The organism is Synechococcus sp. CCY 0621 (assembly GCF_019038465.1).
Taxonomy (GTDB): Bacteria; Cyanobacteriota; Cyanobacteriia; order PCC-6307; family Cyanobiaceae; genus Cyanobium.
The window spans coordinates 109,352-164,361 of the sequence record NZ_JAFKRH010000038.1 but is presented as its reverse complement, the minus strand read 5'-3'; the positions used below and the strand labels follow the sequence as shown (position 1 = coordinate 164,361).

Here is a 55,010-nt window from a genome sequence, read left to right as displayed (position 1 = left end):
TGGTGACGCTGATCCTTTCCACCAACTGGGGCGGAGCGCTGCACCACATGTCCAGATCCCCATCGGCGTACTCCTCAAAACCGAGGCTTCGCGCCAGGTTGCGCGCCGACTCGAAGCTGGTGGAATGACCGATGAGGCCGAACATGCAGAAACAGGAATGCGGCGGCGCTGATGGGGCCGGATGTCGCCGACGCTACATCCTCTCCCGCTGAGCTTGAGCCGTTGGCTCAGCCCACCAGGGCCGCGGCAGCCATGCGGGCGATCTCCCGAGGGGTGAAGCCGATGTCCGTGAGGGCGTCCTGGTAGGCGATCAGGAAATCCTCGATCAGGTCTTCCTTCTCCATGTGCAGGACGGCGGCATCGGCGGCGACCCGATCGAGCATCCGACGCACATGGGGAAGGTTGTCGCGGTTGGCCTGCTCCAGCTCGGCGCGGGACTCCTCCAGGTGGGCCTTGAGCCACTCCTGGCCGTAGTTGAGGTGGGTGTACTCATCCTTGACGACCCCTTCGGTGATCTTGCGGGCGAAAGGATCGGCCACAGGGATATAGATGTGATAGGCCGAGATGGCGAAAGCTTCGATCAGCAGGGCCTGGATCAGCAGGCAGGTGACCACCTTGCCGTCCTTGAGGGCCGCCTGGAAATTGTTGCGCAGGGGGGAGAAGAACTCCTGGGCGAAGGGCATGTCGGCGGTGACGCCCAGGTTGTTGGCGCAGGCGGTGAAGCCCTTCATGTGCTTCAGCTCCATGCGGGCCAGACGGGTCAGCTCCTCGGCCTGGTCGGGAAGCAGCGTCCCCAGCGAGATGTAGTTGTCATGGGCCTCCTGCTCGCCTTCGATCACGATCGCGTTGATGCGGCTGTAGGCGTCCTTGTAGGTGGCGGTGGTGAAGTCGGGAAGTTCGTTCCCCTCGAGCGGGCCCAGTGCGGAATCAACGGTCGTGGTGGTTTCGAGGGTGGGCATGGGAACCGCAGGCTCAGGCAATCAGACGACTCTAGTCATGCTCTGCCGGAAGTCGGTGGCCAGTCGCTGCGTACCAGCGCGTCGAGGCGCCGCTCCCAGCTGCCCACCAGGCGCAGAAAGAGTTTGCGGCCGAGGTCGTCGCTGGCATCGCTGGGATCACCGATGACGCCACTGGAGCTCAGTTCCTCCGTGAGCCAGGCACAGGGGCAGGCCCCCTCCAGGCTCCAGCCGGTGGGAGGTGGTGGCGAGGCGGCCAGTCCGTCGGCGGCGGGCACGGGCCCGACGGTGGCCGGCTCCAGAAACAGCATCAGGCTGGTCTCCGCCAGGCCGGCGTGGAGCCCCGTGCTGCGTTCCGGTTCGGGAATCAGTTCTGCCAGGCCATCGGCGCCACGCCAGAGGAAGCAGGGCAGGACCGCCAGGCCGGGTTCCAGCACCCGCAGTTCCCTCGCCGCCGCCTCCAGCAGGCCGATCTGGCCGCCATGGGCGTTGAACAGCACCAACCGCTGAAAGCCCGCCGCAGCGATCCCCTTGCCCACGCTGCGCACCAGCTCAATCACCAGATCGGCCGGGAGGCTGAGGGTTCCCGGGAAGCCCAGGTGCTCCGGTGAAAAGCCGATGCTCTGCAGCGGCAGCCGCCAGATCGGCAGGTCGGGGTCGAGCCGCTCCAGCACCGCTTCAGCCACCCGTTCGGCGAACAGGCCATCGGTGCCCAGGGGCAGCAGGGGGCCGTGCTGCTCGATGGCTCCGAACGGCCACACCACCGTGCTGCCCCGTCGGGCGGCCTGGTCACGCACCGCTGTCCAGCTGAGACTGGCGAGGCGTCGCTCGGTGCTGGGGGGCATCGGCCTCAACGGGTGATTCGTACAGTGTGGAGCCCCGTGCTTCGCTGAGGACCTCCATGGCAGGAACCGGCAACCCCGCGCCGCGTCAGCCCAGGAACCCCGCCCAGCGCCCGATGCCGCCGGCGAGGCCTTCCGGGTCGGCCCCGGCGCCGCTGCGCAAACCCCCCCAGGTGTTGATGATCAAGAAGGAGGAGGAGGTGGTGGCCGAAGCACCCCCTGTTCCTGCCGCGTCGAGCCCGGCCGCCCCGCCTGTGCGCCCGCCCTCGTCCCCCCCGGCGGACGAGGATCGCTTCAGCATGGATGGCCTCGAAGGCCTCACCATGGCCGACCTGCTCGGCCCGGCGTCCGATCGCCGCGCCGGTTCGGCACCTGCGGCCAGCCGTGCTGCCGCCGACGCCGCGCCTGCGGCGGCGTCCCGCCAGGCCCGCACCGTGGATGACTTCGATTTCGATGAAGAGGCTTTCCTCGCCGCCCTCGATGAGAACGCTCCGGTCGGCACCACCGGAGAGGTGGTCAAGGGGGTGGTGATCGGCATGGAAAGCGACGGTGTCTATGTGGACATCGGTGGCAAGGCCCCCGGCTTCATGCCCAAGAGCGAGTGCGGCCTCGGGGTGATCACGAACCTCAAGGAGCGCTTCCCCAAGGGATTGCCGATCGAGGTGCTCGTCACCCGCGAGCAGAACGCCGATGGCATGGTGACCATCAGCGCCCGTGCCCTCGCCCTGCGCCACAGCTGGGAGAAGGTGCGCCAGCTGGAGAAGGAGGGCAAGGTGGTGCAGGTCAAGGTGAGCGGCTTCAACCGCGGTGGCGTCACCTGCGATCTGGAGGGGCTGCGCGGCTTCATCCCCCGCTCCCAGCTGAACGAGGGCGAGAACCATGAGGCCCTCGTCGGCCAGACCCTGGGGGTCGCCTTCCTGGAGGTCAATGCCGAGACCCGCAAGCTGGTGCTCTCCGAGAAGCGTGCCGCCACCGCCGCCCGCTTCGCCACCCTGGAGGTGGGCCAGCTGGTGGAAGGTCATGTGGCCTCGGTCAAGCCCTACGGCTACTTCGTCGATCTGGGCGGCGTCAGTGGCCTGCTGCACCACTCCTGCATCACCGGCGGCGTCCTGCGCGACCTGCGCGAGGCCTTCCAGCAGGGGGAGGCCATCAAGGCCCTGATCACCGCCATCGATCCCGCCCGGGGCCGCATCGCCCTCAACACGGCCCTGCTGGAAGGTCCGGCCGGCGAGCTGCTGATCGCCAAGGAGACGGTGATGGCCGAGGCTGAGGACCGGGCCCACAGGGCCCGTTCGCTGCTGCGCCAGCAGGAACAGGACGCAGGATGAGCGGAGCGTTGCAGGCGCCTGGCCCTGACTGGGAACTCGACTACTACTCCAGGCCGATCCTGGAGGCCGATGGCAAGAAGCGCTGGGAACTGCTGATCTGCACCACGGCAGGGCTGCAGCCGGCGCCGGAACCCTTCCGCTGGTCGATGGCCTGTCCGGCCGCCAGCGTCAATTCCCAGTGGTTGCGCGGCGCGATCGAAACGGCCATCAAGGACGCCGCCGCCCAGGGCTACGGCCCACCGCGGCGGCTGCGCTGCTGGCGCGGCTCGATGCGCGCCATGGTGCAGCGGGCCGCTGAAGGGCTTGGTCTGGAGCTGGTGCCGAGCCGGCGCTGTTACGGCCTGGTGGAGTGGCTGCGGGAGCGGGAGGCGACCGTCTATCCCCAGGAGCCGGGCTACATGGCCGGTCCCCTGGCCCCGCCGCCGCAGCCGATCGCGCCGGTGGCGCTGCCCCTGCCGGAGGCGGCCCGGGGCGACACCTGGAGCTGGGCCACCCTCAGTGCCGCCACCCTGGCCGAAGCCGGCGGCTGGGAGATCGCCTTCCCCGGCCTGGTGGCCCTGCCCGAGGGCCTGGATCCCGCCACTCCCGTCCCGGGGATCCGGCTGTTCAGCCGCCGGCGGGCCCTGGCCATCGCCGGCTGGCTGTCCGGCCTGGAGCCGGCGCGGCTGGAGGTCTGCGCCGGTCAGCTGGTGCTGGAGGCCGGGCTGGAGGACCGCTGGATCCTGGCCCGCCTGCCGGAGGAGGAAGCGCGGCTGGCCAGTACGGCGCTGGCGGAGGCCCGGGAGCGGGCCGGCGGTCTGCAGTTCATCGCCATCCAGGCCAGTGAGGAGGCGCCGAGTCTCGAGGGTTTCTGGCTGCTGCGGGACCTGCCGGATGGCTGAGGCGCTCGAGCCCCCCTTCGAGCGGCCCGATGCGGGCTTCAACGACCTGCCCGGCTGGACCTGGGTGGGCACCTACGGCGGCCATTACCTCCAGTGCGACCTGCTGGCCGGTTTTGAGCACGGCTTCTTCACCCGCCAGTGGCAGGGCCGTGAGCCGGAGGAGCTGGCCGGGGAGATCAGTGCCGGTGTGAGCGTGCACCGCACCCGCCAGGTGCATGGCGGTACCGTGCTCGCCGCCGGGGAGGCCGAGGCGGCCCCCTGGCCGGAGGCCGATGGACTGCGCAGCGATGGCGGCGGCCAGAGCCTCTGGGTGTGCGGCGCCGACTGCACCCCGGTGCTGATCGTCGACCCCGCCGGCGGCCGGGTGGCGGCCTGTCATGCCGGCTGGCGTGGCGTGGCGGCACGGATCGTGCCGGCGGCGATCGAAGCGCTGGTGGCGGACGGGGCCAGCCGGGACCAGCTGCTGGTGGCGCTCGGGCCAGCCGTGGATGGCGTCCGCTACCAGGTGGAGCGCGCCGTCACCCTGCAGGTGGCGGCCGCCCTGGAGGCGCCCGGCGCCCCCGGCCCGGCGCCGGATGGCGCCCTGGCGGATCTCGAACGTTGTGGTGCCCTGCTGCTGGATCCGGACCCCGGCAAGGATCGGCTGGACATCCGCCGGGCCACGGCGTTGCAGCTGCAGCGCCTGGGCCTGGCGCCGGAGCGGATGGCCCTCTGTCCGCTCTGCACGACAGCCGAACCGCAGCTCTTCCATTCCTGGCGCCGTGATCGGGTCAAGGCCGTGCAGTGGAGTGGGGTGGTGTCCCAGGCAGCGCCGGCGCGCAGAGGCTGAGGGCCACGGCTTCGGCCACCTTGATGCCGTCGATCGCGGCCGAGAGGATGCCGCCGGCGTGGCCTCCCCCTTCCCCCGCGGGGAAGAGCCCCGGGGTGTTGAGGCTTTCAAGCCGCGTCGGGTGACGCTGCAACCGCAACGGTGAGGAGGTGCGCGTCTCGACGCCGGTGAGCAAGGCTCCCTCCATCGCATAGCCCGGGATGCGGCGGGCGAAGACCGGCAGGGCCTCCCGGATCGCCTCAAGCACATAGTCCGGCAGGCAGCCATCGAGGCTGCCGAAGCGGAGCCCGGGCCGGTACGACCCCTCCACCGCTCCCAGAGGCGTCTCCTGGCTGGCGCGACCGGCCAGGAAATCCCCCAGCCACTGGGCCGGCGCCCGGTAGTCGCCACCGCCGACGCGGAAGGCCTGCTGCTCCCAGTGGCGCTGGAAGGCCATCCCGGCCAGGGCCTCCGCCCCCGGCTGGCCGTAGGGCGCCAGATCCTCCTGGCTCACGGGCACCACCAGGCCGCTGTTGGCATTGCGTTCCCGGCGGGAGTGCTGGCTCATGCCGTTGGTGACGACGCAGCCTTCCTCCGAGGTGGCGCCCACCACCAGGCCCCCGGGACACATGCAGAAGCTGTAGACGCTACGGCCAGCTGTGGCGTCCCCTTTGCAGTGGTGCACCAGCTTGTACTCGGCCGGTCCAAGGCGCGGATGGCCGGCGGCCTCCCCCCAGCGGGCCCGGTCGACCAGGACCTGGGGATGCTCGATCCGCACCCCGACCGCAAAGGCTTTCGGCTCCATGGCCACGCCCAGGCCATGCAGCATCTGGAAGGTGTCGCGGGCGCTGTGGCCCGGCGCCAGCACCAGATGCCGGGTGGCGATGGCCGTGCCGTCGGCCAGGCGCACACCGGCCAGTTGCCGGTCGGTCCCGCCCTCCAACAGCAGCTCGACCACGTGCTGGCCGAAGCGCACCTCGCCGCCCAGGGCCTCGATCCGGGCCCGCAGCCCCCGCACCACCGTGGCCAGCTTGAAGGTGCCGATGTGGGGGTGGTGCAGGGTGAGGATGTCGGGGTCGGCCCCTGCGGCCACCAGCTCTTCGAGCACCTTGCGGATGTAGGTGGGCTCTTCACTCACCTGGCTGTAGAGCTTGCCGTCGGAGAAGGTGCCTGCCCCTCCCTCGCCGAACTGGGCGTTGGAGCCGGGATCGAAGCGGCGCCGTCCGTGCCAGAAGCCGAAGGTGTCCGCCGTGCGCTCCTTCACCACCTTGCCCCGCTCCAGCAGCAGGGGCCGCCAACCCATCTGGGCCAGCAGCAGGGCGGCGAAGTAACCGCAGGGGCCGGCGCCCACCACCACCGGCCGCATCGCCTCGCTCGTCCCATCGGCCCGGGCCACGGGCCGGTAGCGGCTGTCCGGGGTGGGACGCAGGTGGGGGTCGCCGGCGAAGCGGCGCAGCAGGCGGCGCCTGGCGCCGCCCTCAAGCTCGAGGTCGAGGCAATACACAAGGGAGATCGCCCCTCGGCGTCGGGCATCGACGCTGCGTTTGACCAGCTGGTGGCGGCGCAGTTCACCGGGCGCCAGCCGCAACCGCTGGCTGATGGCCACCTCCAGATCGGCGGCGCTGTGATCGAGCGGCAGTTTCAGCTCGCTGAGGCGCAGCACGGCCGGTGCAGGCAGGGGGTCTGGTGGCGTTCTAGGGCACGGCGCCGCAGGAGGTGCCATGGTGGAAGCTGATCGAGGTTGGGGCCGACGTTCTGATGGGTCTGGCTCACTGTCCCCTCTGCATGGGTCTGGCGGCACTCTGCGTGGTGCGCTGCAGCGCCCACGCCCTGCTGCTCTGGCGCCTCTGGTTCCACCCCGCCGGCCGGCCGGAGACCTCAGCCGTGGGGCGCTGGGGCGAGGCCCCCTGCTGAGGCGGCCGCGTCCAGTTCGGACTCCATGGCGGCGATGGCGATGCGGGTGGGCACCACCGCATCAGGGTTGAGGCTGATCGAGTCGATCCCTTCCTCCACAAGGAACCGGGCGAAATCGGGGTAGTCGCTGGGGGCCTGGCCGCAGATGCCGATCTTGCGGCCGCAGCGCCGTGCGGTGCGGATCGCCAGGCGGATCATCTCCTTGACCGTGGCATGTCGCTCGTCGAACAGGTCCGCCACCAGGGCGGAGTCCCGGTCGAGCCCCAGCGTCAGCTGGGTGAGGTCGTTGGAGCCGATCGAAAAGCCATCGAAGCGCTCGGCGAAGGCTTCCGCACCGATGACGTTGCTGGGCAGTTCGCACATCACGTACACCTCCAGACCGTCCTTGCCCCGCACCAGCCCCTCGCCGGCCATCACCGCCAGCACCCGGTCCCCCTCTTCGGGGGTGCGGCAGAAGGGGATCATCGGGATCACGTTGCGCAGCCCCATCGACTCCCGCACCCGGCGCAGGGCCTGGCATTCCAGCGCGAAGGCGTCGCGGAAGGCCGGCGCGTAATAGCGGGAGGCCCCCCGCCAGCCGATCATCGGATTCTCCTCGGCCGGTTCGAAGGCCGATCCGCCCAGCAGACGCGCGTATTCGTTGCTCTTGAAGTCGGAGAAACGCAGGATCACCGGCCGGGGATGGAAGGCGGCGGCGATCCGGGCCATGCCCTGGCTCAGCAGGTCGACGTAGTACTCGGCTGGGGTGTCGTACCCCGCGACCAGCTCGGCGATGGCGGCCCGATCGGCCGCCGCCGTCACCCGCTCGGGCTGCAGCAACGCCATCGGGTGCACCCGGATGTGGTTGGCGATGATGAACTCCAACCGGGCCAGCCCCACCCCGTCGCAGGGAATCGAGGCCAGGTTGAAGGCCTCCTCGGGGTTGCCCACGTTGATCAGGATCCGGGTGCGGGTGGCGGGCAGGTCGCCAATGGCCTGCTCCTCCACCCGGAAGGGCAGGGCGCCCCGGTACACGTGGCCCACATCCCCCTCGCAGCAGCTGAGGGTGATGCTGTCGCCGTTGCCGATGCGGCTGGTGCCGTCGCCGGTGCCGACGATCGCCGTCAGGCCCATCTCGCGGGCGATGATCGCCGCGTGGCAGGTGCGGCCGCCCTGGTCGGTGACCACACCGCTGGCCTTGCGCAGAATCGGCTCCCAGTCGGGGTCGGTGCGGCGGGTGACCAGCAGGTCGCCGTCCATGAACCGGGCGATCTCGCCGGGGTCGCTGATCACCCGGGCCCGGCCGCTGCTCACCGAGGCGCCGATGGCCCGGCCGCTGGTGATCTCCTCGGCCTGGTGCGGCTCCAGATGCCAGCTGCGCAGCACCGCCCCGCCCCGGCGGGACTCCACCGTTTCCGGCCGGGCCTGGAGGATGAACAGCTGGCCACTGAGGCCGTCCTTGGCCCACTCGATGTCCATCGGGGTGGGCACGCCGCGGCGTTCGCCGTAATGGCGTTCGATCACGCAGGCCCAGCGTGCCAGGGTGAGCGCCTCGCCGTCGCTGAGGGCGAAGCGCCGGCTGTCCTCCGGGGACACCGCCTCGTTGCGCACCGCCCGGCCATCACCACCTGAGGGGTCGGCGTAGACCATGCGCAGGGCCTTGCTGCCCAGTCGCCGGCTGAGGATCGGGGCGAAGCCCTGCTCCAGGGTGGGCTTGAAGATCAGCCATTCATCCGGGTTCACGGCCCCCTGCACCACGTTTTCTCCCAGCCCGTAGGCGGCGGTCAGCAGCACGGCGTCGCGGAAGCCGGTTTCGGTGTCGATGCTGAACATCACCCCGGAGCTGGCCAGGTCGGAGCGCACCATGCGCTGCACCCCGATCGAAAGGGCCACCTCCAGGTGATCAAAGCCGTGCTGCTGCCGGTAGGCGATGGCCCGATCGGTGAACAGCGAGGCGTAGCAGCGCCGGCAGGCCGCCAGCAGCGCCGTTTCTCCCTCGACGTGCAGGTAGGTCTCCTGCTGCCCGGCGAAGCTGGCCTCCGGCAGATCCTCGGCCGTGGCACTGGAGCGCACCGCCACGGCCGCAGGCACGCCGCTGGCGGCCATCGCGGCGGCCAGATCCCGGTAGGCCGCCGTGATGGCTGCCGCCAGGGGCGGTGGCAGGTCCGCCCCACCCAGCAGCGCCCGGGCCCCCTGGCCCACCGCCTGCAGGGCCGCCAGGTCGTTGGTGTCGAGGCCGTCGAGCAGGGCGGCAAGGGCGGGCCTGAGCCCGTTGGCGGTGATGAACAGGCGGTAGGCGGCGGCCGTGGTGGCGAATCCCCCCGGCACCTGGACGCCCGCCGGCCCCAGCTGCTGGATCATCTCCCCGAGGGAGGCGTTCTTGCCACCCACCTCGGCGATGGAGTCCAGGCCGACCTGTGCCAGGGGCACAACGAGCTGATCGGAGTTGCCCATCCCCTTCGCCCTGACTACACCAACTATGGGTCCGGGCGGGCCGCCACCCACTCCCCTGGCCTCAGGGGTCGGAGGGGGGCGGGCCCGGTTCGGGCAGCAGCTGGGCCAGCAGACCCGCTCCCATCAGGATTCCCCCCAGGGTGAGGGCCAGGCCGCGGTTGGCGGCGGCCGGGCCCTCCATCCAGGTGCCGGCGGCCAGGAAGGCCCCGCCGAGGAGCAGGGTGGGCACCAGCACGATGCCCTTGGCGGTGCGGTTGAGGCTCATGGGCAGGCCTCCGCTTTGGCCAGGCCGGCCTCGATCAGGCCGGTGGCGATGTCGGCGCCGCTGGAGAGCAGGCTCACCTGGGCCAGCAGCGTGCCGTCCCGCTGGCCCATCGGGCGCAGATTCACCTTGGTGCGGCGGGGCAGGGCCTGCCGCAGCCAGGCGGTCGCCTGCTGCTCCTGCTCCGCCACCAGCTCCATGCAGGCCAGCTCGACGGCATAGCTGCGGTTTCCATCCCCCACCTGCAGCAACGTGCCGCTGCGCACCTGAAACACCTCCGCCGCCGCCGCCGCGCCGGGCCAGGCGATCAGCAGGGCCAGCAGGATCCCGAGCAGGCTCAGAGTTTGGCGCCGCAACTGGGACAGAAGAGGTGGGCGCTGGCCGTGGTGCTGCCGCAGGCGTTGCATTGGCGGATCGTGTCGATGGCGAGTTCGGGATGGCTGGGCAGACCCACCATCTGGGCGTTGCTGGCTCCCGGGGGCACCATCGGGTAGCAGTTCTCGTTGCGCCGCACCCGCACGTCAACGAACACCGGGCCGGGGTGGGCCAGGGCCTCGGCAAGGCCGGAGTGCAGCTGGGCCCGGTCGGTGATGCCGATGCCCTTGACACCGAAGGCTTCCGCCAGGGCGGGGAAGTCCGGCATGCCGCCAGTCATCTCGGAACTGGAGTAGCGCTCCTCGTAGAAGCTTTCCTGCCACTGGCGCACCATGCCCTGCCAGCCGTTGTTGAGCACCACCACCTTCACCGGCAGCTGGTACTGGCTGAGGGTGCCCAGTTCCTGGATGTTCATCAGGATGCTGGCGTCCCCGGCCACGCAGATCACCCGCTCGTCGGGGAAGGCGGTCTGGACGCCCATGGCGGCGGGCATGCCGAAGCCCATGGTGCCCAGGCCGGCGCTGCTGATCCAGCGCCGGGGTCCGTTGCGCAGGAACTGGGCCGCCCACATCTGGTGCTGGCCCACATCGGTGGTGAAGAACGCCTCGGGGGCCAGCTCTCGCAGGGCAATGACCACCTCCTGGGGGGCGATCTCGCCGGTGGGCTGGGGGATCACCAAGGGGTAGTGGTGTTTCCAGGTGTCGATGCGCTCCAGCCAGGCATCGGTGCGGCGGTTGGAGCTTTCGCCGACGGAGGCCTGCAGCAGGGCCCCAAGGGCCAGACGGACATCGGAGACGACCGGTACCTCGGGCACCCTGTTCTTGCCGACTTCGGCCGCATCGATGTCGATGTGGATCACCTGGGCCCGGGGGGCGAAGCTGTCCAGCCGGCCGGTGACCCGGTCATCGAAGCGGGCACCGACGGCGATCAGCAGATCGCATTCGGTGACGGCGAAATTGGCGTAGGCGGTGCCGTGCATGCCCAGCATGCCCACCGCCAGGGGATGGTTCTCGTCGAAGGCCCCCTTGCCCATCAAGGTGGTGGTGACGGGCAGGCGGAACCGTTCCGCCAGCTGATGCACTTCGCCATGGGCGTCGGAGGCGATGGCGCCGCCCCCCACGTAGAGGAGGGGCCGCCGGGCCTGGCGGATCAGGGCCAGGGCCGCCTCAATGGCTTCAGGCCTGGGGGCCGGCGGAAGCTTGAAGCCGGAGGGGATCGCCGATCCCGGGGCCACCGGGGTGTAATCGAACTCCTCGGCACCCACGTCCTTGGGCACGTCGATCAGCACCGGGCCGGGGCGGCCACTGGCGGCGATCAGGAAGGCTTCGGCCACGATGCGGCCGATGTCGGCGGGGTCGCGCACCACCCAGGAGTGTTTGACGATCGGCAGGGTGATGCCGAAGATGTCGGTTTCCTGGAAGGCATCGGTGCCGATGGCGGCCCGGGGCACCTGCCCGGTGATCACCACCATCGGCACCGAATCCATCTGGGCGGTGGCGATGCCGGTGACCAGGTTGGTGGCGCCGGGGCCGGAGGTGCCGAAGCAGACGCCCACCTTGCCGGTGGCACGGGCGTAGGCATCGGCGGCGTGGGTGCCGCCCTGCTCGTGGCGCACGAGGATGTGCTTCAGCCAGCCCCGGGACTCGGCCTTGTGGAGTTCGTCGTAGATGGGCAGGATCGCGCCGCCCGGGTAGCCGAAGATGTGCCGCACCCCGTGGCGGTGCAGGGCATCCATCAGGGCGTAGCCCCCGCTGACACGCATCGGAGCCGACGCTTCAGAAGCCACTTCAGGGGCGGCTGGATGCCCTGCGGCGGCTGTGGCGGGGGGAAGGGGCGTGAGCGTCACGGCGGCGGCTGGGGACTGGCGAAGGGGAACGGGGTCGTCAGGATGGAAGGCCGAAGCACCCGGGCGGCAAGACGCCGGGCAACGGGTTGGACACCATCAGCGGAAGACACCCAGGTTAGGTCGCTGCAGGGTGATTGGGTTGCGCTGGCGGCGGCTCTGGGCCATGGCCCGCAACACCCGGGCCGGGTCCATCCAGGTACCCCGGTAGCGCATGCCCCAGTGCAGGTGGGGACCGGTGGTGCTGCCCGTCAGGCCGACGTGGGCGATCACCTGGCCGGTGGCCACCCGCTGCCCCACCCGCAGCAGGACGTTGCCGCTGCGGTAGACGCCGCTGCCCGCCTGGCCGCTGAGGTGGCAATAGATGTGCTCATAGCTGCCGGAACGGATCACCAGTCCGTTGCCGCAGCCGCCGTCGACGATCACCTCGCTCACCGTTCCGGTCCACCAGCTGCGGATCGGCGACCCCAGGGGGGCGGCGATGTCGATGCCGTAGTGGGGCCGGACGTCGCCGCTGAGCGGATGGGAGCGCATGCCGAAACCGCTGGTGTAGCCAGCGAAACTGGCCACAGGAAAGGCACCCCGGCCCCAGAGGCTGGCGTTGCGGGCTTCGGCGGGCAGGCCCTGGCTGCTCAGGCCCAGGGTGGCCGCGATCACCAGCGAGCGGCCCCGCAGGCGGGGACGCCGGAGGCGATCAGAGCAGTCCGAGGGCATGCAGGGGGCCTTGACCAGTGAGCAATTCCAGCAGAAAAGCGGAAAATCCGACCATCGCCAGGCGACCGTTCCACACCTCGGAACTGTTGTTCCAGCCCCAGGCCCACTTGTCCTGGGGGTAGAGCTTCACCTTCTTGGGCAGCTGCGCCGCCATGTCGAGGTTCACCTCCGGGCCCGCCATGGCCTCGTGCACCAGGTCGGCGAGGCTCTGGATGAAGGTGGGATCGGTGTCGAGGGCAGGCACCCGACGGAAGTGGCTGATGCCGGCTTCCGTGGCGATCTCCCGGTACTCGATGTCGATCTCCTCGAGGGTCTCGATGTGCTCGCTGACGAAGCTGATCGGCACCACCACCAGCTCCTTGACGCCCTGCTCGCCCAGTTCCCGCAGGGCATCCTCGGTGTAGGGCTTGAGCCATTCCACCGGCCCCACCCGGCTCTGGTAGGCGAGGGTGGAGGGGTTGGCATGGCCCAGCAACTCCTCCAGACGCGTCATGACCAGGGCGGCGCAGGCCTCGATCTCCTGCTGATAGGGATCGCCTGCCTCCTCCACGTAGCTCTTGGGCACCCCGTGGGCACTGAAGAAGATGTGGGCCGCGTCCGGCGTGTCGGAGGCGCTGACCTCGCGGGCGATCAGTCCGGCCATGGCATTGATGTAGCCCGGATGGTCGTACCAGCTGCGGATGCAGCGGATCGGCAGCCGCCGGAAGGCCGGGTCGGCCTGGCGCAGCCGCTGCAGTTCGCGGAAGCTGGAGCCGCTGGTGCTGATCGAGAAATGGGGGTAAAGGGGGAGCACCACCACCTCCTCCACACCGTCGGCCTTGATGTCGCCCACGGCCGATTCGGTGAAGGGATGCCAGTAGCGCATCGCCACATAGCTGGTGGCGTCGACGCCTTGCTGGCGCAGGCGGCTCTGCAGTTCCCTGGCCTGCTGTTCGGTGATGCGCCTCAGGGGGGAACCGCCGCCGATGGAGCGGTAGGCCTCCTTTGATTTCCCGCTGCGCAGGGTGCTGATCAACCAGGCCAGGGGCTTCTGCAGCGCCGGCGTGGGCAGACGGATGATCTCCGGATCGGAGAACAGGTTGTAGAGGAATGGCCCGACATCCTCGATCCGTTCCGGACCGCCGAGGTTCAGCAGCAGCACGCCGACCCTGGCCATGCTTTCTATCAGAAACGATGAGCGTAACGCCGCCCACCGCCGGCGGACGCCACCTTGGCAAGGAACCGCACCCTGGCGGCCTGGGGATGGCATCGGTAGGTTCCGGCTCAGGTCCCTGCCTGCCGCGCCATCGTCCTGGCCGCCCTGCCACCGCCAGCCGCTTCCGATCCGGGTGCCAGCGCTGACGTCGACCCGGCAGCGCTGGTGCGACAGGAAAACCGGCGTCTGGCGACCTTGGGCACCGGCCTGCGCCTGGAGATCCGCCAGCAGCGGCTGGGTTTGCGTGGGCCGCTGCCCTGCCCGAAGGGCACGGCAGCGCGGCCGGTGCAGCGCATCAGCCTGGGGTTGCCGGCCACCGGAGCCGGCGTGGCTGCCGCCCTCGAGCAGCTGCAACGGGTGCGGCAGGCGGTGGAGCAGGGAACCTTCAGCTGGGAGCCCTGGCGCCGGCGCCCGCCCGCTGCGGCGGCCCCGGCCCCGGCAGTGGTTCAGGCGGTGGCTGAAGCGGTGGCGCCCCCTGAGGCTGGGGAACTGCTGCCTGCCCTGGCCGGTTTCGAGGCCGCCTTCTTCGCCGATCCCCGCCGTCGCCGCCGGCCCGCCGGCAGCCGCAGCACCTGGAGCGGTGCCTACCGGCCCTACCTGCGGCGTCTGGCGGCGGTGGCCGCCACGTCGGGGATCCCACCGGCGGCCGTCGACCTGGCCCTGCTGGAGCGCGTTCTGGAGAGCTACCCACTGGCCAGCCGCAGCCGCCAGCAGTGCGGCATCGCCCTGGGGGCCCTGGCCCGCCACCTGCAGCTGCCGCTGCCGGCCGACTGGGGCGAGCGCAGCGGCGGCTACGGCCTGCATGTGGCCCGCTTCCGGGGCCTGCCCAGCGATGCCCGCATCCTGGAATTGGCGGCGGCCATCCCCAACCCCCGCTGGCGCCTGGCCTACGGCCTGATGGCCACCTACGGCCTGCGCAACCACGAGGTGTTCTTCTGCGACCTCTCCGCCCTGGCTTCCGGGGGCGACCGGGTGCTGCGGGTGCTGCCCACCAGCAAGACCGGCGAGCACCAGGTGTGGCCGTTCCAGCCCGACTGGGTGGAGCGCTTCGGCCTGGAGGGCCTGGGGGAGGGCGGGGCGGAGCTGCCCCGGGTCTGCACCGACCTGCGCCGCACCACCCTGCAGCAGGTGGGCCGGCGGGTGGCGGAGCAGTTCCGCCGCTACGGGCTGCCGATCACCCCCTACGACCTGCGCCATGCCTGGGCCGTGCGCACGATCCACATCGGCCTGCCCGACACGGTGGCCGCCCGGATGATGGGTCACTCCGTGGCGATCCACACCCGCACCTACCACCACTGGATCACGCGGCGCGATCAGCAGCAGGCCGTCGACACCGCCCTGGCGCGCCTGCGGGCCTCCTGAGGCGCGGGGCCGCCCGGGGCGCTCGGGGTTCCGCCAGAGTGCGCCAACCACACAGCGCTTCCGATGACGGCGATCGCCTCCACGACCCCAGCCGCCCCCGACGAGGCTCTGGCGCTGGATCGCCAGGCCGAGGAGCTGGGCCCGGGCGGCGACCTGGCCCCCGAGGTGGACCAGGAGGCCTACCGGCGCCGCATGCAGCGCCGTCGGGAGGTGCAGCAGCAGCGGGTGGGGGAGCGGAACCTGGAGAAGGGCCTGGTGCTCGTCTTCACCGGCGAGGGCAAGGGCAAGACCACGGCCGCCCTGGGCCTGGTGCTGCGCACCCTGGGCCATGGCGAGAACGTGGCGGTGGTGCAGTTCATCAAGGGGGGCTGGCAGCCAGGGGAGGCCCGGGCCCTGGAGCGCTTCGGTGAGGCGCTCCACTGGCATGCCCTGGGCGAGGGGTTCACCTGGGAGACCCAGGACCGGGAACGGGACCGCCAGCTGGTGCAGAGCGCCTGGGAGCGCTCCTGTGCCTACCTCGCTGACGCCGACCGCAAGCTGGTGGTGCTCGATGAGATCAACGTGGCCCTCAAGCTGGGCTATCTCGCCCCCGACCAGGTGCTGGAAGGTCTCGCCCTGCGCCCGCCCCTCACCCACGTAGCCCTCACCGGCCGCGGCGCCCCGGCGGCCCTGCTGGAGCGGGCCGATCTGGTCACGGAGATGAAGGCGGTGCGCCATCCGTTCCGGGAGCAGGGGGTGAAGGCCCAGGCGGGCATCGAGTACTGACCCGGGCGAGGGCGATCAGTCCAGGTCGGCCCTCAGCCGGGCCAGGCTGCAGACCAGCACCGACAGCCCGCTGACCAGCAGCGCCCGGTGCACCTCGGGCTCGCCCCAGAATCCGGGGCTGCCGCTGGCCCGATCCATGGCCGACAGCGTCAGCCGGGCCATCACATCGCTGCTGCGGGGTCCGGGCTGGTCGAGGGCCATGGCGGTGCTCCTTTGGGGAAGTGAAGCGGCTGACGCAGCGGCGGGCAACCTGGTGGCGCCGCTGGGAGGGTTGCTACTGTTCGGCCGATCGCATGAGCCGATGGCCTACAGGCGCGTTCTCCTCAAACTCAGCGGTGAAGCGCTGATGGGGGGCCAGGGTTATGGGATCGATCCCGCCATCGTTCAGGCGATTGCCAAGGATGTGGTCGAGGTGGTGGCCGGGGGCACCCAGCTGGCCATCGTGGTGGGTGGCGGCAACATCTTCCGGGGGCTGAAGGGTTCAGCCGCGGGGATGGACCGGGCCACGGCGGACTACGTCGGCATGCTGGCCACGGTGATGAATGCCATCACGCTCCAGGACGGCCTCGAGCGTGTCGGTGTGCCGACCCGCGTCCAGAGCGCCATCTCCATGCAGGAGGTGGCCGAGCCCTACATCCGCCGCCGGGCCATCCGGCACCTGGAAAAGGGGCGGGTGGTGATCTTCGGTGCCGGCTGCGGCAACCCCTTCTTCACCACCGACACCACCGCCGCCCTGCGGGCCGCTGAAATCAACGCCGATGTGATCTTCAAGGCCACCAAGGTGGATGGGGTCTACGACAAGGACCCCGCCAAGCATGCCGACGCAGTTCGTTACGAGACCCTCACCTTCCTCGACGTGCTCAGCGGCGAGCTCGAGGTGATGGACAGCACCGCCATCGCCCTCTGCAAGGACAACGCCATCCCGATCGTGGTCTTCGACCTGTTCGGCTCGGGCAACATCGGACGGGCCGTCGCCGGTGAGCCCATCGGGACCAGCATCGTGCCGGCGCCCCCCCGCTGACCCTCTCCCCCTCCGCCCTTCCCCTGCCATGGATCTCGAAGCCAGCATGCGCAAGTCGGTGGAAGCCACCCAGCGCACCTTCAACACCATCCGCACCGGTCGGGCCAACCCCTCCCTGCTCGACAAGCTGACCGTTGAGTACTACGGGGCCGACACGCCGCTCAAGTCGCTGGCGACGATCTCCACCCCCGACGCCCAGACGATCCAGATCCAGCCCTTTGATCGGGGCTCGATGGCGCTGATCGAGAAGGCGATCGCCATGAGTGATCTGGGCCTGACCCCCAACAACGACGGCCGCCTGATCCGCATCAACATCCCGCCCCTCACCGAGGACCGCCGCAAGGAGCTCTGCAAGCTGGCGGCCAAGTACGCCGAGGAGGGCAAGGTGGGTCTGCGCAACCTCCGCCGTGAGGGCGTTGACCGGATCAAGAAGCAGGAGAAGGACGGTGAGCTCTCCGAGGACCAGAGCCATGACGAGCAGGAGAAGGTCCAGAAGCTGACCGATCGCTACATCGCCGAACTGGAGAAGAAGCTGGCGGAGAAGGAAGCCGAGATCCTCAAGGTGTGAGCCAGACCGCCCATGCCGATGTGATCGTCGTCGGCGCCGGGGCGGCGGGCGGCGCGGCGGCCTTCCATCTGGCGGCCCGTGGCCGCCGCGTCATCCTGCTGGAGGCCCAGGCCCCGGGACGGTCCAAACCCTGCGGTGGCGGCATGGCCGCCTCGGTGCAGCGCTGGTTCCCCTTCGATCTGACCCCCAGCGTCGACCAGGTGATCCGCCGGGTGCGGTTCACCTGGTGTCTGGAGGATCCGGTGACGGCGGAGCTGCCCGGCGAGGCCCCCTTCTGGATCGTGCGCCGCAGCGTGCTGGATGCCTTCCTGGCCGAGCAGGCCGTCCAGGCGGGCGGCGACCTGCGCCATGGCTGCAGGGCCGAGCGGATCGAGCGCTGTGCCGATGGCCTCTGGGAGGTGTCGGGGCCAGGCGAAGGGCCGCTGCGGGCCAGGGCCGTGGTGATCGCTGATGGCTCCGGCTCCCGTTTCGCGGCGCCCCTCGGCCTGGGCCCGCCCCGTCCCCGCTTCGCGGCCACCGTTTCGGTGGAGGTGGCGGCGGATCCGGATCCCGCCGACATGGCCCGCTTCGAGTTCGGCCTGGTGCACCACGGCTTCTGCTGGGTGTTTCCCCGCAAGGGGGGCTTCAGCATCGGGGTGGGCACCTTCGTCGGCCAGCAGGAGGCCGACAGCGAGGCGGTGCTCTCCGCCCTGCTGCCCAGTCTGGGGCTGCCTGCGGACGCCGGCGATCGCCGCCACGGCCAGCTGCGGCTCTGGAACGGCCACCATGCCCTGCACGGGCCCGGACTGGTGGCGGTCGGTGATGCCGCCTCCCTCTGTGATCCCTTCCTGGCCGAAGGCCTGCGCCCATCCCTGCTGAGTGGTTGCGAAGCGGCCGCCGCCCTCGACCGTTGGCTGGATGGCGAGGGACCTGCCCTGGAGCAGTACAGCCTGCGCATGCGCGAGGCCTGGGGTGATTCGATGGCCTGGGGCAAACGCATCGCCCAGGTGTTCTACCGGGTGCCCCGGGTGGGCTACCAGTTGGGCGTCAAGCGCCCCACCGCCCCCCAGCGCATCGCCCAGATCCTCTCCGGTGAGATGGGCTACGGGGAGATCGCCCAGCGTGTGATCCGGCGGCTGCTCTTCCAGCGGGGCTGAGGCAACTCCCCAGCCCATCACCGGCCTACCCAGCCTCAGTGGCGGGTCACGCCTTTGAGGTCGCGCAGGCGCTGGTCGATTGAGCCCAGCAACTCAATGGCGAACATCGGCGCCTCCTGGACGGCGAACAGGAATTTCTCGCGGTTCATGACCAGCAGCTTGCAGGCGGTGAGCGCCGTGGCTTGGCCGTAGCGGCGGTGTTCGGCCGTGACCAGGGCGCCGGCTCCGAAGACGTCGCCGGCCTGGATGTCCTCATGGCCCGCATCGGCGTTCCAGCTCAGGCGCACGGTTCCCTCCAGCAGGCCGAACATGCAGTCACCGGCTTCACCGGCGCGAAAGATGACGGATCCTGCCGCGACATCCCTCACCTCACCCTTGGCGGCGAGGGCACGCATCGTGTCGAGGGCATGGACGGTGTGGGCCATTCGTCAGGTAGAAGGGGCCCCATCTTTGCCCATCAAGGTGAACGTCCGATCAAGGAATGGGGCGCAGTGGGTGGTTCAGCGGCTGATCGCCAGGGGAGCTCCCAGGCCGCCACGCACATCCTCCGGGGCCAGGCGACCGTCGTTGTCGGTGTCGAGGGCATCGAAGACGGCATCGCTGCCGAGCCATTCCTCGCGGGTGATGCAGCCGTCGCCGTCGAGGTCGTTGAGCAGGAAGATCTCGTGCACCGCGTGGGTGAAGGCGGCTCCGCCCTCGATCACCGCCAGCCGGTGGGCCAGCTGGCCTTCCAGGGTCTCGATGGCCTTGGAAAAGCCGCGGATGCCCTCATCGAGCTTCTCGCTGGCCATCGGATCGGCCGCCATCATCGTGCGGAAGGTGGGCTCGTCGACGTGGATCCTGGCCTCGCTGGCGCCGGGTTGGGAGGCGTCAAGACGCCGTTCCAGGTGCTCTTCGCTCTGGCGCAACTGGTCCATCAGGGCGGGCGAAATCGTCAGCAGGTCGCAGCCCGCCAGCTCGATGATCTCGTCGAGGTTGCGGAAGCTGGCGCCCATCACCTCGGTGCCATAGCCGTAGGTCTTGAAGTAGTTGAAGATCCGTGTGACGGACTGCACGCCAGGATCCTCCGGGCCGGGATAGCTGTCACGACCGGTGGACTTCTTGTACCAGTCGAGGATGCGCCCCACGAAGGGGGAAATCAGGGTGGCACCCGCTTCGGCGCAGGCCACGGCCTGGGAGAACCCGAACAGCAGGGTGAGGTTGCAGTGGATGCCTTCGCGCTCAAGCACTTCCGCCGCCTTGATGCCCTCCCAGGTGGAGGCGATCTTGATCAGCACGCGGTCGGTGCCGATGCCGGCCTGGGCGTAGAGGCCGATCAGCTTGCGGGCCTTGGTGATCGTGGCCTCGGTGTCGTAGCTGAGGCGCGCATCCACTTCCGTGGAAACCCGGCCCGGCACGATCTTGAGGATCTCCTTGCCGAAGGTGACGCTGATCTCGTCGATGGCCTCGCGCACCACGTCCTCGGCGGGGGCCGCGGCGCCGATCACCTCGCGGGATTCGCGCAGGGAGCGGTCGATCAGCTCCTGGTAGGCGGGAATCTGGGCCGCCGCCAGGATCAGGGACGGATTGGTGGTGGCATCCCGCGGCGTGAACTGGCGTATCGCCTCAATGTCGCCGGTGTCAGCCACGACCACTGTCATGGCGGCCAGTTGTTCGAGCAGGTTGGCCATCGTGGGACGGGTCGGACGCGCTGTCTTCTGGTGCTGACGCTAGCCACGGCCCCCCGGGGCCAGGCACCAGGGTTGTGGGAATGAGGACAGGGCCCTGTCTCAGGACGGCGTGGCTCTGCGGGGGCCGCCGACGATCGGCCGGCTGGGGGGCACCTTCTCGATCACGAGCAGGGCTTCGGCGATCTGGCGGGCCACCGGCAGGGCCACGGTGGAGCCGTAGGCGTTGCCGCCCTGGGGTTCGTCGATCACCACCAGCACCACATACCCGGGATCGTCCCCCGGCAGGATCGCCACGAAGCTGCAGATCCTGGCCCCGGGGATGTAGACACCGTTGCGGGCCTTCTGGGCCGTACCCGTCTTGCCGGCGATGCGATAACCGGGGATCTTCATCCCCTTGCCGTGTTCCACCACCGTCTCCATCCAGTTGACGACGGTGCGGGTCACGGCAGGATCCAGCAGTTGCACCCCCGACGGCGGCGTTGCACTGGCCAGGGCATCACCGGATCGCAGGCCCCGGGTGATGTGGGGGCTCACCAGCCGGCCGCCGTTGGCGAGCATGCCGTGCAGCTGGAGCAGCTTGAGGGGAGTGAGGGAGAAACCCTGGCCGAAGGCGGCGACCGCCGGTTCGATCGGCGCCGATGTGAACTCCTGGCGGCTCTTCAGCTGGCCCGCCACGGCCCCGGGCAGGTCGGTGTCGGGCATCTCGTCGATGCCGAAGGCCCGCAGCCAGTGCCAGAAGCGATCCCGCTTCACCTGGGACATGGCCTTCACCATCGCCACGTTGCTGGACACCTGCAGCACCGTGGGGAAATCGATCAGTCCGTTGGCCCGGCGGTCATGGTTGAAGATCGGCCAGCCGCCGATGCTCAGCTGGCCCACGTCGTTGACCTTGTCGCCGGGGCGGATCGCCTTTTCCTGCAGGGCCAGGGCCAGGTTGATGGGCTTGAAGGTGGAGCCGGGCTCGTAGAGATCCTGCACCGACCATTCGCGGAACAGGGCGGGGTTGTACTTCCAGAACGTGTTGGGGTCGTAGCTGGGGGTGGAGGCCAGGGCCAGGATCTCGCCATTGCGGGCATTCATCACCAGGGCGGCGCCCTGCTTGGCCCTCCATTGCTTCACCTGCTTGCCCAGCGCCTGCTGGGCCACCTGCTGCAGGCGGGCATCGAGGGTGAGCTGCAGCCGCAGGTCGTCGCCATAGAGCGCCCCGGCCTGGAGGCCATCCGGCAGGGGGGTGCCGTCGGCGCCGCGGCGCATGCTCATCGTCACCTCCTGGCGACGCAGATCCCGGTCACGGCTCTGCTCCAGACCCGCCTGGGCGACCCGCTCCAGGTTGAGGAAGCCCACCACGTTGGCGAACAGCTGACCCTGGGGGTAAACCCGTTGCGGGTAGGCCTCCAGATCGATGCCGCTGATGCCCAGCTCCCGCACCCGATGGGCCGTTTCCGGATCCAGGCCTGTGGCGAGCTTGACGCCGCTGCGGCGGCTGCCAATGGTCTGCAGCAGCTCTCCAGGCGGCTGCGCCAGCACCTTGGAGAGTTTCCGAACGACGTCGGCGGGAGGGCGGATCTGCTGGGGTTCGTCCCCGGGCAGGTTGAAGTAACGGGGATGGGCCCAGAGGGTGAAGCGCTCCTCGTCAAGGGCCACCAGCCGGCCCATGCGATCGACGATGGTGCGCCGCTTGCCGATGGGGGTGATCGCCTGGGTCTGGATGGACCTGGCCCTGGCCTGGAGCGCCGGCGCCTGCACCACCTGGAGCCAGGCCAGGCGACCCGCCAGTCCGACCAGGGCGGCGCAGAGCAGCAGATAGACGGCCAGCATCCGTCCGGTGGGAATCGGCTGGATCTCCACGACCCGCCGCGTTGCCGTTCCCTTGCCCCGGCGTCCGTCGCCCTTGCCGGTGGGGGCCGGGCCGCCGGCATCGCCGGACTTCGAACGGAACGGGGAAGGCATCAATAGCCGGCCGGTATGGCGCGTAACTGGAAGCCGGCGAGCAGGGGCAGGGCGGCGCGGGGACGGCTGCTGTTGGGCTCGGGCAGGTGAATCAGTTTGTCGCTGCTGGTGGGCTCCAGCAGCCCAGGCCGCTTGACCAGGCTGAGGTGGTGCTGCTCAAGCAGCGCAGAGGATTCCTGCATGCGGTGCTCAAGGGTCTTGGAGGCCTGCAACTGGGCGAAGCTGTGGGCCCACTGGTTCTGCCAGTGGAGGGTGAGGGCACTCAGGCCGAGCATCGAGAGTCCCAGCCCCACAAGCGCACCGCTGCTGATCCGATGCAAGCCGGCCAGCCAGGGGGACTGACGTTCGATCTTCCGCGCCGACAGCGACCCCTCGATCAGGTGGAGGGGCCTCAGTCTTGGCAGAGGGTTCTGGCTGCGTGGGGCGGGAGAGGCGGCCAAGGGACCTGGGAGGCACTGCGCAAGTGAACCACCCCTGGGGGGCGGCAGCAAGCGGTGTCAGTCGGCGAGAAAGAGGAGATTCATGAAGGTCAGTCCGTTCCAGAGGGCATGCATCAGAACGGCGGAGCCCAGTCGGCCGCTGCGCCAGCGCAGCCAGCCGAGGCCAAGGCCGAGAACGAACAGCGGCACCAGCTCCGCCAGGCTCAGGTGGGCGATCGCGAACACGGCCGCACTGAGGATCACCGCTCCGGCGCCACCGAGCCGCAGGCCTGCCACCGGCAGCAGCACGCCGCGGAAGAGAACCTCCTCGAACAGGGGCGCCACCACCAGGGCGGTGAAGGCGAAACAGGCGAGCGCCAGGGGATCGGCGCTGGTCAGCACCAGCTCCAGCAGTGGATTGCTGCCGCCAGGGTCGCTCCAGAAGCGGTCGATGACCCAGCTGGAGGCCGTCACCACCGGCAGCACCATCAGCAAGCTGACAAGGGCACCGCTGAAGGCGGACGGGGCCGGTCGCCAGTTCCACTGCAGCCAGCCCCCCACTGGCCTGGGGGTCCGGCGCGGCAGCATCACGGCCAGCAGCAGCAGGGGCGCCGCCATCAGGGCGGCGTAGAGCACCAGCACCTCAAGGCCCTGGCTGAGGGCCCTCGGAGCTTCCAGGCGCTGCAGGGCGAGCTGGAGCGGTGGCTGGACCACGATCGGGACGACGACCTCCCCCAGCACCACGAATCCGCCAGCGATCAGCAGGGTCACATCGACGGGGCTCAGGGGTGGACCCAGCAGCGGCGGCGCGGCGGGGAGCCGTTGGCGCCAGGCCAGCCAGCCCTGCCGCAGCACCAGGGCGACCCCCGCCAGCAGAAACAGGGCCGGCAGGATGGTCACCGCCAGGAGCCTCAGCAGCAGCCACAGGGAGCGCTCCTCCGCCGGGCAGGACCCCGGGTCCCCCGGCAACTGTTCGCAGACCAGCTGTTGCACGATCAGTGGCGCCGACCAGGGGGCGAGCAACTGCTGCCGCCGCTGGGTATCCACGGGCCGCCCGTTCAGCAGCGCATCGATCAGGGGACGCCGCACGGCGTCCACCTGGGTCGCCAGTTGCTGCAGTTCGATGGCATCGATCAATCCCGCTGGGTCAGCCTCCGAGCGCTCCAGCAGGGCCAGTTCAAGGCGGCGCAAAGCCAGCGGCGGTTCATCGGAGGCCTCCAACTGCCGCCTCAGTTCTTCGATCAGGTCCTGACGTGGGGCATCCCCGGACAGGATCGGCCGCAGGCCCTGCGGGACGGCCTCGGTCGCCAGGGCCCCCAGTTCGAGCTGGCGCAGGCTGAGGGAATCCACCACCGACGGCCGCTCCAGGCTGTCGATCAGCCCTCCCACCCACAGCAGGGCACAGAGGGCCAGGCTGAGCAGGGCCAGCAGGGCCTTCCAGCCCGGCGGAGCGGCGGGGGGTCCGGATCGGGAAGGGGTTCCGTTCAACCGGACCACCTCGGCGGCAAGGGCAGCTGATTCTGTCTTGCCCCAGGCCCCTGCCCGTGGCCAGGCCCCGCTCCCATACGATGGCCAGGCCTGCGCCACAAGCACCTTGCCCCTTCGCATCGTGCTGGTCCGCCACGGGCTGAGCAGCTTCAACCTGGAGCACCGCATCCAGGGCCGTGACGACCTCTCGAATCTCACCGAGGACGGGCAGCTCCAGGCCCGTCGTACGGGAGAGGCTCTGGCGGAACTGGCGTTCGACGCTGTCTACAGCTCGCCGCTGCAGCGGGCCAGCGCCACCGCGGCGGCCTTGCTGGCCAGCCATGGCACCCCGCTGAGCCCCCTCTACGACGACGATCTGCTGGAGATCGACCTGGCCCCGTGGAGCGGCTTGCTGCGCAGCGAGGTCCGCGCCCTCGACCCGGAGCAGGAGCGCCGCTGGCGCGAAGCCCCCGAGACCATGGAGCTGCAGCGCGCCGACGGCAGCCGTTTCCTGCCGGTGCCCGAACTGCTGCAGCAGGCGGGTCGCTTCGCCGATCGGCTGCTGGCGCGCCATGGCGACGACGACACCGTGCTGGTGGTGGCCCACAACGCCATCCTGCGCTGCCTGGTGCTGCATCTGCTGGGGCTGCCGGCGAGTGGCTTTCTGCGTCTCAGGCTCGACAACGCCTCCATTTCCGTGCTCAACCTGGTCCGCGGACCGCAGGGGCGCCCGGCGGTGCAGCTGGAATCCCTCAACGGCACCGCCCACCTGGGTGTGCCCCTGCCGCCGGCCGCAGCGGGCTGCCGGCTGCTGCTGGTGCGCCATGGCGAGACCGACTGGAACCGGGAAGGGCGTTTCCAGGGCCAGATCGACATTCCGCTCAACTCCCATGGCCTGGCCCAGGCCGAGGCGGCGCGCGCCTTCCTGGCCCCGATTCCGCTGCAGCGGGCCTACAGCAGCGACATGGCCCGCCCCCTGCGCACCGCCGAGGTGATCCTGGGCTCCCACCCCGGCGTGCCCCTGACCACCAACCGGGGGCTGCGGGAGATCGGCCATGGCCTCTGGGAGGGCCGGCTGGAGAGCGAGATCGCCGCCGGCTGGCCCGATCTCCTGGCCGCCTGGAAACGCAGTCCCGAAACGGTGCAGATGCCGGCGGGCGAAACCATCGCTGAGGTGTGGGACCGGTCCCTGGCGGCCTGGAACCGCATCGCTGCCGGCCTGGGACCCCAGGAGACGGCCCTGGTGGTCGCCCATGATGCGGTCAACAAGACGATTCTGTGTGCCTTGCTCGGCCTCTCCCCAGCCGACATCTGGACCGTGAAACAGGGCAACGGTGGTGTCACCGTGATCGACTACCCCCGGGGGGCGGCGGCAACGCCGGTGGTGACCGCCCTCAACCTCACCGCCCATCTGGGCGGCGTCATCGACCGCACGGCCGCCGGCGCCCTCTAGCCGTCCCACCCCGCGAGGCCCCTGCCATGGTCCGTCAGCTGCTGATCCGCGGGGTCCATCTGCTGGAGGCCCCCGGTCGGCCGTCTCGGCGGGCCGACGTGCTGCTGGAGGAGGGCGTGCTGGTGGCGATCGATCCGGATGCGGCCGCCCTGTCAGGGCCGGCCTGCGCCAGCGCCGACGGCTCCGGGTGCTGGTTCGGCCCCGCGCTGGTGGATCCCCACAGCGTGCTGGAAGAGCCCCTGCAGGGGAGGGCGGAAACCCTGGCCAGCCTCGGTGAGGCGGCCGCCGCCGGTGGCTACGGCACCGTGGCCCTGCTCCCCTGGGCCCCCACCTGGCGGGACCGATCCGAGCGGCTCGGCTGGCGCTGGCCCGATCCCCTGCAGTTGCTGCTCTGGGGCAGCTTCAGCGTCGATGGCCTCGACCGGGAGCTGGCCCCCCACGCCGACCAGCTGGCCGCCGGCGCCTGCGGTCTGGCGGCCGGCGCGACCCTGCCACCCCTCGACCTGCTGGAGCGGGGTCTGAGGCTCGCTGAGATGGGGGACCGGCCGGTGCTGTTGCCACCCCGGGACGGGTCCCTGGCCCAGCGGGGCGTCGTGCGGGAGCGGGTGGAGGCCCTGCGGGCGGGCTGGCCCCTCGACCCCCCCGGCAGTGAGACGCTCCCCCTGGAGACCCTGCTCATCCTTGCCGGCGACCTGCCCGGCGTCCAGCTGCGGCTGATGAACATCTCCACCGCCGAAGCGGTGGCGCGTCTGCGGCGCCAGGCCCGCCCGCCGATGGCGTCGGTGTGCTGGTGGCATCTGGTCGCCGACAGCGGTGGCCTCGATCCGGCCGACGACGGCTGGCTGCTGGAGCCTGCCCTGGGGGGACCGGCCGACCGGGGAGCCCTCATCCAAGCCCTTGCCGATGGGGTCATCGGCGCCGTTGCGGTCCATCACGTGGCCCTCGATGCCGAAGAGGAGCTGCTGCCCCTGGATCAACGCCGCCCCGGGGTGGCGGGCCATGGTCTGGTGCTGGCCCTGCTCTGGGAGGAGCTGGTGGGGCGCCAGGGTTGGCGGGCGGAGCAGCTCTGGCAGGCCCTCTGCTGGGGTTCCGCCCGGTTCCTGGGACGGCCTGAGCCGGGACTGGCCCCGGGCACGCGCCGCTGGCTGCTGTTCGATCCAGACCACCACTGGCGCTGGGCCGACTCACCGCCTGGCTCCCTGGCCGCCAACCGGCCCTGCCGGGATCGTCAGCTGAAGGGGCGAGTGATCGCCACCGGTCTCAGCGATCCATCTGGTTGGGTTCTGGCAGCGGACCGGCCGAACTGAACGGGAAGAAACGCCAGAAGGCGCGGCCGATCAGCTCGGATTCGGGCAGCAGCGGTCCGCCGGGCCAGAAGCGCGCATCCCAGCTGTTGGCCCGGTTGTCGCCCATCACGACCAGATGGCCGGGGGGCACCACCACATCGAGGGTGCGGCAGGGGCCGACGCCCTGGCGATCGACGGGGCAGTAGTTGCGGACGTAGGGCTCGTCGAGGGGGCGGCCATTGATCGAGACGCGGCCGCTGGGATCGGCCACCACCCGCTCCCCGGGCAGAGCGATCACCCGTTTGATGTAGGCATCACAGGCCGGCTGCTGCAGACCCGGCAGGGAGCCGATCAGGGGCAGGTTGACCAGCAGGCAGCTCAGCCCACCCGGCTTGATCGGTCCGGTGAGGATCGGATCGAAGTGGTAGGGGGACCTGAACACCACCACCTCGCCGCGTTTGGGCGGGCGTTGGCGGAAGGTGATCTTCTCCACCAGCAGCCGGTCCTGCAGTTGCAGGCCCGGGAGCATCGAACCGGAGGGGATGTAGCGGGCCTCGAGCAGGAACTGGCGAATCCCCAGGGCCACCGCCAGGGTGATCAGGACGCTGCGCCAGAAGGCCCAGGGGCTCTCTTCCCGCGCCTCTGCGTGGGGCTGCGCTTCGTCGCGGGCGCCGTCGTCGGCCTGTGGATCCGAGGGGCTCAAGGGGTTCGTGCGGCAGGTTCCGTGGTCGGGAGGCAGATTAGGCACGCATCCGCCCGCCGGGTCCCCGATGGCACGCCCACGCTGGCACCAGACCCTGGCCCTGCCCTCCAGTGGCCTTGGCCGCCGCTGGGATCGCTTCGTGGCGCTCTGGGCCGCCCTGAACCTGCTGTGGGTGGCCTTCGACGTCACTTACATCCCCCTGCGCACCTTCTGGCTGCAGCGCAACCTCTACCCGCTGCCGTCGGTGCCGCTGGTGGTGCCGCTCACCTTCATCCCCGACATCACCCCCTGGGTGGATCCGATCAAGGGGATCGAACCCCACCGCGAGACCCAGGCCTACCAGGACCGGTTCGATCGCCTGGATGCGGCCCTGCGCCAAGGCCCACCGGGTCAGCTCAGCCCCGCCCAGCAAAAGCTCCTGGCGGAGCAGGTGCGGCTCACCGCCGAAATGATCGACTCCAATCCGATGCTGGCCTCAGGCACCTCCGGCACCCTGGAGAAGATCAAGAATCGCCTGCGCCAACGCGCCGACAAGGACTCGGCCAAGCAGGCGGCCGCGGTGCTGCTGAGTCCCGCCTGGCTGGTCTCCCATCCCTGGGAACAGGAGCGGCTGTTCTGGCGCCAGCAGGTGCTGCCCCTGGTGGCCACCACCTACTGGCGCTCGATTGATGAGAACGGCCGCCCCACCGACCATTTCTGGCGCTACGACCTGATCCTGTTCCAGAGCGTCTTTGCCCTGGACATCCTGCTGCGGGCCTACCGCCTGCGCCGCCGCCTGCCGGGCCTGAGCTGGAACCGGGCCCTGCTGCGGCGCTGGATCGACCTGCCCCTGCTGCTGCCCTTCTGGCGCCTGCTGCGGGTGGTGCCGGTGCTGGAGCGGCTGCACACCAGCGGGCTGATCACGATCGAGCCGATCCGGGCCGTCATCAGCCGCGGCGTGGTGGCCCTGCTGGCGGTCGAGCTGTTCGAGGTGCTGGCGCTGCAGCTGATCGATGGCTTGCAGCAGCTGATTCGCTCGCGCCGCTGGCCGATGCGGATCCGGGCCCTGCGCAGCCATCAGACCGTGGTGAGCAACGATGAGCGGGAACTGGTGGAACTGGTGCGGATCTGGGGCCCCCTGCTGCTGGTGCGGGTGGCGCCGCGCCTGGCTCCCGAGCTGCAGGGCGTGCTGGGCCATGCCCTGCAGCAGAGCCTCCAGAACGCCATCGTGCCGCCGGGTCTGCGCCAGCTCCAGCCCCTGCTGCAGATGGAGAAAGGTCTCTCCCGCCAGCTGGCGGGGGGGATGGTGGACAGCCTGCTCGACCTCACCCGCAGCACCGGTGAGCGCCTCAGCCGGCGCGATGACCAGCAGCTGGAGCTGCTGCAGCGCTTCATCGACCGCTTCTGGGAGGAACTGGCCGAGGCCCTGGAGAGCGGACCGGCCCTGGAACGCTCCCAGCAGCTGCTCTGCACGTTCCTCGAGGAGTTCAAGGGCACCTACCTGAGCCAGATCAGCCGGGCCGGCATCGAGGGCCTGATCGAAGAACTCGACCAGCTGATGGTGAAGGGCTCCCAGGGGCCGGGCGAAGGCAACGACCCGACCTAGCCGAGCAGCTCCTGCCATTCCTCGGGGCGGAACCCGGTGACGATCCGCCCCGAGGCCGTGACCAGAAAAGGGCGCTTGATCAGGCGGCCATCGGCGGCCAGGGCCGCCAGGGCGGTGGCCGTGTCCATCGCCTTCACCGTGGCGGCGCCCAGGGCCCGGTAGCTCTGGCCACTGGTGTTGAACAGACGGCCGAAGCCACCCAGCTGGCCGTGGGCCTCGCTGAGCAGCTCCAGGGACGGCGGGGCTGTGGTGATGTCGATGGCCTCGAACGGGATCTGCCGATCCCGCATCCACGCCAGCGCCTTGCGGCAGGTGCTGCAGCTGGCGTAGTGGAAGAGGAGGTGGACGGCCGGATCAGCCATCGCGGCTCACTTGCGGCCGACGAGAGCCTTGAGGGCGCCGACCAGGCTGTTGGAACCCTTGCCCACGCCGGCGTCCGGCTTGGTGCGAATGGTGACGTCCCCGTTGACGGTGGTGCGGCAGCTCAGGCGGTAGCTGGAGGGACGATCCGCCAGGTAAACCTCCTCGACGTCGCTGCGGGGGGAAAGGTTGCGGGCCCCCTCCACCACTTCCACCACGCAGGTGCCGCACTGGCCGAGGCCGCCGCAGTTGTTGAGGTTGTTGAGCCCCGTGTAGGGATTCACCCCGGCGTCAAGGGCCGCCTTGCGCAGATTTGCCCCTTCAATGCAACCAACCTGCTGGCCTTCCTTTTCGAAACGGATGGTGGGCACGGTCGATCGTGGGTAGGGGGCGCCGCCCAACTTAGGCCACACCGCGTCCCACCGTTCCCGGTTTCGTTGCCTTGGGAAAAGATCGGGACGGCCTGGAGGGGCTCCCTACGATGGAGGGGTTGCCCGCAGATCTTGCTTTCCTCCGATCCTTCCCCGGCCCGGCAAGGCACCTACGACCGGGTGGTGCAGCAGCTGATCCCTGGCTACGCCAGCCTCGCTCGCCTGTCGGTGGCGCTGCTGGCCTCCTCTCCCCTGGCGTCGCAGCAGGAGTCGGCGGTGCTGGTGGCGGGCTGCGGCACGGGGGCCGAACTGCTGGAGGCCGACGCCCAGCGGCCTGACTGGCAACTCACCGCCATCGATCCGTCGGCGGAGATGCTGGCGGTGGCCCGGCAGCGGCTGCAGAACCGGGGCCGGATCGACTGGCATCACGCCACGGTCGAGGAGCTCGGGGCTGAGTCCCGCTTCGACGGTGCGCTGTCGGTGTTGGTGCTGCAGTCGCTTCCGGATGACGGCACCAAGCTGGCCTTCCTGTCCGCCCTGGCCCGCAGCCTCAGACCCCAGGGGCAGCTGGTGCTCGTCGACCTGATGCGACCGGAACGCTCTGCCCTGTCCCACCAAGTGGCCGAGGCCTGGGGCTGTTTCCAGCGGGCCAGCGGCGTGGACGGAGAAGCGGTGGATCCCACCGCCCAGATTCAGGGCTTCCACCCCATCGGCATCGCCCGTCTGACAGCCCTGGTGGAGGCCGCCGGTTTCAGCGATCCGGCGCCGTTTTTCCAGGCCCTTGATTTCCAGGGCTTTCTGCTACAGCGACTGGCCTGAAACGACGCTCACTGGACTCCTGATGGCCCGGCAGCAGCGGTCGGTCCATGATGACACCGGCCAGGGGGACCAGCAGGGTCGCCAGGCCGAGCAGAAAGCCGGCCACGGCACCGAAGGGTTGGTCGAAGAACAGGTCGGCCGCCGGTTCGGTGCGGGGGGCAGAAACGGAGAATCTGGGTCCCGGACTGTCTGGCTCTCCACTGGACTCGGCATCGCTTTTGGCCGGGGCCAGAGAGAATCCTTCGACGCTTCGCTCCGCTGATCCGGTGCTGATGGGGGTGCCAGGGGAGGCGAGGTAAGGGGCGGTCCCGCGTGGGGAACCGGAGCGATGAAGGGGCCGGGCGTTTTGGACGTGATCCATGCGGTCGTGCAGCGGAAGGACCGGTGCACTTGACGGGAAAGAAGGGTGGTTTGGGTGATTCTGACACCGATCGGCCCGATCGGCCCCCCGCCGGCGCTTTCGGACAGGGTTGCGGCACTCAGGCCGCGGGCCGTGACTGGGAGTGCTGCTGACGGTGCAGGTGGAGGTCGGCGGGGTGGGCATCGGCTCCATCCAGCCGGACGCGGATCGCCCGCAGCTCCTCCAGGATCGAAGCCAGCAACTGCTGGGTGGCGGTGGAGGGGGAGTTGAGCACCTCCACCGTCACCTCCTTGATGCGCAGCACATCGCGGGCGAACCGGGCAACTTCGTGGGGGTGGAAAACGAGGGGCTCCTTCTGGTCGCTGCGGTACTCGGGGTTGAGTTTGCGGGGATTGAAGGGGGGGTTGAGATTGCGGGGATCGGTGTTGGTGTAGCGATACACCGAGGCTCGGGACCGGTTCAGGGAACGCTGCACCTCATCAATGCCAATCAGGGTCTCGGCGTCGGCGCCGGGCTCACCTTGCAACGCCAGGGGCGGAGTCTGCGCAAGGGCCTCTGAACGAGCCACCGAAGCAGTCAGAGCCCCCGAAGCAGTGGGACCGGCCATGGACGAGCCGGTCTGGGCAGGGTGAGCGAGCATTGAGACTGGTGTTGGACGCACTGGACTAGCGGCTGACATTAGCAGAGTTTTTGGCTCAAGGCTGGCCCTGTCCCGGGGCTAAGGCCGTTGCGGCGACTCACTCTTCACCCCCGCAGCGCCAGGCTCAGCGGGTCTGCGGTGATAGCGTCCAGCGCCGAGCCGGACTTTCCCCATGCGCGTCTCCCGCCTGATGCTGGTGACGCTTCGGGACGACCCGGCCGAAGCTGAGATCACCTCCCACAAGCTGCTGCTCCGGGCGGGCTACATGCGCCGCCTGGCGCCGGGAATCTTTGCCTACCTGCCCCTGCTCTGGCGGGTGCTCCAGAAGGTCTCCGCCATCGTTCGCGAGGAGATGGCCGCCGTCGACGCCCTCGAAACCCTGCTGCCCCAGCTGCAGCCCGCCGACCTCTGGCGCCGCAGTGGCCGCTGGGATGGCTACACCGCCGGGGAGGGGATCATGTTCCACCTGGTCGATCGCCAGGAGCGCTCCCTCGGGCTCGGCCCCACCCATGAGGAGGTGGTCACCGAGCTGGCGGCCGACCTGCTGCGCTCCTACCGCCAGCTGCCGGTCTGCCTGTATCAGATCCAGACCAAGTTCCGCGATGAGATCCGGCCCCGTTTCGGCCTGATGCGGGGGCGCGAATTCATCATGAAGGACGCTTACTCATTCCATGCTGACGAGGCCTGCCTGCGGCGGACCTATGCCGCCATGGACGGCGCCTACCGGCGCATTTTCGAGCGTTGCGGCCTGCGGGCCGTGGCGGTGGAGGCGGACAGCGGCGCCATCGGTGGCTCCGCCAGTCAGGAGTTCATGGTCACCGCCGAGGCCGGCGAGGACCTCATCCTGGCCAGTCCCGATGGCCGTTACGCCGCCAACCAGGAACGGGCCGTCTCCCTGCCGGCTGCGGCGGTCCCCCTGGAGGTCAGCGCCTGCCATCCCCTGGCCACGCCTGCCCAGAAGAGCATCGAAGACCTCTGCACCGCCCATGGCTTCGACGCCACCCAGACGCTGAAGGTGCTGCTGCTGCTGGCCCGGTTCGCGGCGGCGCCCCCGCGGGGGGTGCTGGTGTGCCTGCGCGGCGACCAGCAGCTCAACGACGTCAAGCTGGCCAATGCCGTGACGGCCCGCTGTGCCGACGCCGGCGCCCTGCTGGAGATCGTGCCGTTGCTGGCCGACCATCTCTGGGACACCGTGCCCTTCGGCTTCCTTGGTCCCCATCTGGAGGATCCGGCCCTGCGCCAGGGCGAGAAGCGCCTTGCGGAGGTGCCACTGCTGCGCCTGGCGGATCCCTCCGCCGCCGATCTGGAGGCCTTTGTCTGTGGGGCCAACCGCAGCGATGAGCACCTGGTGGGCGCGCGCTGGGGTGAGCTCTGCCCGGTCCCTGAGGTGGTGGACCTGCGGGCGGCCCAGCCGGGAGACCGCTGCCTGCACGACCCGTCCCAGCGGCTGGAGGCGGCCCGGGGCATCGAGGTGGGTCACATCTTCCAGCTGGGCCGGAAGTACTCCGAAGCCCTGGAGGCCCGCTTCACCAACGAGGCCGGCAGCGAGGAGCCCCTGTGGATGGGCTGCTACGGCATCGGCGTTTCCCGGCTGGCCCAGGCCGCCGTCGAGCAGCACCACGACGCCGACGGGATCCGCTGGCCCGTGGCGATCGCGCCCTACACGGTGATCATCGTGATCGCCAGCAGTCAGGACCCGGTGCAGGTGGCCCTGGCCGAGGAGCTCTACGGCCAGCTGCTGCAGGCCGGCATCGACGTGCTGCTCGATGACCGCCCCGAGCGGGCCGGGGTCAAGTTCAAGGACGCCGACCTGATCGGTATCCCCTGGCGGCTGGTGGTGGGCCGTGGCGCTGCGGAGCGCAAGGTGGAGCTGGTCGACCGCAGCGGCGACACGGGCAAGCGGGAGCTGGGCGCCGACGCCGCCCTCGAGCACCTGCGCGGGCTGCCGGGTGCATCCCCGTAGGATTTCGCCAGACGCCGTTCCTCCCTTGGTCGCCTTTCTGCGCCGCAGCCTGCTCCGTCCCTTTCTGGCCCTCGGCCTGTGTCTCTGTCTTGGACTGAGCGGTTGCAGCCAGGCCACCGCCGGCCTCAGCGGCAACTATGTCGATGACACCGTCAGCGTGGCCCAGACCCTGCTGACCACCATCGCCCTGCCCCAGGAAGACCCCGGCCACCAGGAGGCGGAGCTGCAGGCCCGGCAGCTGATCAACGGCTACACCGCCCTTTACCGGCCCCGCCAGGACATCCACGGCCTGGCTTCCTTCACCACCATGCAGACCGCGGTGAATTCCCTGGCGGCCCACTACGCCGGTTACGCCAACCGCCCCCTGCCGGAGGCGCTGCGCAGCCGGCTGGAAAAGGAGCTCAAGAAAGCTGAAGCGTCCGCGGTGCGCGGGGCCTGAACCTTTGACGAAGGGGACCCCGATCTGAGAAGCTCTCCCCTTGTGCTTAGAAGCGGCTTCGGGCCGCTGTGTCCTTGGCCAATGTTGTCGTCATCGGTGCGCAATGGGGTGACGAAGGGAAAGGCAAGATCACCGATCTGCTGAGTCGCTCCGCCGATGTCGTGGTCCGCTATCAGGGCGGGGTCAACGCCGGTCACACCATCGTTGTCGAGGACCGGGTCCTCAAGCTGCACCTGATCCCCTCCGGGATCCTGTATCCGGACACCATCTGCCTGATCGGATCGGGCACGGTGGTGGATCCCAAGGTGATGCTGGGCGAGATCGACACCCTGCTGGAGCTGGAGATCGACGTCTCCGGGCTGAAGCTCGCCTCCACCGCCCACGTCACGATGCCGTACCACCGGCTGCTCGACCTGGCGATGGAGCAGCGCCGGGGCGACCGCCGCATCGGCACGACCGGGCGGGGCATCGGCCCCACCTATGCCGACAAATCCCAGCGCAATGGCATCCGGGTGATCGACCTGCTCGATCCGGACTGCCTGCGCGATCGCCTGCTTGGCCCCCTCGCCGAGAAGAACGACCTGCTCGAGAAGGTTTACGGGATCCCCGCCCTGGATGCCGACGCGGTGATCGAGGAGTACGCCGCCTACGGCCGCCGGCTGGCCCCCCACGTGGTGGATTGCACCCGCACCATTCACGAGGCGGCCCGGGCCCGCAAGAACATCCTCTTTGAGGGCGCCCAGGGCACCCTGCTGGATCTCGACCACGGCACCTACCCCTACGTCACCTCCTCCAACCCCGTGTCGGGCGGCGCCTGCATCGGCGCCGGCGTGGGCCCCACCCTGATCGACCGGGTGATCGGCGTGGCCAAGGCCTACACCACCCGGGTGGGCGAAGGCCCCTTCCCCACCGAACTGGAGGGCAGCCTCAACGACCACCTCTGCGACCGCGGCGGGGAGTTCGGCACCACCACCGGCCGCCGTCGCCGTTGCGGGTGGTTCGACGGGGTGATCGGCCGTTATGCGGTCCAGGTCAACGGCCTTGACTGCCTGGCGATCACCAAGCTCGACGTGCTCGATGAGCTGGACGAGATCCAGGTGTGCGTGGCCTACGAACTCGATGGCCGCCGCATCGACCACTTCCCCAGCAGCTCCGACGAATTCGCCCGCTGCCGGCCGGTGTTCAAGAGCCTGCCGGGCTGGCAGTGCTCCACGGCCGATTGCCGTGCCCTGGAGGATCTCCCCCCCACCGCCATGGCCTATCTGCGCTTCCTGGCCGAGCTGATGGAGGTGCCGATCGCCATCGTGTCCCTCGGCGCCCAACGGGATCAGACGATCGTGGTCGAGGATCCGATCCACGGCCCCAAGCGCGCCCTGCTCAGCGTCTGAGCCCGGTCCCAGCCGTCCCCCTGTCGTCCTTCCCTTTGATCAGTTCCTCCAAGCGTTTCGACGTCGTCGGCATCGGTAACGCCATCGTCGATGTCCTCGTCCAGGCCGATGACGCCTTTCTCGAGGCCCACGGCCTCACCAAGGGCACCATGGCCCTGGTGGATGAATCCCAGGCGGAGCGGCTCTACGCCAGCGTCGGCGCCGGGCTTGAAACCTCCGGCGGATCGGCGGCCAACACCCTGGCCGGCATCGCCCAGCTGGGCGGCCAGGCGGGGTTCATCGGCCGGGTCAGGGACGACCAGCTCGGGGCGATCTTCGCCCACGACATCCGCGCCGTGGGGGCCCGGTTTGAAACGCCACCGGCCAGCAGCGGACCCTCCACGGCCCGCTGTCTGATCCTGGTCACCCCGGATGCCCAGCGCACCATGTGCACCTACCTGGGGGCGTCGGTGGGTCTGGATCCCGCCGACCTCGACCTGGACATGGTGCGCCAGGCCAAGGTGCTGTACCTGGAGGGCTACCTCTGGGACAGCGAGGAAGCCAAGCGCGCCTTCATCGCGGCCGCCGAGGTGATGCGCGCCAGCGGCGGCGAGGTGGCCCTGTCCCTCTCCGATGCCTTCTGCGTCGAGCGCCACCGCCAGAGCTTCCAGGAGCTGGTCGATGGCCATGTCGATGTGCTGTTCGCCAATGAGACGGAGATCACCTCCCTGTACGAGAGCGACAGCTTCGAAGCGGCCGCCGATCAGGTGCGGGGCCGCTGCAAGCTGGCGGCCCTCACCCGCAGCGAGCGGGGCTCCCTGCTGCTGAGCGGCGACACCACCCTGGCGATCGACCCGTACCGCCTCGGCCCTTTGGTCGACACCACCGGCGCCGGCGATCTCTACGCCGCCGGTTTCCTCTACGGCCACACCAGGGGGGAGAGCCTGGAGCGCTGCGGTCAGCTCGGTTCCCTCTGCGCCGGCCAGGTGGTCACCCAGCTGGGTCCCCGTCCCCAGGCGTCCCTGCCGGAGCTGGTGGCTCGCCACCTGGGCTGAGCGGCAGCGGCTCCAGCAACCAACGGCCATAGGGGCCATCGCTGCTGGCCTGCCAGTGGATCCACTCCGGTGTGTCGTAGCTGTGCAGCTCCCCCAGGCTGCGGCGCAGCGCCTCCAGGTTCCCGGGGTTCGTCTTGAGCAGCAGCTGCACCTCCTCGCTCCGCTCCAGCTGCCCCTGCCAGCGGTAGAGCGATACCACCGGGTGCAGGCTGGCGCAGGCCACCAGGCCCCGCTCCAGCAAGGCCAGGGCCAGGCCCTCGGCCCGCTCCCGGTCGGCTTCGGTGGTGAGCACCAGGCTCACGGGGATGGGGGCGGGATCAGCCATGGGGGCCACTCTGGCCCAGGCGTTGCAGCAGTTGCCGCAACGGCAGGGCTTCGGCCTGGCCGGGCTCGGGGGGGCGCTCCAGCAGCAGCAGGCGCAGGCCCAGTTCGGCGCAGATCCGGTGCCACTGGGCTTCGTTGGCGCCGCCGGAGCGGCGGCAGAGCACCGCGTCGATGGCCCAGTGACGGCAAAGGGCCCGCTCGATGCGGCCGTCGCCGCTGGGCCGCAGCGGCGCCAGCCGCTGGGCCGGGATCCCGGAGGCCAGGGCCAGCGCCAGGGCCTCGCCGTGGGGCAGCAGGCGGGCGTGGTGCAGGGCCTGCGGCGCGGCCGCCACGGCCTCGCCCAGGCGGCGGGCGCCGATGGCCAGCAGCAAGCGCTCGCCGGGCCGGCAGTGGGTGCCGAGACAGGCCAGATCGCCAAGAACCACCGCGCCGGCGCCGCTGAGATCGGGGCGCTTCAGCCGCAACAGCGGCTGCCCCTGGGCGGTGCAGGTGAGGGCGAGGGCGGCGCTGATGCGGGTGGCGAAGGGGTGGGTGGCGTCGATCACCCAGGTGTAGGGCTCGCCCCGGCGTCGGGCCTCGACCAGTTCGGCGGCAACCCCCGCCTCCGGCCCCTCTGATGCACCGATCGCCCCCACCGCCAGCTCCTGGTGGGGGTGGGGGCCATAGGCCAGGGATGCGGCGCGGCTCACCACGGACACCTTCAGACGCCAGCCCCCAGCCAGCAGCTGCTGCGCCAGCGGGGGCCCCTCCCCGGTGCCGGCGATCAGCCAGATCCTGCCGCCGTGGGGAGGATGCTTCAGGATGGTGCCTCCGTTCTGTTGGTGCCGGCGTGAATCACTGCTTGCTGGAGGTGGAGGTCCTGGAGGCGCCCCAGGTGCGTTACACCCAGGACAACCAGACGCCGGTGGCTGAAATGGCCGTGCAGATCGAGGGTCTGCGGCCCGATGATCCCCCGGGCCAGCTGAAGGTGGTGGGCTGGGGAAATCTCGCCCAGGATCTGCAGAACAGGGTTCAGGTGGGTCAGCGGCTTGTCCTCGAGGGGCGGCTGCGCATGAACACCGTCACCCGGCAGGACGGGGTCAAGGAGAAGCGGGCCGAGTTCACCCTGGCGCGGCTCCATCCCCTCAGCCCCGGCGCGGCTGTCCCCCAGGCCCAGAGCCAGGCTCCAGCTCCTGCCCCCCAGCCGGCGCCCCGTCCAGCCGCCGGCCCACCGACCCCAGCGCCGCGCCGGGCTCCGGCACCGGCACCGGCACCGGCGCCATCGCGCCCCGCCAGCGTTGCCCCGGCCGAGGCGGCAGCACCGGTGTGGGACACCTCCCCGCTGGTGCCCCTGGGCGACGATGACGACGACATTCCCTTCTGATGCGGAGCCTGGTTCAGAGGCGTTCGCCGGCCTGGTCGATCAACTGACCCAGTTCCCGTTCCAGGGCCGCCAGATCGAGTCGCCACTGGCTCCAGCGGCCACTGTCCAGCTGGCGCAGCAGCCAGAGCCGGTCCTCCCCCAGCTGGGCGAGCAGTTCGGCCGTCGAAGGGGCCGCTGCCGCGCTCCAGGGGTTGCCGCCGGCAGCGCCGGAATCCTCGCTGCTGGCGGTGGTCACGTCGCTCGGGTGGTCGGGATGGCTGGCCATGGGGCTGGCGGGCGGCCTGGGGGGCTCCATCCTGCCCCCCGCTGCTGGACAATGGCGTGATGCAAGCGTTTCTCTCCCCCGGCAGCCTGGTGACCGTGGCTGGTGCCGTGCTCACCGTGATCGGTTCGATCGCCTACGTCACCGACAGCCCCAACATCAGCCTGGCTGGCGTGTTCTACGGCGTGCCGATCCTGCTGGGGGGGCTGGCCCTGAAGTCCTCCGAGCTGCCACCTGCTGAACGCCTGACCCCCGTGGCCCAACTGCGTGATCTGCGTCAGTTGCCTGAGAACGAACCGCTGCGCAAACTGCTGGCCGACGTCACCCGCTGGCGCTACGGCCAGAAGGCCCACCTGGAAAGTTCCCTCGAAGCCCTCAAGCTCTGGGATGAGGACTCCCCACCCCAGCTGCTGGCCGTTGAGGAGCTGGAGGCCAGCGGCGGCTACGGGCTGCGTCTCACGATCGAGTGCCAGGGGGTGGCGTTCGAGCGCTGGCAGGATCGGCAGGACCGGCTGGGCCGTTTCTTCGGTCCTGGCCTGACCGCTGACCTGCAACAGGCCGGTCCTGGCCGACTGACGCTGAGCCTGCTGCCGGCAGCCGCCAGCTCCGACCCGTCCCTCGCCGCCCCCGTCCCTTGAGTCCCGATCGGCACATCAGTTCGGAAGACACCCTGCGGGTGTCTGTGCTCAGTGAGGCGCTGCCCTACATCCAGCGTTTCGCCGGCCGCCGCATCGTCATCAAGTACGGCGGTGCCGCCATGGTCCGCGAAGACCTGCGCGATGCGGTCTTCCGCGACCTGGCCCTGCTGGCCTGCGTCGGCGTCCAGCCGGTGGTGGTGCACGGCGGCGGACCGGAGATCAACCAGTGGCTGGAGAAACTGGCGATCGAGCCCCGCTTCCAGGACGGCCTGAGGGTCACCTGCCCCGACACCATGGACGTGGTGGAGATGGTGCTGGTGGGCCGGGTCAACAAGCAGATCGTCAACGGCCTCAACCGGGTGGGGGGCCGGGCCGTGGGCCTTTCCGGCAGTGATGGCGGGTTGGTGCAGGCCCGCACCATGGGCGATGGCACCCTGGGTGTGGTGGGGGATGTGGCGCGGGTGGACCCCTCGGTGCTCTCCCCGCTGCTGGCCAGTGGCTACATCCCGGTGATCTCCAGCGTCGCCCCCAATGCCGATGGCCTGGCCCACAACATCAATGCCGACACCGTGGCCGGGGAGCTGGCCGCGGCCCTGCAGGCGGAGAAGTTGATCCTGCTCACCGACACCCCGGGCATCCTGCGCGACCGCAACGCGCCCACCAGCCTGATCCGCCAGCTCAGCCTTTCCGAGGCCCGCCAGCTGATCACCGACGGGGTGGTGGAAGGGGGGATGACGCCCAAAACCGAGTGCTGCATCCGGGCCCTGGCCCAGGGGGTCAAGGCGGCCCACATCATCGATGGCCGGGTGGCCCATTCCCTGCTGCTGGAGGTGTTCACCAATGCCGGCATCGGCACCATGGTGGTGGGCAGCCCCGGCCTGCTGCATGCCTGAGGATCCGCTGGCCGAGGCCCGTCGGGCCCTGGATCGTGGGGAGTACGGCCAGGTGCTGCGATTGCTGGAGCCCCTCCAGGAGGAGCGTTCGCCGCTCACGGCCGCCGGCGCCGAGCTGCGCCTGCTGATGGCCACCGCCCTGATGGGCCAGGGTCGCACCGACCAGGCCGCCGCCTGTTGCCGCGGTCTGGTGCGCTGCCAGGACCCGACGCTGCGCGCCCAGGCCAAGGCGCTGCTGATGGTGCTGGAGGCCCCTGAGCTGCGCCGTCCCAGCAACTGGTCGCTCACCCTGCCGGATCTGGCCGGCACCACGCCGCTCGAGGGGGTCGGCGGTGGCGTCAGCCGGCGCTCCCGTCGTCGCCCCGAGCCACCGCCGCCGCCGCCGGTGGGCCCCACCCGGGCCCCTGTGGGCTTCGCGGTGGTGGTGGCGGTGGTGCTGCTGTTGCTGGCCTCGCTGCTGGGGGGCTGCATGGAGGTGCGCACCGAGCTGCGCTTCGAGGGACCCGGGCGGCTGCAGGTGAGCCACCAGCTGCGCAGCAACGGTGGCCCGGAGAGCCCCTGGCAGCGGCGCTTCGTCGCGGCGCTGGAGGGGCACGAGCCCCAGCTGGCTGCGCCCGGTCCCTTCCACGGGCGGGGGGGGAGCGCCGACCAGCTCCTCTCCACCCCGGTGTTGCCGGCCCGTGAGGCGCTCGCGGCCCTGGCGGGCAGCCTGGAGCTGGCGGGCCAGCTCAGCGGTGTCGCCCTGAGTGCTCCGGTGATGCGCTGGGAGGAGCGCAACTGGCTGGTGGGGGTGCGCCAGCACCTGCTGCTGGAGCTCGATCTGCAGCCGCTCGAGGCGATCCCAGGACTGGATCTGGCGCTGGTCCTCGCCCCGGTGCGGCCCGCGGCCGTGCGGCAGGCGGCCCCTGCCAGCCCGGTCCCGGCGCTTCCGGGGGATGGCAAGGGGCGCCGTCAGCTGGTCTGGCCCCTGCAGCCGGGCCAGGTCAATGTGCTGGAGCTGCGCTGCTGGCGCTGGAGTGGTCTGGGGTTGGGGGCGGCGGCGGTGGGCCTGGCCCTGCCGCTGGTGCTGGCCCTGCAGGCGACCCGGCGCCGGCTGGGCTTCGGCCTGCCGGAACTGCCGGCCTGACGCCAGCGCCGCCAGCGTCGGTTTCAGAGCTCCAGCGGGTCCGGATCGATCGTCAGGCTCACCCCCGGCGGCAGGGCCTGGCGCAGGTCGCCTTCGGGGGGCAGCGGCAGCGCCGCCATGCCAGCGCCATGCAGCAGCAGTTGCCAGCGGCTGCGGCCCGCCACCCTGGCGACAGGGGCGGGCGCCGGCCCGATCAGCACCCAGCCGGCCCTCTCCACGGCCGGGCGGATTCTTTCAGCCAGGGCGGCGGCGGCGGTGGCGGTGCCGCTGGCGGTGGGACCGGCCAGTCGCAGCAGGCAGGCCCGACCGAAGGGCACCATGCCGCCCTGGCGCCGCAGCTCCAGTTCTTCGGCCAGGAAGGCCCCGTAGCGGCCGTCCACCAGGTGCCGGATCACGGGATGGTCGGGGCTGTAGGTCTGCACCAGCACCTCCCCGGGGCGTTCGCCCCGGCCGGCCCGGCCGGCGAGCTGCAACAGCAGTTGCAGGCACTGCTCCGATGCGCGCAGATCCGGCCGGTGCAGCAGGCCGTCGGCCGCCAGCACCGCCGCCAGGGTCACGGCGGGCAGGTCCATGCCCTTGGCCAGCATCTGGGTGCCCACCAGCACGTCCGCCTCGCCGGCCGCGAAGCGTTCCAGCAGGCGGCGGTGGCCATCCCGGCCCCGGGTGGTGTCGCGGTCGAAGCGGATCAGCCGCAGGCCCTCCAGCTCCGTGGCGAGCTGCTCCATCACCCGCTGGGTGCCGGCACCGAAGGGCTTGAAGGCGGTGGAGCCGCAGTGGCCGCAGCGGTCGCCCATCTCCTGGCGGTGGTCGCACCAGTGGCAACGCAGCCACTCCCGGCCCTCCTGGCCGCCGGCCCGGGGGCCGCGATGCACGGTCAGGGCCACGTCGCAGTGGGGGCAGAGCACCACCTCGCCGCAGCTGCGGCAGCTCAGGAAGGAGCGGTAGCCGCGCCGGGGCACCAGCACGACGGCCTGCTCGCCGGCCTCCTGCAGCCGCTCCAGCCGGGCCATCAGGGGGCGGCTGATCAGGCGGCGGTGGCCGTCGACCAGCTCCTGGCGCATGTCCACCAGCCGCACCGGCGGCAGGGGGCGCTGGCCGATCCGCTCCGGCAGCGGCAGCAGGAGGGTGTCGCCGGGCAGGCCCTGGGGACCGGGCTGGCAGCGCCACCAGGTTTCCAGAGAAGGGGTGGCACTGCCGAGCACCAACCGGGCCCCGCTGAGGCGGGCCCGCAGCCGGGCCACCTCCCGGGCGTGGTAGCAGGGCATGGGGCTCTCCTGCTTGTAGGAGGCATCGTGCTCTTCATCGAGCACGATCAGCCCCAGGTGGCCCAGCGGCAGGAAGACGGCGGAACGGGTGCCCACGGCCAGGCAGGGTTCGCGCTGCAGGGTGGCCTCAAGGCAACGTCGCCAGGCCACGACCCGCTCGCCGTCGCCCATGCCGCTGTGGTACTCGATCACCGCCACTCCGAAGCGCCGCCGGCAGCGATCCAGCAGCTGGGGGATCAGGCCGATTTCCGGCGCCAGGATCAGCACACTGCGCCCCGCCGCCAGTTCCCGGGCGGCGGCCTGCAGATAGACCTCGGTCTTGCCAGATCCGGTCACCCCCCACAGCAGCAGGGCCTGGCCGGGAGGGGCGTCGGCGATCGCCGCCATCGCCTTGGCCTGGGCCGGACTGGCCGGTTGGGGAGCCTCCAGGGGGGTGGTCCCAGCGCCACCGCCGCCCACCCGCGCAGGGCCACGGCCGGCCTGCTTCAGGAGCAGCCCGCGGCGTTCCATGCTGGCGATCAGGGAGCGCCCGAAGCCCCCCTCCTGAACCAGATCCCGCAGCAGCCGCACCCCCCCGTGGCTGGCCAGATGGTCCAGCAGTTCCTGCTGCCGGGGGTGGCTGGCCACCGCGCTCGTGTCGGGGTTCAGCCGCACGGTCCAGAGGATCCGCCCCTGGCCCGCTGGCGGGCGGCGGGCCTGCCCCAGCCAGCCAGGTGGCAGGGCGCTTTTCAGGCTGCGGAACAGGCCGGTGTGGCATTGCCGGGCCACCTCCTCGAGCAGGGCCTGCCAGTGCGGATCGACCGCGGCGCTCTGCAGCACCGCCTCCACCGGCAGGATCGACCGTCCCTCCATGGCGGCCGGACAGGCCGTTGCCGACGCCACCACCAGCCCGGTGTGGGGCCGTCCCTGGAGGCGGACCCGCACCAGATCCCCCGCGCCGATGGCCAGGGCTTGCGGATTGGCGTAAGTGAAGATCCGCCCCTCACGGCCGGCCTCCAGCCAGACCTCCAGCCAGCCTGGAGCGGCTGTCCTGAGGAAAGGGGGTAAGGAGTTGGCTGGCAATCTTGCAAAGATCTCATGCCATTCCTAGGATGACGGAGTTGGGCCGCCCGCAAGGCTGCCGTCGGAACCGCGCAGAGTTCCGTCCACACGGAAGACCCGCTGAGGATGCAGGGATTTACTCCCTTCCCATTTCTCCGGTCTGAGACCACCCGTGACAGCCCTGCACCGGCTCTGGCCGTTTTTCCCCAACCCAGTCGCGCTCCTGGAGCGATCCACCCACGATTCATCCCTAGGGGCTCCGTGACGGGGGTCAACCATCCGCCCACGTCCTGGTGTTCCCCAAGCTCTCCCGACCGGCTTCGTGCCGGGTCCGTGGAGGATGGGGTGCCGAGGTCGGCATCACGCCCCTGAACCACTGAAGGATCGAGCGGGTCGTCACCCGCCAGTCCTGTCCCGCCTCCTTCTGCCCCCGCTCTTCTTCCTTTTCGCGTCGTTTCCATGAGCCCAGTCGCCGCCAAGGCCAAAGCCGCCGTTCCTGAAATCCTGGCCACCGTCACCGCCAACGGGGACGTGATGCCCATAGAGCCGGCGGCCACCTCAGCCCCCGCGACGGCCAGAAAGACCGCCACCCGCGCCAAGGCGGCCACGTCCAAAACGACGGCCAAGCCCGCTGCCAAGGCCACCAAGACGGCCGCCAAAACGGCCGTGGCCAAGCCCGTGGTGCTGGTCCTCGACGAGGCCCCCGACGGCGGCGATGACCCGTCGGAGGCCGGCGGCGACCTTCCCAAGGAGGCCAAGAGTGCCAAGGCCCTCGCGGGCATCAAGGTGGGGCCCAAGGGCGTCTACACCGAAGATTCGATCCGCGTCTACCTCCAGGAGATCGGACGTATCCGTCTGCTCCGGCCCGACGAGGAGATCGAGCTGGCCCGCAAGATCGCCGATCTGCTCGAACTGGAGGAGAAGGCTGCTGAGTTTGAGGCCGACAAGGGCCATTTCCCTGACACCAAGGAATGGGCAGGCATCTTCGACATGCCGCTGATCAAGTTCCGTCGGCGTCTGATGCTGGGCCGCCGGGCCAAGGAAAAGATGGTCCAGTCGAACCTGCGGCTGGTCGTGTCGATCGCCAAGAAGTACATGAACCGGGGCCTTTCCTTCCAGGATCTGATCCAGGAAGGCAGCCTCGGTCTGATTCGTGCCGCCGAGAAGTTCGACCACGAGAAGGGTTACAAGTTCTCCACGTACGCCACCTGGTGGATCCGCCAGGCGATCACCCGCGCGATCGCCGATCAGAGCCGCACCATCCGCTTGCCTGTTCACCTCTACGAAACCATCTCCCGGATCAAGAAGACCACCAAGACCCTCTCCCAGGAATTCGGCCGTAAGCCGACGGAAGAGGAGATTGCTGAAAGCATGGAGATGACGATCGAGAAGCTGCGCTTCATCGCCAAATCGGCCCAGCTGCCCATCTCCCTGGAAACCCCCATCGGTAAGGAGGAAGACTCCAGGCTTGGTGACTTCATCGAGGCCGACATTGAGAACCCTGAGCAGGATGTGGCCAAGAACCTGCTGCGGGAAGATCTCGAGGGCGTCCTGGCCACCCTCAGCCCCCGCGAGCGCGATGTGTTGCGTCTCCGTTACGGCCTGGACGATGGTCGGATGAAGACCCTGGAGGAAATCGGCCAGATTTTCGACGTGACCCGTGAACGCATCCGCCAGATTGAAGCCAAAGCGCTGCGCAAGCTTCGCCACCCCAACCGCAACGGCGTCCTGAAGGAGTACATCAAGTAGTCGCCCACGGAACAGGGAACTTTCTGACCTTCTCTAAGTGCAAGAAAGTTCCTCCAAGCCATGGGAAACAATTCCGATGACTGAAGCAGGCCAGCCCATGCGTTTGTCGGTGGTCCTGCCCACCTTCAACGAATGCGACAACGTTGAGCCCATGGTCAACGCACTGCTGTCGTTGGGTGATCACTACGATCTTGAGTTGCTGTTCGTTGACGATGATTCCAACGACGGCACCTCTGAGAAGGTCCGTCAACTGGCCCATCACCACGACAGTGTCCGGCTGATTCGGAGGGTCGGACGCTTCGGCCTTTCCAGTGCCATCAAGGAAGGGATTCTTGATGCCACTGGTGATGTCGTGGTGGTCATGGACAGCGACGGCCAGCACGAACCCGCTGCGGTGGCGCAGGCCGTTTCCGCCCTGCTCACCAGTGGCAGCGATCTGATGATCGGCAGCCGCTTCCACCACCAGGCCAGCATCCTGGGCCTGAGCGAGCAGCGCGAGCGCAACTCCACCTGGGCCAATGCGGTGGCGCGTTTCAGCTTGCCCCGCTACCGCCATCTCACCGATTACATGAGCGGTTTCTTCGCCCTGCGTCCCGAGCGGTGCCTGCCCTTCGTTCGGCAGGTGGACGTCAACGGCTTCAAGTTTCTCTACGAATTGCTGGCCCTCAGCCACGGTCACCTGGTGGTGGCGGAGGTGCCGCTGCAATTCCAGCCCCGCGGGGCTGGAGAGTCCAAGCTCAACGTGGCGGTGATCTGGGATCTCGGGGTCTCGATCCTGCACACCCTGCTGTTGCGCATGGTGCCCCGGCGGGCCGTCAGCTTCGCCCTGGTGGGAGCCACGGGGATCGGCATTCACCTGTCGGTGTTTGCGTTGATGCAGCAGGTGATCGGACTGGGCTTCGAGCAGGCCCAGGTGGTCGCGGTGGTCTGTGCGGGCTGCTCCAACTACCTGATCAACAATGTGCTGACCTTCCGTTCCCAGCAGCTCAGCGGCATGGCGCTGGTGTTCGGTCTGATCCGCTTTCTGCTGGTCACGTCCCTGGGGATGGCGGCCAACGTCGGGGTGTCCTCGGCTTTCTTCCGCCAGGTCTCGCCTCAGCCGCTGCTGGCCCTGCTGGCGGGGATCGCCGTCGACTTCGTCTGGAAGTACGCCGCCTCCTCCCGCTTCGTCTGGAACACTCCCTAGGCAACGTCCTGCCAGCCGTTGCCCACGTCGGCGGCCCACGGCCTTAACTTCGCCTTGACCTTGCCGTTCCCCAAGGATGGTGTCTGCTGCCCCAGGGGCCCTTCCGCCAAGCGCCCATGCCCGGATCCATGGGCGGATGATCTGGGTGCTCAGCGGCCTCTGGTTGATCCTGCTGTGCTGGCTGGCCTTCTTCCAGGGTCTGGGCAGCCTCGGTCTGATGGACAAGACCGAGGCCCTGTTCGTGGAGGTGGGCCACCAGATGCTGGAACGGGGCGACTGGGTCACCCCCTGGTGGAACGGCGAACGCTTCTTTGATTACCCCGTCTGGGGGTACTGGATGGTGGGCCTCAGCTTCCGCCTGTTCGGGGTCAGTGAGTGGGCCGCCCGCCTGCCGGTGGCCCTTGCCGCCAGTGCGGTGGTGCTGGCGGGCTTCGGCCTGATGCTGGCCTGGTCGCCGGCGGGGGAAGCCGGCCGGCCCCGGGTGCTGCGGGCGGCGCTGGCCGCTGGGGTGATCGCCACCACGCCGGGCTGGATCGGCTGGGGACGCACCTCCACCACGGACATGTTCCTCTCCAGCGCCATCGGCCTGTCGTTGTTCGGCTTCCTGCTGGCCCATCGCCACCTGAGCCACCCCGGGCGGGCCGGTCTTGGCCGGGTGGCCATGGCGCTGTTCGCTGGGATCGCCGTGCTGGCCAAGGGCCCGGTGGGTCTGTTGCTGCCGGGCCTGGTGGTGGTGGCGTTCCTGCTGCTCACGGGCCACTGGCGATCCTGGCTGCGCTGGCGGCCCCTGCTGGCGATGGTGGCCCTGTTCCTCGGGGTGAGTGCCCCCTGGTACACGGCGGCGGCCGTGGTCAACGGCGCTGACTTCCTGGGAGGGTTCCTGGGGTTCAGCAACCTGCAGCGCTTCACCACGGTGCTGTACGACCACCCCGGCCCCCCCTGGTTCTACCTGCCCTGGCTGGTGCTGCTGGTGCTGCCCTGGTCGCTGTTCCTGCCCCTGGCGATCGCGGCCCAGGGCTTCTGGCAGCCCCGACGCTGGCGGATGGCGAGGCTAGGCCCAGTTGCAGAGGCCGCCCCTGCCGAACTGGGCCTGTTCCTGCTGCTGTGGCTGGTGCTGGTGGTGGCCTTCTTCTCGGCTGCCGCCACCAAGCTGCCCGGGTACATCCTGCCGTCGCTGCCGGCGGCGAGCCTGCTGGTGGCGCTGCTGTGGCGCCCCCTGCCGGAGGCCTCCACGGCGCCCCGGGCCGGCGCTGGCAGGGCAGGGGTGCGCATCGCCACCGTCTGCGAGGTGCTGCTGCTGGCCGCCATGGCGGTGGCGGCGGCCCTGGCGCCGGGGTGGGTGGCGAGCGATCCGGCCTACCCGGCGTTCGGTGCCGCCCTGTCGAGCTCCGGCCTGCCCCTGATGCTGAGCCTGTGTCTGGGGCTCACGGCCCTGGCCCTGGTGGTGCTGCTCCTGCGGCCGGCGGCGAGCGATTGGCTGTGGCTGCCCAGCCTGGCCGGTTTCCTGGCGGTGCTGGGGCTGGTGATCGCGCCCCTCGGCCCCCTGCTCGACCGCGAGCGTCAGCTGCCCCTGCGCCAGATGGCGCGTACGGCCCAGGCTGCCGCCCAGCCGCATGAGCCACTGCTGATCGTCGGCACCAAGCGCTACAGCCTGTTGTTCTACGGGGAGCCCGAGGCCGTCTTCGTCTCCGATCGCCTCCACATCAATCAGCTGGCGCTGCAGGGCCCCGACGCCCTGTCGCTCACCCCGGCCAGCCGGTCGCTGCGGCTGCTGGGCGATCGCCGCGATCTCGAGGGGCTGGCCCTGCCCTCCGAGGGGATCGAGCGCCTGTCCCGCTCCGGGGAGCTGGCTCTCTGGCGGGTGCCCCGTCGCTCTCTGGTGCCGTGATGGGATTCCGTCTGCTGCCACGGGACAGGATCCTGTTGCCTGCCTGCCTGATCGTGCTGGTGGGGCTGTTTGTGGCCGTGGCCCCTGGCCGGCCGCTGGCGTTGCTGGACGCGACCGTCCTGGACTGGCTGGGCAACCATTTCCACGGCCTGGTGGGCGGGGCCCTGACCCAGGTGTATCGGGCCACCGGTGTCGGCTTCACCGCCGTTCTGGTGGCGATGGCCCTGATCTATCTCGTGCTGCGCCGATGGTGGACCGATCTGCGCCTGCTGGTGATGGCCACCGGTGGGATCCTGATCCTGGTGGATCTGGTGTTCAAGCCGCTGTTCAGCCGCCAGCGCCCCCCCGGCAGCCTGCTGCCGCTCGATGGCCACAGCTTCCCCAGTGGCCATGCCGCCGGGGCCGTGGCTTTCTACTTCGCCATGGTGGTGATCCTGGGCTCCCACCATCCGCGTCTGCGGCCTGTCCTGACGACGGCCGCCTCCCTGCTGGTGGGTCTGGTCTGGCTGAGCACCCTCTACGTGCGGGCCCACTGGCCCACGGATCTGGTGGCGGGCGCCGCCGTCGGTCTGGCCTGGCTGACGGTCTGCCTTGGCTTCTGGCGGGATCCCCCCTCCTCTGACCCCCAGAGTGGGACGTTCCGTTCGCAGCGATCGCCTTGACGACCGACCTCCCGATCACCGACCTGGCCGGTCTGCGGGGCCTCCGCTCCGCCCCTGGCCTCGATGCTGCCCAGGCCCGCCTGCTGCGCGACGAGCTCACGGTCCTGTTGGGGGCCTGCGGCTGGTTCACGGTCGGCATCATGGCGCCGTCGTCGGCGGCGGCCGTGGCGGCCCTGGGGCAGCTCGAGGCGGCCCTGGGCTGGCCGGCCCTGCGGCCAGGGGAGGCCGGCGCCGGGGAGCCCAGCGGCGCGCCCGGTCCGGTGTTCCTGAAGGGCAACCAGCGCACGGGACTGTTCCATCTGCGCCGGGAGGACGGACTCGGCGAGGGGATCCTGATCACCGGCCATGACGCCGCCGATCCTGCCGCCGAGGACACCTGGGGCCCCCTGCCGCTGGATCTGTTCGCCTGATCCCATCAGCTGATCACGTTCCGCCCGCAGGCCGGAAGCAGGGACGGGCCGGTCCCTAGGCTGGGCGGCTGTTGCCTGGCAGCCGTCGCTGCCGCCCGAAGCGTCCAATGGCCAGCTCCACCCTGCGCATCGCCTCCCGCCGCAGCCAGCTGGCCATGGTCCAGACCCACTGGGTGCGGGACGAGCTCTCGCGGGCCCACCCCGAGCTGACGATCGCGATCGAGGCGATGGCCACCCAGGGGGACAAGATTCTCGATGTGGCCCTGGCCAAGATCGGCGACAAGGGCCTGTTCACCAAGGAACTGGAGGCCCAGATGCTGGTCGATCGGGCTGACATCGCCGTGCACAGCCTCAAGGACCTGCCCACCAACCTGCCGGAGGGTCTGATCCTGGGCTGCATCACCGAGCGGGAGGATCCCGCCGATGCCCTGGTGGTGCATGAACGGCACCGGGAGCTCAGCCTGGCCACCCTGCCCGAGGGCAGCGTGGTGGGTACCAGCTCCCTGCGGCGCCTGGCCCAGCTGCGTCACCACTACCCCCACCTGGTGTTCAAGGACGTGCGGGGCAACGTGATCACCCGTCTGGAGAAGCTCGATGCCGGCGTCTACGACTGCCTGATCCTGGCGGCCGCCGGTCTGACCCGGCTGGGCCTGGGGGCGCGCATCCACGAACTGATCGATCCGTCGATTTCGCTCCATGCCGTGGGTCAGGGCGCCCTGGGCATCGAATGCCGTGCCGGAGACCAGGCCGTGCTCGACACGATCGGCGTGCTGGAGCACCGGCCGACGGCCCGTCGCTGCCTGGCTGAGCGCTCCTTCCTGCGCAGTCTGGAGGGGGGCTGTCAGGTGCCCATCGGCGTCAACACCCACTTCGAGAACGACGAGCTGGTGCTGACCGGCATGGTGGCGAGCATCGACGGCCAGCGTCTCCTGCGCGACAGCTGCCGCGGCCCGGCCAGCGATCCTGAAGCGATCGGCCTGGCGCTGGCGGAGACCCTGCGGTCCCAGGGGGCCGGGGAGATCCTGGAGGAGATCTTTGCCACCGTCCGCCCCGGAAGCTGAGGCCAACGGCCACCGGGCCCCAGGGCCCGAGGCCGACCTGCGCGGCCTGCCCTTCCAATGGAACCTGCTGGCCTGGGCGGCCCTGGTCGGCACCCTGACCGGCCTGGCGGTGGTTGCCTTCCACGAACTGCTGGGTTTCATCAACAATTTTCTGTTCGGCCCGTTCGTGGAGGGCCTGCTGGTGATCGGGCGCTCCTCGCCCGCCTCCCCCGCCGACTTGCCGTCGATCGACCTGCCGCCGCTGGCGCCCGACAGTGGCACTCCCCTGCGGGCTTTGCTCCAGCTCGGCCTTGATGGCATCGGCCTGCTGGCGGCGGCACCGCCGCCACCGCCCGAACCCCCGCCCATCAGCCTGCCCAACACGCCCGACTGGCTGGCCCTCTGGCCGGTGGTGGTGGTGCCGACCCTGGGCGGTCTGGCGGTGGGCCTGCTGCGCCATGGGGCCGGCAGCATCGGTCCTGGTCTGTCCAGCCTGATGGCGATCGCCGATGGCAGCCAGGGCGGCGAGCCGCGTCTGCCCTGGCTGCGCCTGGTGGCGGCGTCCCTCAGCCTGGGCAGCGGCGCGTCGCTCGGGCCGGAGGGTCCGAGTGTGGAGGGTGGCGGCAACATCGGCCTGTGGGTGGCGCTGAAGGGCCGCCTTTCCCCCCAGGCCCAGAAGGCCCTGGTGGGGGCCGGAGTGGCGGCGGGCCTGGCGGCCGGTTTCAAGGCGCCGATCGCCGGGGTGTTCTTCGCCTTCGAGGGCAGTTACAGCGCCATCCCCGGTCGCCCCAGCCTACGGGCGGTGCTGGTGGCGGCGGTGGCCTCAGCGCTGGTGACGCAGCTGTGCCTCGGCGACACGCCGATCCTGCGCCTGCCCGCCTACGAGGTGCGCTCGCCCCTGGAGCTTCCCCTCTATCTGGGGCTGGGCCTGCTGGCCAGCCTGATGTCGTGGCTGCTGATCCGGCTGCTGGCGGCTGGCCGGGGCGAGCGGGTTCAGGCCGTGGTGCGGCGGCTGCCGCCGGGGATGCCCACGGCCCTGGGCGGGGCGGCCCTCGGGGCCATGGCGCTGGTGTTCCCCCAGGTGCTGGGCGTGGGGTACGACACGATCGAAGCGCTGCTGGGCCGCGATGGCGGCATCCCGCTGCTCACTCTGGTGGCCCTGATCGGCGTCAAGCTGGTCGCCACCACGGTCAGCAACGCCACCGGCTTCGTGGGCGGCGGTTTCGCCCCCTCCCTGTTCCTGGGAGCCGTGCTGGGCAACTGTTATGGCCAGGTGCTGGGCAGCGGTGGCCTCAACCTGCCGGTGGCCGAACCTCCGGCCTATGCCATGGTCGGCATGGCGGCGGTGCTGGCCGGCAGCGCCAGGGCACCGCTCACCGCCTTGCTGCTGCTGTTCGAGCTCACCCGCGACATCCGCATCGTGCTGCCGCTGATGGCGGCCGCCGGCCTCAGCGCCGCCCTGGTGGAACGCTGGCAGGGGATCCATGATCCCGGTCTGATGGGACCCGACCCGCTTGAAGAGCGACGCCGCGGCCTGCTGGCTGAGATTGCTGTGCAGGAGGCCTTCGAACCGGAGGCGCCGTTGGTGCTGCCGGCCGCCATGCCGGCCGCCGCCGCCCTGGCCAGGCTGATCGACAGCCATGGCCATTGCCTGCTGGTGGAGCAGGCCGGCCTGACCCTGGGGCTGGTGACGATCGGCGACCTGCAGCGGGGCCTGGCCTCTGAAGTCCAGCGCCAAGAGGTGTTGGGCCTGGCGGACTGCATCCGCACGGAACTGGTGTGGTTGCCGATGGGGGTGAACCTTGATCGGCTCGAAGATCAGCTCAGACCCAATGGTCTACGGCAGCTGCCGGTCTTCGAACGGGAGGGGGGGGCTGGGGACCATCTGCCCCATGGCTTGCCTGCCGGTGGTCTGGAAGTCAGCAGGTTGAGGGGGATGGCCAGCCGCGATGGGATGGCCAGGGCCCAGGCGCGACGGTTTCAGGCGGCTTCGGAGCGGCCCTCCATCAGGGCCTCGGCGACGGGGTCGACCTGAGACAGCAGCCCCAGAATGCGCTGCAGATCCAGTTCGGACAGCTCTCCGTCGTTGCCCCATTTCAGCGACGTGCTGTTCAGCTGGTCGGTGGTGAGTGGGTTGCCGGAGTCGAACATGGAGATAGGAGGGCCTTGCAGGGTGCCGCTCGGGATCGGTTTTTCGAGATTAAGTGTTTGCACCCAGACATCAAACCCTTCCAGGCCAATCTCCAGAATCTCTTCGGTCGCTGACCGTTTCTTCGGAAGAACCCGTCCAGGTTCAGGGTTTCACCACCACCGGCGTTCCGACGTCCACCTGGTCGAACAGGGCGCGCACATGGGGGGTGAGCATCCGGACACAGCCGTTGGTCACGGCGGAGCGGGAGGTGACGGTCCAGGCCCAGGCGCTGGGGGTGCCGTGGATGCCGTACTGGTTGGGGCCGCTCTTCTTGAAGCCGATCCAGCGGTCGCCCAGGGGGCCGTTGGGGCCCTTGGTGGGGTTGATCTTGCCGCTCGCCGTGCTCTGGTACTGGGGATTGACCACCTTGGTCTCCACCAGGAAGCGTCCTTTGGGGGTGGGGGTGCGGGAATCGCCGATGGCCACGGGCCAGCTGCCCAGCACCTTGCCGTTGTCCCGCAGGCTGATCGTGCGCTTGCCCAGCTCCAGCACGATTTCCTTGGTGCTCGTGACGGCGGCCTTGGCCGGAGTCGGGGTTGCCGGTGTGGGCGTGGCCAGGGCCGGGGACGCGGTGGGCGCCGGCGCTTCAACAGCTGGCGCCACGGCGGGGGCAGTGGCTGGCGCGACGGCCGGGGCTCCTGAAGCCATCGCGGCGCTCCCGCCGGTCGTCAGGAGCAGGGCAAGGACAAGGGAACGCGACATGGATGGAGCGGGATCAGGGAAGCCGCCGGGGGGCGGTGGTGGGGGTCGTCAGTCGACCAGACGGGAGTCGATGACAGTCATGTAACGATCTTCGCATTCCTTGATGATGCGAACGGCTTCGCCGTTGTCGTGGAAGCCGTTGACCTTGCAGGTGCCGGGCTTCTTGAGGTCCTTGTAGTGCTCCCAGTAGTACTGGGTTTCCTTCAGCCAGTGCTCCCCAAGCTGGGTGTAACTGGTGATGTGATCCATGCGCTTGTCATCGGCCAGCACGGCGATCACCTTGTCGTCCACCTCGCCGCCATCGTCGAAGCACATGATGCCGATGATGCGGGCCTCCACCAGGCTGCCTGGCACCAGGGGCTCGGTGACGCCGACGATCTCGATGTCGAGGGGATCACCGTCCTCGTCCCAGGTGCGGGGAATGCAGCCGTAGGCGAAGGGGTACGCCAGGGAGGAATAGCCGACCCGATCGAGCTTCAGGTGGCCGGTTTCGGTGATCAGCTCGTATTTGTTGATCGTGTTCGAGTTGAGCTCCACGATGGCGTTGAGACGCAGCTCGGCCTCATCGGCGAAGGCCGGCAGCACATGCAGCAGGTTCAGCATGGTGCGGCTGGGGGCGTGGTCGATGTTCGCCATGGTGGGGGCTTTTCGGCGGCGGCATCTTAGGCAGCGGCCCCCGGCAGACCCGGTTCAGGCCCCCTCGGCCAGCTGGCCCACCTTGGCGCGCAGGTAGGTGAGGAAAGCCTCCGAGCTCAGCGGCCGGCCCGTGACCTGCTGCACCAGTTGCTCGGCGTTGACCGAGCGGCCCAGGGGCCAGAGGCTGCTGGCGAGCCAGTCCTGCAGGGCGGACTCCTGGCCCGCCGCCACCAGCGCCTCGATCGGGCCGATCTGCTGCTCCAGGGCCTCGGAGATCTGGGCGCTGATCAGATGGCCCAGGGCATAGGAGGGGAAGTAGCCGAACAGGCCCTCGGCCCAGTGGATGTCCTGCAGGCAGCCTTCGGCATCGCTGGGCGGCACCAGGCCCAGCAGGTCCTTGAAGCGCCGGTTCCACTGCCCGGGGAGTTCCTCCACCGGCAGCTCCTGCTCCAGCAGGGCCAGCTCCAGCTCAAAGCGCAGCACGATGTGCAGGCTGTAGCTGAGTTCGTCGGCTTCCACCCGGATCAGGCCCGGCCGCAGCGGATTGAAGGACCGCCAGAACCCCTGAACACCGCCCCAGGGATCGGACCCCAGGCCCTGGCGGAAGCGCGGATGCCAGCGCTCGGCGAAGGCTCGGCTGCGGGCCACCCGGCACTCCCAGAACAGCGACTGGGACTCGTGCACCCCCATCGAGGTGGCCTCCCCCAGGGGCCAGGGGAAGAAATGGTCGTCGCTGCGGGGCAGGCCTTGCTCATAAAGGGAGTGGCCCCATTCATGGGCGGTGGCCAGGAAGGCCGAGAGCGGCTGGCCGCGCACGACGCGGGTGGTGATGCGGAAGTCCTCGGGGCCCACGGTGCAGGAGAAGGGGTGGGCGGAGCGGGAGCGCTGGCAGCGGCGGCCGTCGTAACCCCAGCCATTGAGCAGCTCGCTGCAGAGGCTCTCCTGCAGGGCTTCGGGCAGGTCGAAGGCCTGGGTCGGGCTGGGAGCAGGCGCGGCCGCCACCTGTTCCAGCAGGCCGGGCAGCTGCGCCGCCAGCGGCGCGAACAGCTCCTGGAGCCGCGCCTTGCTGATGTCGGGCTCGAACGGCTGGGCCAGGATTTCCCAGGGGCTGCGGGCCACGGGCTCGGCCGCCGCCAGCTGGCCGGCCTGCTCGCGGCGCAGGGCGATCAGCTGCCGCAGGGCCGGCGCGAAGGCGGCGAAGTCGTTGGCGGCCCTGGCTTGCTGCCAGATCGCATTGCCATGGGACTGGGCCCGGGCCAGGGCGGTGACCAGCGCCGGATCAAGGCAGCTCTGGCGGTCGAGTTCCAGGCGCAGCAGCTGCAG

At 70.0% G+C, this 55,010-nt stretch carries 56 protein-coding genes (2 of these 56 running past the window's edge); 28 read left to right on the top strand and 28 right to left on the bottom strand.

Annotation, left to right across the window (positions count from 1 at the left end; genetic code table 11):
- The 3 genes from KUG43_RS13025 to KUG43_RS13015 all read right to left on the bottom strand — a co-directional run.
- A protein-coding gene (locus tag KUG43_RS13025) for a long-chain acyl-[acyl-carrier-protein] reductase (RefSeq protein ID WP_216909698.1) crosses the window boundary here: on the bottom strand, nt 1-145 show its 5' portion. It extends 905 nt beyond the left edge of the window; only the first 145 of its 1,050 coding nucleotides appear in the window; the start codon lies at nt 143-145; the stop codon falls past the left edge of the window.
- 82 nt (nt 146-227) lie between these two features.
- A complete protein-coding gene (locus tag KUG43_RS13020; RefSeq protein WP_216909696.1) occupies nt 228-959 on the bottom strand; it encodes an aldehyde oxygenase (deformylating) in 732 nt (243 codons plus the stop codon).
- A gap of 35 nt (nt 960-994) precedes the next feature.
- Nucleotides 995-1,801 (bottom strand): creatininase family protein, encoded by an 807-nt coding sequence (locus tag KUG43_RS13015; protein ID WP_216909694.1) that lies wholly within the window; start codon nt 1,799-1,801, stop codon nt 995-997.
- A 56-nt stretch (nt 1,802-1,857) separates the two neighbouring features.
- On the opposite strand from KUG43_RS13015, the gene KUG43_RS13010 reads away from it, so the two are divergent.
- Genes KUG43_RS13010 through pgeF form a run of 3 tightly spaced genes read left to right on the top strand, consistent with a single transcriptional unit; the run spans nt 1,858 to nt 4,836 of the window.
- Nucleotides 1,858-3,126 (top strand): S1 RNA-binding domain-containing protein, encoded by a 1,269-nt coding sequence (locus KUG43_RS13010; protein ID WP_216909692.1) that lies wholly within the window; start codon nt 1,858-1,860, stop codon nt 3,124-3,126.
- Nucleotides 3,123-4,007 carry a Tab2/Atab2 family RNA-binding protein gene (locus tag KUG43_RS13005; protein WP_216909690.1) on the top strand — a complete coding sequence of 295 codons (885 nt, stop codon included), beginning with the start codon at nt 3,123-3,125 and terminating at the stop codon, nt 4,005-4,007. The genes KUG43_RS13010 and KUG43_RS13005 overlap by 4 nt, the downstream gene beginning before the upstream one ends.
- On the top strand, nt 4,000-4,836 hold the full coding sequence (pgeF, locus tag KUG43_RS13000; RefSeq protein WP_216909688.1) for a peptidoglycan editing factor PgeF: 837 nt from the start codon (nt 4,000-4,002) through the stop codon (nt 4,834-4,836). Before KUG43_RS13005 ends, pgeF begins: the two co-directional genes overlap by 8 nt.
- Here the strand turns inward: pgeF and KUG43_RS12995 are convergent.
- Entirely contained in the window at nt 4,778-6,478 is a 1,701-nt protein-coding gene (locus KUG43_RS12995; RefSeq protein ID WP_216909686.1) for an NAD(P)/FAD-dependent oxidoreductase, read from the bottom strand. The genes pgeF and KUG43_RS12995 overlap by 59 nt on opposite strands.
- A 95-nt stretch (nt 6,479-6,573) precedes the next feature.
- On the opposite strand from KUG43_RS12995, the gene KUG43_RS12990 reads away from it, so the two are divergent.
- On the top strand, nt 6,574-6,729 hold the full coding sequence (locus tag KUG43_RS12990) for a hypothetical protein (RefSeq protein WP_216909684.1): 156 nt from the start codon (nt 6,574-6,576) through the stop codon (nt 6,727-6,729).
- Here KUG43_RS12990 and ppsA read toward each other — a convergent pair.
- The 6 genes from ppsA to hemH form a co-directional block, all read right to left on the bottom strand.
- Entirely contained in the window at nt 6,694-9,162 is a 2,469-nt protein-coding gene (gene ppsA / locus KUG43_RS12985) for a phosphoenolpyruvate synthase (RefSeq protein ID WP_216909682.1), read from the bottom strand. The two genes, KUG43_RS12990 and ppsA, sit on opposite strands and share 36 nt — an antisense overlap.
- Nucleotides 9,163-9,223: 61 nt before the next feature.
- Nucleotides 9,224-9,427: a GIVxVP protein gene (locus KUG43_RS12980; protein WP_216909680.1), complete on the bottom strand. Its 204-nt coding sequence runs from the start codon at nt 9,425-9,427 to the stop codon at nt 9,224-9,226.
- Entirely contained in the window at nt 9,424-9,780 is a 357-nt protein-coding gene (locus KUG43_RS12975; protein WP_216909678.1) for a hypothetical protein, read from the bottom strand. The genes KUG43_RS12980 and KUG43_RS12975 overlap by 4 nt, the downstream gene beginning before the upstream one ends.
- Complete coding sequence (gene ilvB / locus KUG43_RS12970; RefSeq protein WP_286194749.1) at nt 9,762-11,561, bottom strand: biosynthetic-type acetolactate synthase large subunit; 1,800 nt, start codon at nt 11,559-11,561, stop codon at nt 9,762-9,764. The genes KUG43_RS12975 and ilvB overlap by 19 nt, the downstream gene beginning before the upstream one ends.
- 180 nt (nt 11,562-11,741) lie before the next feature.
- Nucleotides 11,742-12,356 (bottom strand): M23 family metallopeptidase, encoded by a 615-nt coding sequence (locus KUG43_RS12965; protein WP_216909674.1) that lies wholly within the window; start codon nt 12,354-12,356, stop codon nt 11,742-11,744.
- The gene (gene hemH, locus KUG43_RS12960; RefSeq protein ID WP_216909671.1) at nt 12,337-13,512 is read right to left on the bottom strand and encodes a ferrochelatase; all 1,176 of its coding nucleotides are present in this window, start codon (nt 13,510-13,512) and stop codon (nt 12,337-12,339) included. The genes KUG43_RS12965 and hemH overlap by 20 nt, the downstream gene beginning before the upstream one ends.
- A 204-nt stretch (nt 13,513-13,716) precedes the next feature.
- On the opposite strand from hemH, the gene KUG43_RS12955 reads away from it, so the two are divergent.
- Entirely contained in the window at nt 13,717-14,913 is a 1,197-nt protein-coding gene (locus KUG43_RS12955; protein WP_216909669.1) for a site-specific integrase, read from the top strand.
- Nucleotides 14,914-14,976: 63 nt separating this feature from the next.
- Complete coding sequence (gene cobO, locus KUG43_RS12950) at nt 14,977-15,678, top strand: cob(I)yrinic acid a,c-diamide adenosyltransferase (RefSeq protein WP_216909667.1); 702 nt, start codon at nt 14,977-14,979, stop codon at nt 15,676-15,678.
- A gap of 15 nt (nt 15,679-15,693) precedes the next feature.
- Here cobO and KUG43_RS12945 read toward each other — a convergent pair whose 3' ends face one another.
- The gene (locus KUG43_RS12945) at nt 15,694-15,879 is read right to left on the bottom strand and encodes a hypothetical protein (protein ID WP_216909786.1); all 186 of its coding nucleotides are present in this window, start codon (nt 15,877-15,879) and stop codon (nt 15,694-15,696) included.
- A 100-nt stretch (nt 15,880-15,979) separates the two neighbouring features.
- On the opposite strand from KUG43_RS12945, the gene pyrH reads away from it, so the two are divergent.
- The 3 genes from pyrH to KUG43_RS12930 are packed head-to-tail and all read left to right on the top strand — an operon-like array spanning nt 15,980 to nt 18,403.
- The gene (pyrH, locus tag KUG43_RS12940; RefSeq protein WP_216909772.1) at nt 15,980-16,699 is read left to right on the top strand and encodes a UMP kinase; all 720 of its coding nucleotides are present in this window, start codon (nt 15,980-15,982) and stop codon (nt 16,697-16,699) included.
- A 28-nt stretch (nt 16,700-16,727) separates the two neighbouring features.
- Nucleotides 16,728-17,267, top strand: coding sequence for a ribosome recycling factor (frr, locus tag KUG43_RS12935; RefSeq protein WP_216909665.1), 540 nt, complete (start codon nt 16,728-16,730; stop codon nt 17,265-17,267).
- Nucleotides 17,264-18,403 (top strand): NAD(P)/FAD-dependent oxidoreductase, encoded by a 1,140-nt coding sequence (locus KUG43_RS12930; RefSeq protein WP_216909663.1) that lies wholly within the window; start codon nt 17,264-17,266, stop codon nt 18,401-18,403. The genes frr and KUG43_RS12930 overlap by 4 nt, the downstream gene beginning before the upstream one ends.
- A gap of 35 nt (nt 18,404-18,438) precedes the next feature.
- On the opposite strand, the gene KUG43_RS12925 is transcribed toward KUG43_RS12930, so the two are convergent.
- The 5 genes from KUG43_RS12925 to KUG43_RS12905 all read right to left on the bottom strand — a co-directional run bounded on the left by KUG43_RS12925 (nt 18,439) and on the right by KUG43_RS12905 (nt 23,939).
- A complete protein-coding gene (locus KUG43_RS12925) occupies nt 18,439-18,828 on the bottom strand; it encodes a Crp/Fnr family transcriptional regulator (protein WP_216909661.1) in 390 nt (129 codons plus the stop codon).
- 75 nt (nt 18,829-18,903) lie between these two features.
- Nucleotides 18,904-20,073 carry a transaldolase gene (locus KUG43_RS12920; RefSeq protein WP_216909659.1) on the bottom strand — a complete coding sequence of 390 codons (1,170 nt, stop codon included), beginning with the start codon at nt 20,071-20,073 and terminating at the stop codon, nt 18,904-18,906.
- Nucleotides 20,074-20,172: 99 nt separating this feature from the next.
- The gene (locus KUG43_RS12915) at nt 20,173-22,023 is read right to left on the bottom strand and encodes a peptidoglycan D,D-transpeptidase FtsI family protein (RefSeq protein WP_502988613.1); all 1,851 of its coding nucleotides are present in this window, start codon (nt 22,021-22,023) and stop codon (nt 20,173-20,175) included.
- Complete coding sequence (locus tag KUG43_RS12910) at nt 22,023-22,463, bottom strand: hypothetical protein (RefSeq protein WP_216909657.1); 441 nt, start codon at nt 22,461-22,463, stop codon at nt 22,023-22,025. Before KUG43_RS12910 ends, KUG43_RS12915 begins: the two co-directional genes overlap by 1 nt.
- A gap of 57 nt (nt 22,464-22,520) precedes the next feature.
- Nucleotides 22,521-23,939 carry a CPBP family intramembrane glutamic endopeptidase gene (locus KUG43_RS12905; RefSeq protein WP_353618038.1) on the bottom strand — a complete coding sequence of 473 codons (1,419 nt, stop codon included), beginning with the start codon at nt 23,937-23,939 and terminating at the stop codon, nt 22,521-22,523.
- Nucleotides 23,940-24,036: 97 nt separating this feature from the next.
- On the opposite strand from KUG43_RS12905, the gene KUG43_RS12900 reads away from it, so the two are divergent.
- Nucleotides 24,037-25,362 (top strand): histidine phosphatase family protein, encoded by a 1,326-nt coding sequence (locus tag KUG43_RS12900; protein ID WP_216909653.1) that lies wholly within the window; start codon nt 24,037-24,039, stop codon nt 25,360-25,362.
- Between the two features lie 26 nt (nt 25,363-25,388).
- Nucleotides 25,389-26,669 carry an amidohydrolase family protein gene (locus KUG43_RS12895; RefSeq protein ID WP_216909651.1) on the top strand — a complete coding sequence of 427 codons (1,281 nt, stop codon included), beginning with the start codon at nt 25,389-25,391 and terminating at the stop codon, nt 26,667-26,669.
- Here KUG43_RS12895 and lepB read toward each other — a convergent pair.
- On the bottom strand, nt 26,623-27,351 hold the full coding sequence (lepB, locus tag KUG43_RS12890; protein ID WP_216909649.1) for a signal peptidase I: 729 nt from the start codon (nt 27,349-27,351) through the stop codon (nt 26,623-26,625). The two genes, KUG43_RS12895 and lepB, sit on opposite strands and share 47 nt — an antisense overlap.
- 67 nt (nt 27,352-27,418) lie before the next feature.
- Here lepB and KUG43_RS12885 point away from each other — a divergent pair, with 67 nt between their 5' ends.
- On the top strand, nt 27,419-28,936 hold the full coding sequence (locus KUG43_RS12885) for a hypothetical protein (protein WP_216909647.1): 1,518 nt from the start codon (nt 27,419-27,421) through the stop codon (nt 28,934-28,936).
- Here KUG43_RS12885 and KUG43_RS12880 read toward each other — a convergent pair.
- Nucleotides 28,933-29,298, bottom strand: a complete 366-nt coding sequence (locus KUG43_RS12880) for a Spx/MgsR family RNA polymerase-binding regulatory protein (RefSeq protein WP_216909645.1) — start codon at nt 29,296-29,298, stop codon at nt 28,933-28,935. The two genes, KUG43_RS12885 and KUG43_RS12880, sit on opposite strands and share 4 nt — an antisense overlap.
- A 6-nt stretch (nt 29,299-29,304) precedes the next feature.
- A complete protein-coding gene (locus KUG43_RS12875) occupies nt 29,305-29,667 on the bottom strand; it encodes a 2Fe-2S iron-sulfur cluster-binding protein (RefSeq protein WP_216909644.1) in 363 nt (120 codons plus the stop codon).
- A gap of 132 nt (nt 29,668-29,799) precedes the next feature.
- On the opposite strand from KUG43_RS12875, the gene KUG43_RS12870 reads away from it, so the two are divergent.
- On the top strand, nt 29,800-30,486 hold the full coding sequence (locus KUG43_RS12870; protein WP_216909642.1) for a class I SAM-dependent methyltransferase: 687 nt from the start codon (nt 29,800-29,802) through the stop codon (nt 30,484-30,486).
- Nucleotides 30,487-30,965: 479 nt separating this feature from the next.
- On the opposite strand, the gene KUG43_RS12865 is transcribed toward KUG43_RS12870, so the two are convergent.
- Entirely contained in the window at nt 30,966-31,454 is a 489-nt protein-coding gene (locus KUG43_RS12865; RefSeq protein WP_286194747.1) for a DUF8631 domain-containing protein, read from the bottom strand.
- 205 nt (nt 31,455-31,659) lie between these two features.
- On the opposite strand from KUG43_RS12865, the gene KUG43_RS12860 reads away from it, so the two are divergent.
- From KUG43_RS12860 to KUG43_RS12845, 4 genes are all read left to right on the top strand, one after another.
- Complete coding sequence (locus tag KUG43_RS12860) at nt 31,660-33,450, top strand: proline--tRNA ligase (RefSeq protein ID WP_216909640.1); 1,791 nt, start codon at nt 31,660-31,662, stop codon at nt 33,448-33,450.
- A gap of 25 nt (nt 33,451-33,475) precedes the next feature.
- Entirely contained in the window at nt 33,476-33,889 is a 414-nt protein-coding gene (psb27, locus tag KUG43_RS12855) for a photosystem II protein Psb27 (RefSeq protein WP_216909638.1), read from the top strand.
- A 74-nt stretch (nt 33,890-33,963) separates the two neighbouring features.
- The gene (locus tag KUG43_RS12850; RefSeq protein WP_216909636.1) at nt 33,964-35,277 is read left to right on the top strand and encodes an adenylosuccinate synthase; all 1,314 of its coding nucleotides are present in this window, start codon (nt 33,964-33,966) and stop codon (nt 35,275-35,277) included.
- 38 nt (nt 35,278-35,315) lie between these two features.
- A complete protein-coding gene (locus tag KUG43_RS12845) occupies nt 35,316-36,311 on the top strand; it encodes an adenosine kinase (RefSeq protein ID WP_502988615.1) in 996 nt (331 codons plus the stop codon).
- Here the strand turns inward: KUG43_RS12845 and cutA are convergent.
- Entirely contained in the window at nt 36,247-36,636 is a 390-nt protein-coding gene (cutA, locus tag KUG43_RS12840; RefSeq protein ID WP_216909632.1) for a divalent-cation tolerance protein CutA, read from the bottom strand. The genes KUG43_RS12845 and cutA overlap by 65 nt on opposite strands.
- Nucleotides 36,629-37,357: a precorrin-6A/cobalt-precorrin-6A reductase gene (locus KUG43_RS12835; RefSeq protein ID WP_502988614.1), complete on the bottom strand. Its 729-nt coding sequence runs from the start codon at nt 37,355-37,357 to the stop codon at nt 36,629-36,631. Before KUG43_RS12835 ends, cutA begins: the two co-directional genes overlap by 8 nt.
- 107 nt (nt 37,358-37,464) lie before the next feature.
- On the opposite strand from KUG43_RS12835, the gene KUG43_RS12830 reads away from it, so the two are divergent.
- Entirely contained in the window at nt 37,465-37,998 is a 534-nt protein-coding gene (locus tag KUG43_RS12830) for a single-stranded DNA-binding protein (RefSeq protein ID WP_216909630.1), read from the top strand.
- A 13-nt stretch (nt 37,999-38,011) separates the two neighbouring features.
- Here KUG43_RS12830 and KUG43_RS12825 read toward each other — a convergent pair whose 3' ends face one another.
- Entirely contained in the window at nt 38,012-38,263 is a 252-nt protein-coding gene (locus KUG43_RS12825; RefSeq protein ID WP_216909784.1) for a DUF8666 family protein, read from the bottom strand.
- Nucleotides 38,264-38,322: 59 nt separating this feature from the next.
- Between KUG43_RS12825 and KUG43_RS12820 the strand changes: the two genes are divergently transcribed.
- From KUG43_RS12820 to KUG43_RS12810, 3 genes are read left to right on the top strand one after another with little or no spacing between them, the layout of a single operon-like run.
- The gene (locus KUG43_RS12820; protein ID WP_216909628.1) at nt 38,323-38,898 is read left to right on the top strand and encodes a DUF2854 domain-containing protein; all 576 of its coding nucleotides are present in this window, start codon (nt 38,323-38,325) and stop codon (nt 38,896-38,898) included.
- Nucleotides 38,895-39,791: an acetylglutamate kinase gene (gene argB / locus KUG43_RS12815; RefSeq protein WP_216909626.1), complete on the top strand. Its 897-nt coding sequence runs from the start codon at nt 38,895-38,897 to the stop codon at nt 39,789-39,791. The genes KUG43_RS12820 and argB overlap by 4 nt, the downstream gene beginning before the upstream one ends.
- Nucleotides 39,784-40,917, top strand: a complete 1,134-nt coding sequence (locus KUG43_RS12810; RefSeq protein ID WP_216909624.1) for a DUF3153 domain-containing protein — start codon at nt 39,784-39,786, stop codon at nt 40,915-40,917. Before argB ends, KUG43_RS12810 begins: the two co-directional genes overlap by 8 nt.
- Nucleotides 40,918-40,940: 23 nt before the next feature.
- On the opposite strand, the gene priA is transcribed toward KUG43_RS12810, so the two are convergent.
- Entirely contained in the window at nt 40,941-43,244 is a 2,304-nt protein-coding gene (gene priA / locus KUG43_RS12805) for a replication restart helicase PriA (protein WP_216909622.1), read from the bottom strand.
- 438 nt (nt 43,245-43,682) lie between these two features.
- Here priA and rpoD point away from each other — a divergent pair, with 438 nt between their 5' ends.
- From rpoD to KUG43_RS12770, 7 genes are all read left to right on the top strand, one after another.
- Nucleotides 43,683-44,972 carry an RNA polymerase sigma factor RpoD gene (gene rpoD / locus KUG43_RS12800; RefSeq protein WP_216909620.1) on the top strand — a complete coding sequence of 430 codons (1,290 nt, stop codon included), beginning with the start codon at nt 43,683-43,685 and terminating at the stop codon, nt 44,970-44,972.
- 97 nt (nt 44,973-45,069) lie between these two features.
- Nucleotides 45,070-46,158, top strand: coding sequence for a glycosyltransferase (locus KUG43_RS12795; protein WP_286194745.1), 1,089 nt, complete (start codon nt 45,070-45,072; stop codon nt 46,156-46,158).
- 136 nt (nt 46,159-46,294) lie between these two features.
- The gene (locus tag KUG43_RS12790; RefSeq protein WP_286194744.1) at nt 46,295-48,046 is read left to right on the top strand and encodes an ArnT family glycosyltransferase; all 1,752 of its coding nucleotides are present in this window, start codon (nt 46,295-46,297) and stop codon (nt 48,044-48,046) included.
- Nucleotides 48,046-48,708 (top strand): phosphatase PAP2 family protein, encoded by a 663-nt coding sequence (locus KUG43_RS12785; RefSeq protein ID WP_216909615.1) that lies wholly within the window; start codon nt 48,046-48,048, stop codon nt 48,706-48,708. The genes KUG43_RS12790 and KUG43_RS12785 overlap by 1 nt, the downstream gene beginning before the upstream one ends.
- A complete protein-coding gene (locus KUG43_RS12780) occupies nt 48,705-49,118 on the top strand; it encodes a DUF1824 family protein (protein WP_216909613.1) in 414 nt (137 codons plus the stop codon). Before KUG43_RS12785 ends, KUG43_RS12780 begins: the two co-directional genes overlap by 4 nt.
- Before the next feature lie 107 nt (nt 49,119-49,225).
- Complete coding sequence (hemC, locus tag KUG43_RS12775; protein ID WP_216909611.1) at nt 49,226-50,179, top strand: hydroxymethylbilane synthase; 954 nt, start codon at nt 49,226-49,228, stop codon at nt 50,177-50,179.
- Nucleotides 50,154-52,193: a chloride channel protein gene (locus tag KUG43_RS12770; RefSeq protein ID WP_216909609.1), complete on the top strand. Its 2,040-nt coding sequence runs from the start codon at nt 50,154-50,156 to the stop codon at nt 52,191-52,193. Before hemC ends, KUG43_RS12770 begins: the two co-directional genes overlap by 26 nt.
- Here the strand turns inward: KUG43_RS12770 and KUG43_RS12765 are convergent.
- From KUG43_RS12765 to KUG43_RS12750, 4 genes are all read right to left on the bottom strand, one after another.
- The gene (locus KUG43_RS12765) at nt 52,139-52,309 is read right to left on the bottom strand and encodes a DUF8633 family putative protein (protein WP_216909607.1); all 171 of its coding nucleotides are present in this window, start codon (nt 52,307-52,309) and stop codon (nt 52,139-52,141) included. The genes KUG43_RS12770 and KUG43_RS12765 overlap by 55 nt on opposite strands.
- Nucleotides 52,310-52,451: 142 nt before the next feature.
- Nucleotides 52,452-52,952 (bottom strand): L,D-transpeptidase, encoded by a 501-nt coding sequence (locus KUG43_RS12760; RefSeq protein ID WP_353618035.1) that lies wholly within the window; start codon nt 52,950-52,952, stop codon nt 52,452-52,454.
- 147 nt (nt 52,953-53,099) lie between these two features.
- Nucleotides 53,100-53,687: an inorganic diphosphatase gene (locus KUG43_RS12755; protein ID WP_216909603.1), complete on the bottom strand. Its 588-nt coding sequence runs from the start codon at nt 53,685-53,687 to the stop codon at nt 53,100-53,102.
- 54 nt (nt 53,688-53,741) lie between these two features.
- A protein-coding gene (locus KUG43_RS12750) for a carboxypeptidase M32 (RefSeq protein ID WP_216909601.1) crosses the window boundary here: on the bottom strand, nt 53,742-55,010 show its 3' portion. It continues 258 nt past the right edge of the window; 1,269 of the gene's 1,527 nt are visible here — the last part of the coding sequence; its start codon lies beyond the right edge, outside the window; it ends in the stop codon at nt 53,742-53,744.

What these genes read in the sequence shown, in the direction of transcription:
- KUG43_RS12790 (WP_286194744.1), top strand. Translation starts at nt 46,295, where the DNA reads ATGATCTGGGTGCTCAGCGGCCTCTGGTTGATCCTGCTGTGCTGGCTG.
- KUG43_RS12795 (WP_286194745.1), top strand. Translation starts at nt 45,070, where the DNA reads ATGCGTTTGTCGGTGGTCCTGCCCACCTTCAACGAATGCGACAACGTT.
- KUG43_RS12785 (WP_216909615.1), top strand. Translation starts at nt 48,046, where the DNA reads ATGGGATTCCGTCTGCTGCCACGGGACAGGATCCTGTTGCCTGCCTGC.
- KUG43_RS12920 (WP_216909659.1), bottom strand. Translation starts at nt 20,073, where the DNA reads ATGGCCAACCTGCTCGAACAACTGGCCGCCATGACAGTGGTCGTGGCT.
- KUG43_RS12860 (WP_216909640.1), top strand. Translation starts at nt 31,660, where the DNA reads ATGCGCGTCTCCCGCCTGATGCTGGTGACGCTTCGGGACGACCCGGCC.
- KUG43_RS12755 (WP_216909603.1), bottom strand. Translation starts at nt 53,687, where the DNA reads ATGGCGAACATCGACCACGCCCCCAGCCGCACCATGCTGAACCTGCTG.
- ilvB (WP_286194749.1), bottom strand. Translation starts at nt 11,561, where the DNA reads ATGCGTGTCAGCGGGGGCTACGCCCTGATGGATGCCCTGCACCGCCAC.
- frr (WP_216909665.1), top strand. Translation starts at nt 16,728, where the DNA reads ATGGATCTCGAAGCCAGCATGCGCAAGTCGGTGGAAGCCACCCAGCGC.
- KUG43_RS12865 (WP_286194747.1), bottom strand. Translation starts at nt 31,454, where the DNA reads ATGGCCGGTCCCACTGCTTCGGGGGCTCTGACTGCTTCGGTGGCTCGT.
- KUG43_RS12820 (WP_216909628.1), top strand. Translation starts at nt 38,323, where the DNA reads ATGCAAGCGTTTCTCTCCCCCGGCAGCCTGGTGACCGTGGCTGGTGCC.
- KUG43_RS13010 (WP_216909692.1), top strand. Translation starts at nt 1,858, where the DNA reads ATGGCAGGAACCGGCAACCCCGCGCCGCGTCAGCCCAGGAACCCCGCC.
- KUG43_RS13020 (WP_216909696.1), bottom strand. Translation starts at nt 959, where the DNA reads ATGCCCACCCTCGAAACCACCACGACCGTTGATTCCGCACTGGGCCCG.
- cutA (WP_216909632.1), bottom strand. Translation starts at nt 36,636, where the DNA reads ATGGCTGATCCCGCCCCCATCCCCGTGAGCCTGGTGCTCACCACCGAA.
- KUG43_RS12925 (WP_216909661.1), bottom strand. Translation starts at nt 18,828, where the DNA reads ATGGCCCACACCGTCCATGCCCTCGACACGATGCGTGCCCTCGCCGCC.
- KUG43_RS12765 (WP_216909607.1), bottom strand. Translation starts at nt 52,309, where the DNA reads ATGTTCGACTCCGGCAACCCACTCACCACCGACCAGCTGAACAGCACG.
- KUG43_RS12880 (WP_216909645.1), bottom strand. Translation starts at nt 29,298, where the DNA reads ATGGCTGATCCGGCCGTCCACCTCCTCTTCCACTACGCCAGCTGCAGC.
- KUG43_RS13015 (WP_216909694.1), bottom strand. Translation starts at nt 1,801, where the DNA reads ATGCCCCCCAGCACCGAGCGACGCCTCGCCAGTCTCAGCTGGACAGCG.
- hemH (WP_216909671.1), bottom strand. Translation starts at nt 13,512, where the DNA reads ATGGCCAGGGTCGGCGTGCTGCTGCTGAACCTCGGCGGTCCGGAACGG.
- rpoD (WP_216909620.1), top strand. Translation starts at nt 43,683, where the DNA reads ATGAGCCCAGTCGCCGCCAAGGCCAAAGCCGCCGTTCCTGAAATCCTG.
- KUG43_RS12825 (WP_216909784.1), bottom strand. Translation starts at nt 38,263, where the DNA reads ATGGCCAGCCATCCCGACCACCCGAGCGACGTGACCACCGCCAGCAGC.
- KUG43_RS12945 (WP_216909786.1), bottom strand. Translation starts at nt 15,879, where the DNA reads ATGGCCCTCGACCAGCCCGGACCCCGCAGCAGCGATGTGATGGCCCGG.
- KUG43_RS12895 (WP_216909651.1), top strand. Translation starts at nt 25,389, where the DNA reads ATGGTCCGTCAGCTGCTGATCCGCGGGGTCCATCTGCTGGAGGCCCCC.
- KUG43_RS12915 (WP_502988613.1), bottom strand. Translation starts at nt 22,023, where the DNA reads ATGCCTTCCCCGTTCCGTTCGAAGTCCGGCGATGCCGGCGGCCCGGCC.
- KUG43_RS12810 (WP_216909624.1), top strand. Translation starts at nt 39,784, where the DNA reads ATGCCTGAGGATCCGCTGGCCGAGGCCCGTCGGGCCCTGGATCGTGGG.
- KUG43_RS12965 (WP_216909674.1), bottom strand. Translation starts at nt 12,356, where the DNA reads ATGCCCTCGGACTGCTCTGATCGCCTCCGGCGTCCCCGCCTGCGGGGC.
- KUG43_RS12990 (WP_216909684.1), top strand. Translation starts at nt 6,574, where the DNA reads ATGGGTCTGGCTCACTGTCCCCTCTGCATGGGTCTGGCGGCACTCTGC.
- ppsA (WP_216909682.1), bottom strand. Translation starts at nt 9,162, where the DNA reads ATGGGCAACTCCGATCAGCTCGTTGTGCCCCTGGCACAGGTCGGCCTG.
- pyrH (WP_216909772.1), top strand. Translation starts at nt 15,980, where the DNA reads ATGGCCTACAGGCGCGTTCTCCTCAAACTCAGCGGTGAAGCGCTGATG.
- hemC (WP_216909611.1), top strand. Translation starts at nt 49,226, where the DNA reads ATGGCCAGCTCCACCCTGCGCATCGCCTCCCGCCGCAGCCAGCTGGCC.
- cobO (WP_216909667.1), top strand. Translation starts at nt 14,977, where the DNA reads ATGACGGCGATCGCCTCCACGACCCCAGCCGCCCCCGACGAGGCTCTG.
- KUG43_RS12885 (WP_216909647.1), top strand. Translation starts at nt 27,419, where the DNA reads ATGGCACGCCCACGCTGGCACCAGACCCTGGCCCTGCCCTCCAGTGGC.
- KUG43_RS12980 (WP_216909680.1), bottom strand. Translation starts at nt 9,427, where the DNA reads ATGAGCCTCAACCGCACCGCCAAGGGCATCGTGCTGGTGCCCACCCTG.
- KUG43_RS13005 (WP_216909690.1), top strand. Translation starts at nt 3,123, where the DNA reads ATGAGCGGAGCGTTGCAGGCGCCTGGCCCTGACTGGGAACTCGACTAC.
- pgeF (WP_216909688.1), top strand. Translation starts at nt 4,000, where the DNA reads ATGGCTGAGGCGCTCGAGCCCCCCTTCGAGCGGCCCGATGCGGGCTTC.